The 57671-nt window shown below is 71.5% G+C and carries 49 protein-coding genes, 1 tRNA gene and 1 pseudogene (2 of these 51 running past the window's edge); 19 read left to right on the forward strand and 32 right to left on the reverse strand.

Going from position 1 to position 57671, the window contains the following annotated elements:
- Nucleotides 1-1968: the 5' portion of an AfsR/SARP family transcriptional regulator gene (locus OG866_RS19740; RefSeq protein ID WP_329336450.1), read on the reverse strand. It extends 1227 nt beyond the left edge of the window; 1968 of the gene's 3195 nt are visible here — the first part of the coding sequence; it begins with the start codon at nt 1966-1968; its stop codon lies beyond the left edge, outside the window.
- Nucleotides 1969-2310: 342 nt separating this feature from the next.
- Between OG866_RS19740 and OG866_RS19745 the strand changes: the two genes are divergently transcribed.
- The 5 genes and pseudogenes from OG866_RS19745 to OG866_RS45245 form a co-directional block, all read left to right on the forward strand.
- On the forward strand, nt 2311-2862 hold the full coding sequence (locus OG866_RS19745; RefSeq protein ID WP_329336452.1) for a SigE family RNA polymerase sigma factor: 552 nt from the start codon (nt 2311-2313) through the stop codon (nt 2860-2862).
- The gene (locus tag OG866_RS19750; RefSeq protein ID WP_329336454.1) at nt 2838-3212 is read left to right on the forward strand and encodes a hypothetical protein; all 375 of its coding nucleotides are present in this window, start codon (nt 2838-2840) and stop codon (nt 3210-3212) included. The genes OG866_RS19745 and OG866_RS19750 overlap by 25 nt, the downstream gene beginning before the upstream one ends.
- A 29-nt stretch (nt 3213-3241) precedes the next feature.
- On the forward strand, nt 3242-4900 hold the full coding sequence (locus tag OG866_RS19755) for a dolichyl-phosphate-mannose--protein mannosyltransferase (protein ID WP_329344198.1): 1659 nt from the start codon (nt 3242-3244) through the stop codon (nt 4898-4900).
- Between the two features lie 16 nt (nt 4901-4916).
- Nucleotides 4917-5264 carry a WD40 repeat domain-containing protein gene (locus OG866_RS19760; protein ID WP_329336456.1) on the forward strand — a complete coding sequence of 116 codons (348 nt, stop codon included), beginning with the start codon at nt 4917-4919 and terminating at the stop codon, nt 5262-5264.
- A gap of 119 nt (nt 5265-5383) precedes the next feature.
- Nucleotides 5384-5555, forward strand: a pseudogene (locus OG866_RS45245) (tyrosine-type recombinase/integrase); the annotation flags it as partial.
- 47 nt (nt 5556-5602) lie between these two features.
- Here the strand turns inward: OG866_RS45245 and OG866_RS19765 are convergent.
- From OG866_RS19765 to bldG, 12 genes are all read right to left on the reverse strand, one after another.
- Nucleotides 5603-5676 (reverse strand) — tRNA-Thr (locus OG866_RS19765).
- A 105-nt stretch (nt 5677-5781) separates the two neighbouring features.
- Nucleotides 5782-7383, reverse strand: a complete 1602-nt coding sequence (locus OG866_RS19770) for an alpha/beta hydrolase (RefSeq protein ID WP_329336458.1) — start codon at nt 7381-7383, stop codon at nt 5782-5784.
- Nucleotides 7384-7534: 151 nt separating this feature from the next.
- Nucleotides 7535-8740, reverse strand: a complete 1206-nt coding sequence (locus tag OG866_RS19775) for a DNA polymerase III subunit delta' (RefSeq protein WP_329336460.1) — start codon at nt 8738-8740, stop codon at nt 7535-7537.
- A gap of 132 nt (nt 8741-8872) precedes the next feature.
- Nucleotides 8873-12163, reverse strand: a complete 3291-nt coding sequence (tmk, locus tag OG866_RS19780) for a dTMP kinase (RefSeq protein ID WP_329336461.1) — start codon at nt 12161-12163, stop codon at nt 8873-8875.
- A 124-nt stretch (nt 12164-12287) separates the two neighbouring features.
- The gene (topA, locus tag OG866_RS19785; RefSeq protein WP_329336463.1) at nt 12288-15107 is read right to left on the reverse strand and encodes a type I DNA topoisomerase; all 2820 of its coding nucleotides are present in this window, start codon (nt 15105-15107) and stop codon (nt 12288-12290) included.
- 243 nt (nt 15108-15350) lie between these two features.
- Nucleotides 15351-15548, reverse strand: a complete 198-nt coding sequence (locus OG866_RS19790) for a hypothetical protein (protein ID WP_329336465.1) — start codon at nt 15546-15548, stop codon at nt 15351-15353.
- Between the two features lie 143 nt (nt 15549-15691).
- A complete protein-coding gene (locus OG866_RS19795; protein ID WP_329336467.1) occupies nt 15692-18178 on the reverse strand; it encodes a serine/threonine-protein kinase in 2487 nt (828 codons plus the stop codon).
- 201 nt (nt 18179-18379) lie between these two features.
- Nucleotides 18380-19897, reverse strand: a complete 1518-nt coding sequence (locus OG866_RS19800) for a class I SAM-dependent methyltransferase (RefSeq protein WP_329336469.1) — start codon at nt 19895-19897, stop codon at nt 18380-18382.
- Between the two features lie 70 nt (nt 19898-19967).
- Nucleotides 19968-20570, reverse strand: coding sequence for a small secreted protein (locus OG866_RS19805; RefSeq protein WP_329336471.1), 603 nt, complete (start codon nt 20568-20570; stop codon nt 19968-19970).
- A 193-nt stretch (nt 20571-20763) separates the two neighbouring features.
- On the reverse strand, nt 20764-23169 hold the full coding sequence (locus tag OG866_RS19810; protein WP_329336473.1) for a sodium-translocating pyrophosphatase: 2406 nt from the start codon (nt 23167-23169) through the stop codon (nt 20764-20766).
- A 255-nt stretch (nt 23170-23424) separates the two neighbouring features.
- Nucleotides 23425-23862 carry an ATP-binding protein gene (locus OG866_RS19815; RefSeq protein WP_329336475.1) on the reverse strand — a complete coding sequence of 146 codons (438 nt, stop codon included), beginning with the start codon at nt 23860-23862 and terminating at the stop codon, nt 23425-23427.
- Between the two features lie 116 nt (nt 23863-23978).
- The gene (gene bldG, locus OG866_RS19820) at nt 23979-24320 is read right to left on the reverse strand and encodes an anti-sigma factor antagonist BldG (protein WP_003975386.1); all 342 of its coding nucleotides are present in this window, start codon (nt 24318-24320) and stop codon (nt 23979-23981) included.
- Between the two features lie 79 nt (nt 24321-24399).
- Here bldG and OG866_RS19825 point away from each other — a divergent pair, with 79 nt between their 5' ends.
- A complete protein-coding gene (locus OG866_RS19825) occupies nt 24400-27081 on the forward strand; it encodes a DEAD/DEAH box helicase (RefSeq protein WP_329336476.1) in 2682 nt (893 codons plus the stop codon).
- On the opposite strand, the gene OG866_RS19830 is transcribed toward OG866_RS19825, so the two are convergent.
- The 7 genes from OG866_RS19830 to ssd all read right to left on the reverse strand — a co-directional run bounded on the left by OG866_RS19830 (nt 26963) and on the right by ssd (nt 32305).
- Entirely contained in the window at nt 26963-27412 is a 450-nt protein-coding gene (locus OG866_RS19830) for an Rv3654c family TadE-like protein (RefSeq protein ID WP_329336477.1), read from the reverse strand. The genes OG866_RS19825 and OG866_RS19830 overlap by 119 nt on opposite strands.
- Complete coding sequence (locus OG866_RS19835) at nt 27409-27762, reverse strand: TadE family type IV pilus minor pilin (protein ID WP_329336479.1); 354 nt, start codon at nt 27760-27762, stop codon at nt 27409-27411. Before OG866_RS19835 ends, OG866_RS19830 begins: the two co-directional genes overlap by 4 nt.
- On the reverse strand, nt 27749-27937 hold the full coding sequence (locus OG866_RS19840) for a DUF4244 domain-containing protein (protein WP_329336481.1): 189 nt from the start codon (nt 27935-27937) through the stop codon (nt 27749-27751). Before OG866_RS19840 ends, OG866_RS19835 begins: the two co-directional genes overlap by 14 nt.
- Before the next feature lie 80 nt (nt 27938-28017).
- Nucleotides 28018-28809, reverse strand: coding sequence for a type II secretion system F family protein (locus tag OG866_RS19845; protein ID WP_329336482.1), 792 nt, complete (start codon nt 28807-28809; stop codon nt 28018-28020).
- Nucleotides 28810-28897: 88 nt separating this feature from the next.
- Complete coding sequence (locus OG866_RS19850) at nt 28898-29935, reverse strand: type II secretion system F family protein (RefSeq protein WP_329336484.1); 1038 nt, start codon at nt 29933-29935, stop codon at nt 28898-28900.
- Entirely contained in the window at nt 29919-31205 is a 1287-nt protein-coding gene (locus tag OG866_RS19855) for a TadA family conjugal transfer-associated ATPase (protein WP_329336486.1), read from the reverse strand. Before OG866_RS19855 ends, OG866_RS19850 begins: the two co-directional genes overlap by 17 nt.
- Complete coding sequence (gene ssd / locus OG866_RS19860) at nt 31202-32305, reverse strand: septum site-determining protein Ssd (RefSeq protein ID WP_329336488.1); 1104 nt, start codon at nt 32303-32305, stop codon at nt 31202-31204. Before ssd ends, OG866_RS19855 begins: the two co-directional genes overlap by 4 nt.
- A 572-nt stretch (nt 32306-32877) precedes the next feature.
- Here ssd and OG866_RS19865 point away from each other — a divergent pair.
- Nucleotides 32878-33711: an HAD family hydrolase gene (locus tag OG866_RS19865; RefSeq protein ID WP_329336490.1), complete on the forward strand. Its 834-nt coding sequence runs from the start codon at nt 32878-32880 to the stop codon at nt 33709-33711.
- Nucleotides 33712-34100: 389 nt separating this feature from the next.
- On the opposite strand, the gene OG866_RS19870 is transcribed toward OG866_RS19865, so the two are convergent.
- Nucleotides 34101-34925 (reverse strand): oxidoreductase, encoded by an 825-nt coding sequence (locus OG866_RS19870; protein ID WP_329336491.1) that lies wholly within the window; start codon nt 34923-34925, stop codon nt 34101-34103.
- A gap of 101 nt (nt 34926-35026) precedes the next feature.
- Here OG866_RS19870 and OG866_RS19875 point away from each other — a divergent pair, with 101 nt between their 5' ends.
- A complete protein-coding gene (locus OG866_RS19875; RefSeq protein WP_329336493.1) occupies nt 35027-36007 on the forward strand; it encodes an ATP-binding protein in 981 nt (326 codons plus the stop codon).
- A gap of 64 nt (nt 36008-36071) precedes the next feature.
- Here OG866_RS19875 and OG866_RS19880 read toward each other — a convergent pair whose 3' ends face one another.
- Nucleotides 36072-37346, reverse strand: coding sequence for a hypothetical protein (locus tag OG866_RS19880; RefSeq protein ID WP_329336495.1), 1275 nt, complete (start codon nt 37344-37346; stop codon nt 36072-36074).
- Between the two features lie 307 nt (nt 37347-37653).
- On the opposite strand from OG866_RS19880, the gene OG866_RS19885 reads away from it, so the two are divergent.
- Nucleotides 37654-40119 carry a bifunctional SulP family inorganic anion transporter/carbonic anhydrase gene (locus OG866_RS19885; protein WP_329336497.1) on the forward strand — a complete coding sequence of 822 codons (2466 nt, stop codon included), beginning with the start codon at nt 37654-37656 and terminating at the stop codon, nt 40117-40119.
- Nucleotides 40120-40172: 53 nt separating this feature from the next.
- Here OG866_RS19885 and OG866_RS19890 read toward each other — a convergent pair whose 3' ends face one another.
- The gene (locus OG866_RS19890; RefSeq protein WP_329336499.1) at nt 40173-40775 is read right to left on the reverse strand and encodes a hypothetical protein; all 603 of its coding nucleotides are present in this window, start codon (nt 40773-40775) and stop codon (nt 40173-40175) included.
- Nucleotides 40772-41392, reverse strand: a complete 621-nt coding sequence (locus OG866_RS19895) for an RNA polymerase sigma factor (protein WP_329336500.1) — start codon at nt 41390-41392, stop codon at nt 40772-40774. Before OG866_RS19895 ends, OG866_RS19890 begins: the two co-directional genes overlap by 4 nt.
- Nucleotides 41393-41621: 229 nt before the next feature.
- On the opposite strand from OG866_RS19895, the gene acs reads away from it, so the two are divergent.
- The 5 genes from acs (at nt 41622) to OG866_RS19920 (ending at nt 46965) form a co-directional block, all read left to right on the forward strand.
- On the forward strand, nt 41622-43580 hold the full coding sequence (acs, locus tag OG866_RS19900) for an acetate--CoA ligase (RefSeq protein WP_329336502.1): 1959 nt from the start codon (nt 41622-41624) through the stop codon (nt 43578-43580).
- Between the two features lie 146 nt (nt 43581-43726).
- Nucleotides 43727-45163 carry a Na+/H+ antiporter NhaA gene (nhaA, locus tag OG866_RS19905; protein ID WP_329336504.1) on the forward strand — a complete coding sequence of 479 codons (1437 nt, stop codon included), beginning with the start codon at nt 43727-43729 and terminating at the stop codon, nt 45161-45163.
- A 65-nt stretch (nt 45164-45228) separates the two neighbouring features.
- A complete protein-coding gene (locus OG866_RS19910) occupies nt 45229-45717 on the forward strand; it encodes a phage holin family protein (protein ID WP_329336505.1) in 489 nt (162 codons plus the stop codon).
- Nucleotides 45714-46658 (forward strand): alpha/beta fold hydrolase, encoded by a 945-nt coding sequence (locus tag OG866_RS19915; RefSeq protein WP_329336507.1) that lies wholly within the window; start codon nt 45714-45716, stop codon nt 46656-46658. Before OG866_RS19910 ends, OG866_RS19915 begins: the two co-directional genes overlap by 4 nt.
- Before the next feature lie 127 nt (nt 46659-46785).
- Nucleotides 46786-46965 (forward strand): hypothetical protein, encoded by a 180-nt coding sequence (locus OG866_RS19920; protein WP_329336508.1) that lies wholly within the window; start codon nt 46786-46788, stop codon nt 46963-46965.
- Between the two features lie 53 nt (nt 46966-47018).
- Here OG866_RS19920 and OG866_RS19925 read toward each other — a convergent pair whose 3' ends face one another.
- From OG866_RS19925 to nth, 3 genes are all read right to left on the reverse strand, one after another.
- On the reverse strand, nt 47019-48218 hold the full coding sequence (locus OG866_RS19925; protein ID WP_329336510.1) for a MarP family serine protease: 1200 nt from the start codon (nt 48216-48218) through the stop codon (nt 47019-47021).
- A 48-nt stretch (nt 48219-48266) separates the two neighbouring features.
- A complete protein-coding gene (locus OG866_RS19930; protein ID WP_443063542.1) occupies nt 48267-48989 on the reverse strand; it encodes an NUDIX hydrolase in 723 nt (240 codons plus the stop codon).
- Between the two features lie 124 nt (nt 48990-49113).
- Nucleotides 49114-50082, reverse strand: a complete 969-nt coding sequence (gene nth, locus OG866_RS19935) for an endonuclease III (protein ID WP_443063543.1) — start codon at nt 50080-50082, stop codon at nt 49114-49116.
- Nucleotides 50083-50358: 276 nt separating this feature from the next.
- On the opposite strand from nth, the gene OG866_RS19940 reads away from it, so the two are divergent.
- Both OG866_RS19940 and OG866_RS19945 read left to right on the forward strand, forming a co-directional pair.
- The gene (locus tag OG866_RS19940) at nt 50359-51033 is read left to right on the forward strand and encodes a Crp/Fnr family transcriptional regulator (protein WP_266824125.1); all 675 of its coding nucleotides are present in this window, start codon (nt 50359-50361) and stop codon (nt 51031-51033) included.
- Between the two features lie 35 nt (nt 51034-51068).
- Nucleotides 51069-51890 (forward strand): nucleotidyltransferase domain-containing protein, encoded by an 822-nt coding sequence (locus tag OG866_RS19945; RefSeq protein ID WP_329336515.1) that lies wholly within the window; start codon nt 51069-51071, stop codon nt 51888-51890.
- A 16-nt stretch (nt 51891-51906) separates the two neighbouring features.
- Here the strand turns inward: OG866_RS19945 and OG866_RS19950 are convergent, their stop codons facing one another.
- The 4 genes from OG866_RS19950 to OG866_RS19965 all read right to left on the reverse strand — a co-directional run bounded on the left by OG866_RS19950 (nt 51907) and on the right by OG866_RS19965 (nt 54311).
- Entirely contained in the window at nt 51907-52737 is an 831-nt protein-coding gene (locus OG866_RS19950) for an MBL fold metallo-hydrolase (protein WP_329336516.1), read from the reverse strand.
- On the reverse strand, nt 52734-53603 hold the full coding sequence (locus OG866_RS19955) for an NUDIX hydrolase (RefSeq protein WP_329336518.1): 870 nt from the start codon (nt 53601-53603) through the stop codon (nt 52734-52736). Before OG866_RS19955 ends, OG866_RS19950 begins: the two co-directional genes overlap by 4 nt.
- Before the next feature lie 85 nt (nt 53604-53688).
- Nucleotides 53689-54156, reverse strand: a complete 468-nt coding sequence (locus OG866_RS19960; RefSeq protein ID WP_329336520.1) for a RidA family protein — start codon at nt 54154-54156, stop codon at nt 53689-53691.
- On the reverse strand, nt 54153-54311 hold the full coding sequence (locus OG866_RS19965; protein ID WP_003967454.1) for a DUF4177 domain-containing protein: 159 nt from the start codon (nt 54309-54311) through the stop codon (nt 54153-54155). Before OG866_RS19965 ends, OG866_RS19960 begins: the two co-directional genes overlap by 4 nt.
- Before the next feature lie 120 nt (nt 54312-54431).
- On the opposite strand from OG866_RS19965, the gene OG866_RS19970 reads away from it, so the two are divergent.
- Nucleotides 54432-55409, forward strand: coding sequence for an ArsA family ATPase (locus OG866_RS19970; protein WP_329336522.1), 978 nt, complete (start codon nt 54432-54434; stop codon nt 55407-55409).
- Nucleotides 55406-56680, forward strand: a complete 1275-nt coding sequence (locus OG866_RS19975) for an ArsA family ATPase (protein ID WP_329336523.1) — start codon at nt 55406-55408, stop codon at nt 56678-56680. The genes OG866_RS19970 and OG866_RS19975 overlap by 4 nt, the downstream gene beginning before the upstream one ends.
- A gap of 70 nt (nt 56681-56750) precedes the next feature.
- Here OG866_RS19975 and wblA read toward each other — a convergent pair whose 3' ends face one another.
- Entirely contained in the window at nt 56751-57089 is a 339-nt protein-coding gene (wblA, locus tag OG866_RS19980; RefSeq protein WP_329344201.1) for a transcriptional regulator WblA, read from the reverse strand.
- 474 nt (nt 57090-57563) lie between these two features.
- Here wblA and OG866_RS19985 point away from each other — a divergent pair, with 474 nt between their 5' ends.
- Nucleotides 57564-57671, forward strand: partial view of a transglycosylase domain-containing protein gene (locus OG866_RS19985; RefSeq protein ID WP_329336524.1) — the start only. It continues 2169 nt past the right edge of the window; the window shows 108 of its 2277 coding nt (coding positions 1-108); its start codon is at nt 57564-57566; its stop codon lies beyond the right edge, outside the window.

The raw sequence follows: 57671 nt of genomic DNA on the forward strand, positions 1-57671 counted from the left end.
GTCGACGAGCCGGTCCAGCGCCTCCTCGGCGCGGTCCGTGTCGGTGCCGAGGAGGCGGGCGATGAGCGGGGCGCCGTAGGTGGGCAGATGCAGCGCGCCCAGGCGGCGCAGCGCGAGAGCGGCGTCGCGGTCGGAGCGGCGGCCCGAGGCGGCGAGCGCGTCGTGGGCGACGGCCAGCGAACGGCGTACGGACAGGTCGTCGTACTCCAGCCGCTGCAACCTGCTCTCCGTGGCGGCCAGTTGGTCGGCGAGCACGTCCGGGGTGAGCGCCCGGCGGGCGGCCAGCCGGGCGGCGACGATCCGCAGGGCGAGGGGGAGGCGGCCGGTGAGTTCGACGAGGGGGTGGGTGGCGTCGATACGGTCGCCGTCGTCACCGTCGTCGTCACCGTCGCCGTCATGCGGGCCGGAACCGGGGCCGCGGCCCGAGGCCGCCCGCAACAGCGCCGCGCTCTCCTCCGCCGACAGCGGTTCGAGCGGGAAGCGGCGGGCGCCGTCGAGGGCGGCCAGCGGGGAGCGGCTGGTGACGATCACCGCGCAACCGGGGCCGGCCGGCAGCAACTGCCGTACCTGAGCGGCGTTCTCGGCGTCGTCCAGCACCATCAGCGTGCGGGTCGGCGCGAGCATCGAGCGCAGCAACGCGGCCGCCGCGTCCGGGTGTTCGGGGATGGACCGGGAGTCGGCACCGAGGTCACGGAGCAGCGCGGTGAGGGCCTGGGCCGAGGTGAGGGGGGTCATGCCGGGGGTCGCGCCGTGCAGGTTGACGTACAACTGCCCGTCCGGGAAACGGTCCCGCAGGTCGTGCGCCAGGTGAAGGGCGAGCGCGCTCTTGCCGACACCGGCCATGCCGCTGAGGACCGCGACGGGGGTGGGGTGGTCGGCGGAGGCGGTGGAGAGGGTGTGGCGCAGGTCGCGGAGGTGGGCGGCGCGGCCGGTGAAGTGGGGTGGAGGCGGCGGTAGCTGGGCGGGACGGGGTGGTGGGGCGGGGGGCGGTGCGGGGGTGGGAGCGGGCTCGGGGGACGGGGCGCCTGCGGCTGTGCCAGAGGGGTCGGTGGCGTCGTCGGCCGGCACCCCGCCCCCCGCGCCCGTGCTCGTACCAGCACCCGCCGGCCCCGTCGGCCGCTCCGGCCCGTCCGGCACCCCCCGCAGCACCTCGGCATGCGCCTCCCGCACCCCCGCACCCGGCTCCACGCCGAGTTCCTCGATGAGGCGCACGCGCAGGTCGCGGTGGACGGCGAGGGCCTCCGCCTGGCGGCCGGTACGGTGCAGGGCCAGCATCAACTGGCGGTGGAAGGTCTCGCGCAGCGGGTGTTCGGCGGCGAGGGCGGTCAACTCCGGTACGACGGCCTCCAGTCGGGCGCCGCCGACGGCGAGGTCGGCGTCGTAGCGCCACTCCAGGAGCAGCAGCCGGGCCTCTCCCAGCCGTTGTACGAAGGCGTAGCCGCCGAGTTCGGCGGGCAGCCCGGTGAGCGGGGTGCCGCGCCACAGGGCGAGCGCCGCGGTGCAGGCGCGTGCCGTGCGCTCCCAGTCCCGCCCCGCGTGGGCGGCACGGGCCTCGACGGTCAGGGACTCGAAGACATGGACGTCCAGTTCGCCCTGCTCGACGCGGAGGAGATAGCCGGGGGGCACGGCGCGCAGCCGGTCGGGGTCGTCGAGCAGGCGGCGCAGCCGGGTGACGTGGTTGTGCAGCGAGGCCTGTGCGGAGGCGGGCGGCGCTCCGCCCCACAGGGCGTCCTTGAGCGCGTCGACGGAGACGGTACGGCCGGCTTCCAGCAGCAGGGCGGCGAGGAGTACGCGCACTTTGGGGCTGCCGACGACGCGGGCGACCGGGCTGTCGCCGTCACCACCGCTGCCGTCACCACCGCTGCTGCCACCGCCGTCTGCGTGACCCTCGGCGTCGTACAGGACCGGCGGACCGAGGAGTCCGAAGCGCAACTCGCACCGCTTCACACCGACCCACTGCCTTCCCATGCGCTGTACCTGGCGAAATCCCGCCGTTGGCCACATGTTAGCGATCCGTTGGCGACGCCTGATGTGATCACTTCATCGGATCTGGCCCGAGGGTGCGCGCGTCGTACGCGTTACTCGGGGGAGTGTCGCTGTCGCGGCCGGATCCGGGGATGTGACAGGACCCCGGTCGTCGGAGGTGAACGACCGGGGTCCTCGTCCGTTTTCCGGGGCCCGGCCCCGCACGGCCGGTCGCCCGGCCCCCTTCCCCCTTCACCCCTCCAATGTGACCCATGCCACACCTTGGGAGTGCATAGCCGAGCCGACCCGACGTCCTTAATTAAAGGGTGTGAGGGAGGGGCGACGTTGACGAGGCAGGGGCGGTCCGACGCGTTCGACCGGTTCGTGGCGGACCGGTGGCCGACGCTGCTGCACCTGGCCCGGCTGCTCACCGCCGGGGACCGGCACCGGGCCGAGGACCTGTTGCAGGAGGCGCTGGTCAAGCTGTGGTTCGCGTGGCCGAGGGTGGCCGACCAGGCGCCGGAGGCGTATGTGCGCAAGATCCTGGTCCGCGCCGCGGCCCGCTCGGCCCGGCGCCGCTGGTGGGGCGAGCAGCCCATGGACCGCCTCGACCGGCTGCCCGAGCCGCCCGAAGCGGCGGACGAGACCGCCGCCGTGGACGAACGGACCCGCCTGGAGGCCCTGTTGGCGCAACTTCCGGCACGTCAACGGGCCGCGGTGGTGCTGCGCTACTACCAGGACCTGCCCGAGGGGCAGGTGGCGGAGGTGCTGGGCTGCCCGGTGGGCACCGCACGCTCGCTCACGGCACGGGGAGTCGGACGGTTGCGTCGGCTGATGACCGAGACGGGCGAAGGACGGGTGGAGAAGGAGCCATGGACCACTTCGAGCAGGAGCTAGCGCGCATGCTGCGTGACAGCTACGACCTCGGCTGTGACCAGGGTCGACGTGCGTCGTCGTACGAGGAACGGCACCGCCGACGCCTGTACGCCGGTGTCCGCGCCCGGCAGCGGACCCGGCGGGCCTGGATGGCCACCGGTTCGGCGCTGACGATCGCCGCACTCGGTGCCGTACTGATGACCCTGCCGAACTCCCTCACCCAGGACAGCCCCACCACCCCCCGGCCGCGCCCCGCGACCTCGGCCCCGCTGCTTCCGGCACCGGCGACGGCGACGGCGCTCCCCGCCTCCACCACCCAGGGGGAGCCGCTGCCGTACGGCCTCACCACGACCGCGAAGCCCACCACGTGATCGACGAGACCGCGGCGGCGGCAGCAGCCGTGGCGGAACAGCCGGCCTCGCGGCCGGACCGGCCACCGTCGACCGCCTGGGAACAGCGCCTGCGCCGCTTCGGCCGGCTGCCCCGCCCGCGTACGCCGTCCCTGCGCGACCGTCTGGTCGCCCCCTTCCCTCGGCCGCTCACCCCCTGGTCGGGCTGGGCCGGCCCGCTGCTGGTGGCGGCCCTGGCCGGGGTGCTGCGCTTCTGGCGCCTGGGCAGCCCGCACACGCTGGTCTTCGACGAGACGTACTACGCCAAGGACGCCTGGTCGCTGCTGCGCCTCGGGTACGAAGGGACCTGGCCGGACCGCAAGATCGCCGACCCGCAGGTCCTGGCGGACCCGCAGGTGATCCCGCTCTCCGACCCCGGGGTGTTCGTCGCGCATCCGCCCGCGGGCAAGTGGGTGATCGCCCTCGGCGAGTGGCTGTTCGGCCTCGACCCGTTCGGCTGGCGCTTCATGACGGCGGTCCTCGGCACACTGTCGGTGCTGATGCTGTGCCGCATAGGCCGCCGTCTGTTCCGTTCGACGGCCCTGGGCTGTCTGGCGGGCGCGCTGATGGCGGTGGACGGCCTGCACTACGTCATGAGCCGCACCGCGCTGCTCGACCTGGTCGTCATGTTCTTCGCCCTGGCGGCGTTCGGCTGTCTGCTGATCGACCGGGACCGGGCACGCGCCCGGCTCGCCTTTGCCCTACCGCCTCCCGAGCCGGACGGCCGCACCCGCCCGGACGCCGTCATCGCCGCCCGCGCGGGCACCGGCCCGCGCCCCTGGCGTCTGGCGGCGGGCGTCTGCCTGGGCCTGGCGTCCTCGGCCAAGTGGAACGGCCTGTACTTCCTGGCCTTCTTCGTCGTCCTGACCCTGCTCTGGGACGTGGGCGCCCGCCGGATGGCCGGGGCCCACCACCCCTACCGAGCCGTCCTGCGCAAGGACCTCGGCTGGTCGCTGCTGTCCCTGATCCCGGTGGCCGCCGTGACCTACCTGGCCACCTGGACCGGCTGGTTCCGCTCCTCCGACGGCTACGACCGGCACTGGGCGGACGGCCGCGGCGGCACCTGGTCCTGGATCCCGGCCCCGCTGCGCGGCCTGTGGCACTACGAGTACGGGGTCTACCAGTTCAACGTCGGCCTGGACTCCTTCCACAAGTACGAGTCGAACCCGTGGAGTTGGCTGGTCCTGGGCCGCCCGGTGCTGTTCCACTACGAGTCCCCGAAACCCGGCACGAACGGCTGCCACACCTCCACGGACTGCTCCCAGGCGATCCTCGCCCTCGGCACCCCGGCCCTGTGGTGGACGGCCTGCGCCGCGCTCCTGTACCTGCTCTACCGCTGGGCCCTGCGCCGCGACTGGCGGGCCGGCGCGATCCTCTGCGCGGTGGCCGCCGGATACCTCCCCTGGTTCCTCTACCAGGACCGCACGATCTTCGCCTTCTACGCCGTCGTCCTCGTCCCCTACCTGTGCCTGGCCGTCACGATGACACTGGCCGCACTCCTGGGCCCACCGGGCGCCACGGAGAGCCGCCGCACCCGGGGCGCGATCGCCGCCGGCGTGATCGTCCTGCTCATCGCCTGGAACTTCATCTACTTCTTCCCGATCTACACCGGCCAGACGATCCCGTACGCGGACTGGCATGCGCGGATGTGGCTGGACACGTGGATCTGAGGGCCGCTCATCACGGGTGCGCGGAGATGGTCGGATTTCGTGGAAGCTTCCCCGTATCGAATTCAGCCCCGACGGCCGCACCATCGCCACCGACACCGAGGACAACACGGTTGCGCTCTGGGACACCGGCACACATCGCCGTATCGGCGAGACCCCCCACAGTCACACCGCGCAGATCAAGGCACTCACCTTCAGCCCCGACGGCTCCCTGCTCGCCACCGCGAGCCGCGACAACACCGTCCGACTCTGGGACGTCACCAGCCGACAGCAGATCGGCGAGCCCCTCGAAGGCCACAGCGCCGACGTCACCGGCGTGGGATTCGGCCCCGCCGGCAAGACGATCGTGAGCTGGGGCAGGCCGTGATGCGCACGCCGTCGGGACCCGTATGCACCGCTTCGAGCCCGGCCCGCCCAACTGCGCCACACACGAGAACTGCAAGCGCGGATGCCCGAAGCCGTGCACGGCGACGTACGTCCATCACGCGATCATCTGCCGGCACGATCCTCAACGAACTCGGGGTCGACATGCCCACGATCATGGAGATCCTGGCGCCACACCCAGATCAGCCAGACCCGCCACCCGCACCCGCACCCGCAACTGAGACTGGGGACCCGCCGCGCGGCCCGCGCTCAGCGCCGCCGCCGCATCCGATAAAAGCAAAAGCCCCAGGTCACGGCGAGTGAGTCCTGAGGCTTCCACAGAGCCGCCTTCGGGATTCGAACCCGAGACCTACGCATTACGAGTGCGTTGCTCTGGCCATCTGAGCTAAGGCGGCGCGCCGTCCGCACCATGGTGCGGTCAGCAACGTCGGTAAGTCTACACAGTTTCCAGGGGTGCTCCGCACCAGCCCCGGAGGCAGCCGTTCCGGGGCCGGGAGGGGTTACGAGCAGCGCTTTCCCCGCGTCGGAGGCGTCCCGTGGAGCAGGTAGGCGTCGATGGCGGAGTCGACGCAGGTGCTGCCGCGGCCGTAGGCGGTGTGGCCGTCGCCCTCGTAGGTGAGGAGGCGGGAGGAGGTCAGCTGGGCGGACAGGGCACGGGCCCAGCGGTAGGGGGTCGCCGGGTCGCGGGTGGTGCCGACGACGACGATCGGGGCGGCGCCGCGCGCGGTGATGCGGTGCGGCTCACCCGTGGCCTTCACCGGCCAGTACGCACAGTTCAGCGAGGCCCAGGCCAGGCCCTCACCGAAGACCGGGGACGCCTTCTCGAACTCGGGCAGCGCCTCGCGCACCTCGTCCGGCGTGGAGAACGCTGCGGGCAGGTCGAGGCAGTTCACGGCCGCGTTGGCGAACATCAGGTTCGAGTAGCGGGCGTCGGCGTCCCGCTCGTAGTAGCTGTCGGAGAGGAACAGCAGGCCCGCGCCGTCGTCGTCCTTCATCGCCGAGGTCAGCGCCTCGCGCAACTGCGCCCAGGCGCCCTCGTCGTACATCGCCGCGATCACACCGGTCGTGGCGAGCGCCTCGCCCAGCTTGCGGCCGTCCGCGTCGCCGGTGGGGATCGGGTGCGCGTCGAGCTTGCCGAAGAAGGCCTTCAGCCGGTTCCCGACCTGGTCCGCCCGCTTGCCCAGCGGGCAGTCCGGCTGCTGCACACAGTCCCGCGCGAACGACTGGAACGCCGTCTCGAACCCCGCCGTCTGGTCCAGGTTCATCCGCCGGGCGGGCAGGGACGGGTCCATCGCGCCGTCCAGGACCAGCCGGCCGGCCCGGTCCGGGAAGAGGCCCGCGTACGTCGCCCCGAGGAACGTCCCGTACGACGCCCCGACGTACGTCAGCTTCGCGTCGCCCAGCGCGGCCCGCAGGATGTCCATGTCCCGGGCCGCCTCGGCGGTGGACACATGGCGCAGCAGCTCGGGCGAGCTCGCCCCGCACCCCTCCGCGAACTTCTTGTAAGCGTCGACGAGTTCGTCGGTCTCCTCCGTGTCGTCGGGTGTCGTGTCGGTCTGCGTGTACGCGTCCATGTCCCGCCCGTCGAGACACTTCACGGGCTCGCTGCGGGCGACGCCGCGCGGGTCGACCGCGACCATGTCGTACCGGGCACGGACCTCGGCGGGGTAGCCGATCCCGGCGTACGCCTGGAGGTAGCCGACCGCGGAGCCGCCCGGCCCGCCCGGGTTCACCAGCAGTGAGCCGAGCGCCCTGCCGGAGCCGGTGGCCTTCTTGCGAGCGACGGCGAGGCGGACGTCACCGGCGTCCGGCTTGTCGTAGTCGAGCGGTGCCCTCATCGTCGCGCACTGGAAGCCGGGGACACCGCAGCTGCGCCAGCTCAGCTTCTGTTCGTAGTACGACGTGAGCGCCGCCGGCGTGGCCTTCGGCAGCGCGGCCAGCGCCGCCTCCGCGGCCGAGCTCGGAGAGCCCGTCGCACTCCCCGCCGAGCAGGCGGAGACGAGCAGCGCGGCGAGGGCGAGCACGGCACCGCCGGTACGGGAACGCCGGCTGCGGGGCGGGGCGATCGGGGCTGCGGAGCGAGGACTGCGCCTGAGGTACATCAAGCGAGCGTAACTCTGAGCAGTCGCGCGAATGCTCAGCGTGCACAATCCGGCTCGTACGAGTTACCTGGTCAACCTCCAGTTGATCGCGGGGAAGGGGGAAGCGGGGAGGGGGGCAGGGGGACAGGGGACGGGCCCGTGCCGCCGTCGGTCAGCCCGCTCGCAGCGCCATCGTCATCGCCTCCACCGCGAGCAGCGGCGCCACGTTGCGGTCGAGGGCGTCGCGGCAGGCGCCGATCGCCTCGATGCGGCGGAGCGTGGCCTCCGGGGAGCTGCCGCGGGCGAGCCGCTCCAGGGCGTCCTCCGCGTCCGCGTTGGCGATGGCGACCCGGGAGCCGAGCTGGAGGGCGAGGACGTCGCGGTAGAAGCCGGTGAGGTCGGTCAGCGCGACGTCCAGGCTGTCGCGCTGCGTCCGGGTTCTACGCCGCCTCTGCTTGTCCTCCAGGTCCTTCATCACGCCCGCCGTGCCCCGCGGCAGCCGCCCGCCCTGGACCGCGCCCAGTGCCGTCTTCAGCTCCTCGGTCTCCTTGCCGTCCATCTCCTCGGCGAGCAGCTTGGCATCCTCGGCGGCGGCGTCGACGAGTTCCTGGGCGGCCTTGAGGCAGCCGCCGACGTCGTCCACGCGCAGGGGGAGCTTCAGGACGGCGGCCCTGCGCTCCCGCGCGGCCGGGTCGGTGGCGAGTCGGCGGGCCCGGTCGACATGCCCCTGCGTGGCCCGGGCGACGGCCGCCGCCACGTCGGGCTCGATGCCTTCACGTCGTACGAGAAGGTCGGCGACGGCGGCCACGGAGGGCGTCCGCAGGTTGAGGTGCCGGCAGCGGGAGCGGATGGTGGGCAGGACGTCCTCGATGGAGGGGGCGCAGAGGAGCCAGACGGTACGGGGGGCGGGCTCCTCGACCGCCTTCAGCACGGCGTTGGCCGACTTCTCGTTCAGCCGCTCGGCGTCCTCGACGAGGATCACCTGCCAGCGTCCGATGGCCGGTGACGTGAAGGACTTCCGGACGGTGTCCCGCATGTCGTCGGCGAGGATCTGCGCGCCCACGGCGGCGACGGTGGTGACGTCGGCATGCGTGCCGACGAGGGCCGTATGACACCCGTCGCAGAACCCGCACCCGGGGACCCCGCCGAGCGCCCGGTCCGGGCTCACACACTGCAACGCCGCCGCGAAGGCCCGCGCGGTCTGCGTCCGCCCGGCCCCCGGCGGGCCGGTGAACAGCCACGCGTGCGTCATCTTCGACGCGGTGGGCGGCGGTGCGTCGGAAGCGGCGGCGGTGACAAACGCGTCGGCGTCCCGAGCGGCAGCGGTCAGCTGCTCACTCACCTTCTCCTGGCCGACGAGGTCGTCCCAGACGGTCATGGGTCACGCCGCCCTTTCGTCACGGTTGGGGGTACGAGCCGGAGGTACGGGCCGGCTGGAGGTTCGGGCCGACGGTACGGCCTCCATTGTGCGGGGCGGCACTGACAACGCCGCCCCGCGACCGTCGCGGGGTCAGCCCCGACGCCCCCGACCACGCCGCCCTCGCCCGTCACCGAACTCGTCGCCGTCCCGGTCCCGCGGGCCCAGCAACTCGTCCGCCAGCGACGGCAGATCGTCCAGCGGGGTCTCCTCGGCCCAGTCCGACCGGGCCCGCTTCCGGGGCGCGCCGGTCTCGTCGACCTGAGGCATCTCCCGTGTACGGTCCTCGGCCCCGTCGGGCCGCGCCTGCTCCTCCCGGAAGAACCCCGGCGGCACCCGGTCGGCCGGGGTCTCCCCCGGCACCGGCGGCAACACGGCCGTCTCGTCAGCGGCCCCCGGCACGACAGGCGGCAGCACCGCGGTCTCGTCCGCCGCGCCTGGCACCACCTGCGGCAGCACCGCGGTCTCGTCAGCCGCAGAAGCCGGAGGCTTGGGCAGCTCGGCGGTCACCTCGTTCTCAGAGACTCGCCCCTCAGACCCACGGCTCCCAGAGCCACGGCCGTCAGACCCCCGCCCCCCAGAACCACGGCCCTCAGCACCGCGCCCCCCAGAGCCACGCCCCTCACCGGCGTCCGCCCCGTCGGAGATCTTCCGCAGTACCGCCGTCTCCTCCACCGGCCCGCCCGACGCGTTCGTCGGCGTCACCACCGGCGTGGGCACGGTCGCCGCCTCCGGCGCCACCGCGGGCGGCGTCGGCTTCTTCGGGCCCGCCTCAGCCGCGGCGGACGCCTGCTCGGCGAGCCGCCGCGCCTCCTCGGCCCGCAGCAACGCCTCCTCGGCCTTGCGCTGCTTCTCCACGCGCCGTGCCTCGGCCTCGGCGTGCAGCCGCGCCTCCTCCTCGGCCTGCTTGCGCCGGCGCTCCTCCTCGGCCTTGCGGCGGGCCTCCTCCTCGGCGCGGGCCTTCTCCTCGGCGAGCAGCCGCACCCGCTCCTCCTCGGCCCGCTTCCGCGCTTCCTCGGCCCGCAGCCGGGCCTCCTCTGCCTGCCGTTCGGCCTCGCGCCGCTGCGCCTCCTCCAGCTCGCGCCGCTTGCGCTCCTCCTCCTCGGCGCGCAGCCGCTCCAGCTGCTCCTGGCGCTCGCGCTCCAGACGCTCTTCCTCGGCCTTGCGCGCGGCCTCTTCCTCGGCCTTGCGGCGCGCTTCCTCCTCGGCCTTGCGCCGGGCCTCCTCCTGCTCCCGGATCTCCTGCTCGGAGAGCGGCAGCATCAGGTCGAGCCGGTGCCGTACGACGGTGGTGACGGCCTCGGGCTCCTGGCCCGCGTCCACCACCAGGTAGCGGCCGGGGTCGGCCGCGGCGAGCGTCAGGAACCCGGAGCGCACGCGTGCGTGGAACTCCGCCGGCTCCGACTCCAGCCGGTCGGGCGCCTCGGTGAACCGCTCCCGGGCGATCTCCGGGGAGACGTCCAGGAGCACCGTCAGATGCGGAACCAGCCCGTCCGTGGCCCAGCGGTTGATGCGGGCGATCTCGGTCGGCGACAGGTCACGGCCCGCCCCCTGGTAGGCCACCGACGAGTCGATGTACCGGTCGGAGATGACGACCGCACCGCGCTCCAGCGCGGGCCGGACGACCGTGTCGACGTGCTCCGCGCGGTCCGCCGCGTACAGCAGCGCCTCCGCGCGGTGCGAGAGTCCGGCCGACGACACGTCCAGCAGGATCGACCGCAGCCGCTTGCCGACCGGCGTCGCGCCCGGCTCGCGCGTGACCACGACCTCGTGCCCCTTGGCCCTTATCCACTCGGCGAGCGCCTCGGCCTGGGTGGACTTGCCCGCGCCGTCGCCGCCCTCCAGGGCGATGAAGAAGCCGGTCGCCATCGGCGCCGTCACCGGGTCGTCGCCGCCGAGCAGCGCGTCCCGCAGATCGTGCCGCAGCGGCACACCGGAACGGTCGTCGACCTTGGCGAGCACCAGCGCGGCCACCGGCAGCAGCAGCGCGCCGACCAGCATCATCGTGAAGGCGGCCCCGCCGTGCGCGAACACGAACTTGCCGCTTTCCAGCCGGTGCGGCCCGATCAGCGCGGCCACCAGCGGGGCGATGACCGCGCCGAGCGCCACGAAGACCCGTACGACCGCGTGCAGATGCTCGGTCGTACGCGGGCGGCGGTAGTCCTCGGTCTCCTGGTCGAGCAGCGCGTGCCCGGTGTTGGCGGCCACGCCCGCGCCGGCTCCGGCCAGCGCGACGATCAGGACGACGGTGGTGACGTCCGGGACGAGGCCCGCGGCCAGCAGGGCGATGCCGGTGAAGGCGATCGCCAGCGCGAGCAGACGGCGGCGCGAGAGCGAGACCAGCACCTTGTGCGCCGTACGGATACCGACGACCACCCCACCGGTCAGGGCCAGCACCAGCAGGCCGTACGTCACCGGCCCGCCGCCCAGGTCCTTGGCGTGCAGCACGGACACCGCGACGGCCGCGGAGACCGCGCCCGCGACGGCGGCGGAGGCGAGGACCAGCAGCGGCAGCACGCCGGTGCGGCCCTTGTCGACGCCGGTGCCCGTCTTGGGGCGGCGCAGGCCCTCCAGCGGCGAACGCGCGCGCGGGGTGCGCGTGTCGGGCAGCTCCAGGAAGGTCAGCACGGACAGCGACGCGGCGAACAGACCCGCCGCGACATACGAGGCGAGGGCGGCCTGGTGCTGGTCGAACCAGTCGATCCCGGCGCCCAGAAGGTTGTTGACGAGCGCGGCGGTGACGAGCGCGGCGGCGGCCAGCGGGATCGCCACGAAGCCCGTACGCAGCGACAGGCGGCGCAGCGCGTCCAGGTGGTCGGGCAGCGGCCGTACCGTCGCGCCCTCCGGCGGCGGCGCGGGGAGCAGGGCGGGCGCCGCGCTCTCACGGCACACCGACCAGAAGCGCTCGGCGACTCCGGTGACGAAGGCCGTCACCAGGAGCATCGCCAGCGCGTTCTCCGGCGTCCAGTCGATCCACAGGGGCGCGACGATCAGCAGCGCCGCGCGCACCCCGTCGGCGCCGACCATGGTCCAGCGGCGGTCGAGCGGCCCCTCCTGCGAGGTGAGGGACGTCAGCGGGCCGAGGAGGACCGCGCCGAAGAGCAGCGTGGCCAGGATGCGCACCCCGAAGACGGTCGCCACTGCGAACGCCACTCCTCGGTAATCACCCCCGAAGGACCCCTCGACGATCGCCGCCTGGAGGGCGAGGATCACGACCACCAGAAGGGCCAGGGCGTCACCGACTCCGCCCACCAACTGCGCGCTCCACAGCCGCTTCAGCTGTGGTTGGCGCAGCAGGGCGCGGACGGCACGCTCGCGGGAGTCCGCGGCAAGGGCGTCGTCGGGGGCCGGGTGGTGGGCCGTTGGCTGCTCGGCTCGCGTCATGCTTTCAGCCTATCGGGCAGCACCGACAGCCTGTGGCGCCCGTCCGAACGTGCGCACGCCCCGACACCAAAGTGATGCCGGGGCGTTCGTTTTGCGAAGCCTCAGTGGAGCGACGCGGCTTGTATCAGTCCTCCGACGCCGTCTTCGAAGCCGTCGCCTTCTTCGCGGTGGTCTTCTTCGCGGCCGTCGTCGTCTTCTTCGCGGCGGTCTTCTTGGCGGCCGTCTTCTTGGCCGGGGCGGCCTTCTTCGCCGGGGCCTTCTTGGCGGGCGCCTTCTTCGCCGTCTTCTTGGCGGGGGCCTTGGCCCGCTTCTCGGCGAGGAGTTCGTAGCCGCGCTCGGGGGTGATGTCCTCGACGCTGTCGCCGGAGCGCAGGGTCGCGTTGGTCTCCCCGTCGGTGACGTACGGCCCGAAGCGGCCGTCCTTGACCACGACCGGCTTCTCGCTGACCGGGTCGGTGCCCAGCTCCTTCAGCGGCGGCTTGGCGGCGGCCCGGCCACGCTGCTTGGGCTGGGCGTAGATTGCGAGCGCCTCTTCGAGGGTGATCGTGAAGAGCTGGTCCTCGGAGGTGAGCGACCGCGAGTCCGTGCCCTTCTTCAGGTACGGCCCGTAGCGCCCGTTCTGCGCGGTGATCTCCTGGCCCTCGGCGTCGGCGCCGACCACGCGCGGCAGCGACATCAGCTTGAGGGCGTCCTCCAGCGTCACCGTGTCCAGCGCCATCGACTTGAACAGCGAGGCCGTCCGCGGCTTCACGGCGTTCTTGCCGGTCTTCGGGGTGCCCTCGGGGAGCACCTCGGTGACGTAGGGGCCGTAGCGGCCGTCGCGGGCGATGATCTGGTTGCCGCTGACCGGGTCGGCGCCGAGCTCGAAGTCACCGCTCGGCTTGGCGAGCAGCTCCTCGGCGAGCTCGACCGACAGCTCGTCCGGAGCGAGGTCCTCCGGCACGTCCGCGCGCTGGTGGCCCTCGGAGTCCTTCTCGCCGCGCTCGATGTACGGGCCGTAGCGGCCGACCCGCAGCACGATGCCGTCGCCCACCGGGAACGACGAGACCTCGCGCGCGTCGATCGCGCCCAGGTCGGTCACCAGTTCCTTGAGGCCGCCGAGGTGGTCCCCGTCGCCGTTGCCGGCGACGGCCGCGCCGCCCTCCGTGCCCTCACCGAAGTAGAACCGCTTCAGCCACGGCACGGACTGGGCCTCGCCGCGCGCGATGCGGTCGAGGTCGTCCTCCATCTTGGCGGTGAAGTCGTAGTCGACGAGCCGCCCGAAGTGCTTCTCCAGGAGGTTGACCACGGCGAAGGACAGGAAGGACGGGACGAGTGCCGTGCCCTTCTTGAAGACATAGCCGCGGTCGAGGATCGTGCCGATGATCGACGCGTACGTCGACGGGCGGCCGATCTCGCGCTCTTCGAGCTCCTTGACCAGGCTGGCCTCGGTGTAGCGGGCCGGGGGCTTGGTGGCGTGCCCGTCGACCGTGATCTCCTCGGCGGAGAGCCGGTCGCCCTGGCTGACCTGGGGCAGCCGGCGCTCGCGGTCGTCCAGCTCGGCGTTGGGGTCGTCGGCGCCCTCGACGTAGGCCTTCAGGAAGCCGTGGAAGGTGATCGTCTTGCCGGAGGCGCTGAACTCGACGTCCCGGCCGTCGGCGGCGGTGCCACCGATCTTGACGGTGACGGAGTTGCCGGTCGCGTCCTTCATCTGGGAGGCGACGGTCCGCTTCCAGATCAGCTCGTACAGCTTGAACTGGTCGCCGGTCAGTCCGGTCTCGGCGGGCGTGCGGAAACGATCACCCGAGGGGCGGATCGCCTCGTGCGCCTCCTGCGCGTTCTTGACCTTCCCGGCGTACGTCCGGGGCGCGGACGGCAGGTAGTCGGCGCCGTAGAGCTGTGTGACCTGCGCGCGGGCCGCGGTGACAGCGGTGTCGCTGAGCGTCGTGGAGTCCGTACGCATGTACGTGATGTAGCCGTTCTCGTACAGCTTCTGGGCGACCTGCATGGTCGCCTTCGCGCCGAAACCGAGCTTGCGGCTGGCCTCCTGCTGGAGGGTCGTCGTACGGAACGGGGCGTACGGCGAGCGGCGGTACGGCTTGGACTCGACGGACCGGACGGCGAAGTCCGTGTTCTCCAGCGCGGCGGCCAGGGCGCGGGCGTTGGCCTCGTCGAGGTGAAGGGTGTTGGCGCCCTTGATCTGGCCCAGGGAGTCGAAGTCACGGCCCTGCGCGACCCGCTTGCCGTCGACCGTCTGAAGGCGGGCGACCAGGGTCGACGGGTCGCTCGAGTCGCCCGCACGGCCGGTCCCGAAGGTGCCCGTCAGGTCCCAGTACTCGGCGGAACGGAAGGCGATGCGCTCGCGCTCCCGCTCGACGACCAGACGCGTGGCGACGGACTGGACACGGCCCGCCGACAGGCGCGGCATGACCTTCTTCCACAGGACCGGCGAGACCTCGTAGCCGTAGAGACGGTCGAGGATACGGCGGGTCTCCTGGGCGTCGACCATGCGCTGGTTGAGATCGCGCGGGTTGGCGACGGCGGCCCGGATCGCGTCCTTGGTGATCTCGTGGAACACCATGCGCTTGACCGGGACCTTGGGCTTGAGTACCTCCAGGAGGTGCCACGCGATGGCCTCGCCCTCGCGGTCCTCATCGGTGGCGAGGAAGAGCTCGTCGGAGTCCTTCAGCAGCTCCTTGAGCTTCTTGACCTGGGCCTTCTTGTCGGCGTTGACGACATAGATGGGCTCGAAGTCATGCTCGACGTCCACGCCGAGGCGGCGGACCTCGCCGGTGTACTGCTCCGGCACCTCCGCGGCGCCGTTGGGGAGGTCGCGGATGTGCCCGACGCTCGCCTCGACGACGTAACCAGGGCCGAGGTAGCCCTTGATCGTCTTCGCCTTGGCTGGCGACTCGACAATGACGAGTCGGCGGCCGCCGTGTGCGGTCTCGCTGGTCGGGGACAACTTCGCTCTTCTCTCCGGTCGACGCTGGGGCCTCCCCAGGCAGTCCCCGGGGTCGGGTCATGGTGACGCTGCGGAGTGTGACGGTACATCCCGCCCCCGTGTCAAACGGGAAAAGCCCGCAACGGCCACTCGAACGGTAACCCGACTACCGCCATTCCTGCCGCCCGGAGTACCCACCGGCCATTTCTGGCCTTAGTGGAGGATGCCCTCCCAATTACCGGGACCTCGGCCTTTCCATGGTCGTCAGAGCCGGGTGAAGCACCATGCGCCGACGACGAGCGCGATCACCGAGGCACAGCTCGCGATCGCCGCCGATGCGACCGGGCTCACACCGTGCGCCACGGGTTCCCCGTGTCGCAGGCGGACCGCGGTCCACGTCAGCAGCCCGGCTCCGAACAGCGCGAACACCGTCCCCGCGAAGATCGCCGGTCCGCTCTCCATGGCTCCCCCTGCCCCTTTTCTCCCGACCGCGCGTGCCCTCGGGCATGGAGGCTGACACGCGCGGGCGGCTACCAGGCGAACCCGAGGTGAACGCGGGACCGACGCCGCTGTGGACTCCTCGGGCGCCCTCACCCGGGCCCGGCTCAGACGGATCCGGGCGCGGGTATCTTTCCGGTCGTCTTCTCACCGTCGGTCCGGCTCACCGTGCACACGGCCTTCTTGAACCCCGTGTCCCAGTCGTCCTCGTCGGCCACCCACCCGTACACGGTGCGCTCCGGCCCCGGGGCCCAGGTCGACTCGAATTTGTTGCCGCAGAGCTTCGTCGCGTTGTCGGTGGCTTTCTCGTAGGTCATTTCCGCGGGCGCCTGAACAACGCCTATGACCTGGTCGGTGTGGGGTTTCCCGCAGTCGGTGAGCGGGGCGTTGTAGCCGTCGTCCTCCTCCTCGTAGATCCAGCAGTCACCCGTGCTCATCTGACCGACCCACAGCCGGGCGCCCTCGTCGCGGAACCGGCCGACCTCACCGCCTATCGCCGCATGGCGGCCGAGTACGAGACATGCCGTACCGCTGTTGGCCGCGGTGAAGCCCTCCTGGGTCGGTACGACGGCGTAGAGGGCCGCGTCCGGCAGGGCGTCGACGACCGCGCGCGTCTGGTTCGCGCAGCGCTGGGCGCCCGACGCGCGCGCGTCGGCGTAGTCGGTGGCCGTGTCGACCGCCACGACCTGGCCGTCCGGCCAGTCGTCGGCGCAGTCCACCACCCCAAGGTTCGGCGCCGACTTGAACGGCGTCCCCGTCCAGACCGCCTGTACGCAGTCGCCGGTCTCCAACGGCCTGCTGAGGCCGACGACATCGCCGTACGGCAGCACGGGCCCGGTCGGCGGCGGCGAGCTCTTGGGCACGCTGGAGGTGGGCGGTTTGTTGGCCGCGGTGGTGTTGTCGTCGCCGTCCCCGCCACCGGTCAGCGAGACGGCCAGCCAGGTCCCACCGGCGACGACCAGAACGACGGCCACGACGAGCGCGACGAGGGCGAGCCGCTTCTTGTCCCGGGAGGGCGGCCCGGGCAACCCGGTCTGCCCGAGCGAGCCCCCGCCGGTGGCCCAGCCGGCTCCGGAAGTGCCGCTCATGTAGGGCTGCGTGGGAGCTCCGGGGGCGGGAGCGCCGCCCGCGTAGGGCGGCGTCGGCGTCGGGCTGCCGGAGTACGGAGACGTCGGGCCTCCCCCGTACGGCGGTTGACCGCCCCCGTACGGCGTGGGGCCGCCGCTTCCCGCGTAGGGGCCGTAGGGGCCTTGCGCATAGGGGTTGCCGGGCTCGGGCGACTGCTGCGAGGCGCCGCCGGTCTGCCGCCATGGGTCGTACGCGGCCCCGGCCGCCCCACCCGGCGTGTGCGGCGTCTGCGCGGCCCCCGGCGTGAAGAGCCCACCCGGCCCGCCCGGAGTACCCGGCGTCTGAGGCGTCCCGGGTGTCTGCGGCGCACCCTGGGCACCCGGAGTACCTGGCGTGCCTGGTGTACCCGGAGTCTGCGGAGTCCCCGCCCCCGCGCCACCGCTCCCCCACACCGGCGACGTACTGGCGACGTACCCGGGCGGCGGCCCGTCCACGGCCCCGCCCCCTCCCGGAACCGCCCCCGACCCGCCGGGCTGCGCGCCCCGCCCTTCGGCCGCACCCGCCGCACGGAACCCCTCGGCAGAACCTCCGGCACCGAATCCCTCGGCCGAACCCGCCGCACCGAACCCCTCAGGCGGCGGCCCGAATCCCGGCGACGCCCCCCGCACCACCCGCTCCAGCCCCCGCGCCGCCGTCTCCGGCGACGACCTGCGCACCGGGTCCTTGGCCAGCAACCCCTGGAGCACGGGGGTCAGTTCACCGGCCCGTACCGGCGGGGTCGGCTCCTCGCCGAGCAGGGCCGTCAGGGTCGCGTACTCGCCGTGCCGGTCGAAGGGGCCGCGGCCCTCCACGGCCGTGTACAGGGTCGCGCCGAGCGAGAACAGATCCGCGGCCGGTGTCGGCGGCTCCCCCCGCGCGCGTTCCGGCGCGAGATAACCAGGCGTGCCGAGGATGCCGGCCGTGGCGGTGAGCCGGGGCTCGCGGGACTCGGGTTGGAGTGCGATGCCGTAGTCGGTGAGCAGCACGCGCGCGTACGGGTCGCCCGAAGCATCCGCCGCCAGCAGGATGTTGGCCGGTTTCACATCCCTGTGGAGGATGCCGATCCGGTGCCCGGCGGTCAGCGCGTCGAGCACGGCGAGCCCGACGCGGGCCGCCTGGACGGGCGGCAGCGGGCCCGAACTCCGTACGACCGCCTGGAGGTCGACCGCGTCCGGCACGTACTCCATGACGATCCACGGCAGCCCCTCGTGCACCACCACGTCATGCACCGTCGCCACATGCGGGTGCCCGCGCAGCCGCGCCGCGTGCCGTGCCTCGCTGCGGGCCCGCGCGATGCGCTGCGCGGGCTCGCTCGCGTCCATCGGCACGTCCGGGAGGGCGATCTCCTTGAGCGCGACCTCGCAGGCCAACTCGTCGTCGTACGCCAGCCAGACCCGGCCCATGCCGCCCGCGCCGAGCGTCCGCAGCAGGCGGTAGCGGCCGCTTACGACCCTGCCCTCACCGTGATCCGGCGTCTCCCCCGACATCACGCCTCCCCCCCCGAGGCCCGAGCGGGTGCGCCTCCCCCGAGGACGCGTCGGACCTGTCCCTCGAAGGTAGCCTCGCACGTGCCACTGACAGGAGACCTTTTCGTCACCAATCAGACCAGACCGGGCACACGCGTCTCAGGGGTACACCCCGACCTCAGCCGACTCGGCCTCAGCCCGACTCGGCCTCAGCCGCCCCGCTCAGGCAGGCTCCAGGAACCCCTGCTCCACCAGCACCCGGATCTGCGCCGGCGTACGGTCCCGCAGCAACACCGGGTCCTCGCCCACCAGTTGCGCGATGGCGTCCAGGATCCGCCCCGCGCTCAGCGAGCCGTCACACACGCCGGCGAAGCCCGCGCCGACCGTGTCCACCTTGGTGGCGCGGCGCATGCCGCGGTTCTGGCGCAGCACCACATGCTCCGGGTCCTCGGCGCCGGGCAGCCCGACCTGCTCCTGCACGATCTCGGGCGCCAGCTTGAAGTGCCCTTCCAGCAGCGCCGCGTCGTCGTGCGCCCGCAGATAGTCGAGCCGCTCGAAGTGCGCCCGTACGGTGTCGCCGAGCGGCTGCTCGACGGGGTGCGGCCACTCCTCGGCGACGACAGAGGGCTCGGCGGCTTCTGTCCTGCGCAGCGTGATCCAGCCGAACCCGACCGCCCGCACCTTGCGCGCCTCGAACTCGTCCAGCCAGGCGTCGTACAGCGCCTGGTACTCGGCCGGATCCCCACGGTGGTCACCGGCGTCCCTGAGCCACAGCTCTGCGTACTGCGTGACGTCCTGCACCTCGCGCTGGACGATCCACGCGTCGCACCCGCGCGGCACCCACGACCTGAGCCTGTCCTGCCAGTCCTCCCCTTCCACGTGCTGCCAGTTGGCGAGGAACTGCGCGAACCCGCCCTCGTTCAGCCGTTCCCCCGCCTGCTGAACGAGCGACCGGCACAGATCGTCCCCGCCCATCCCGCCGTCCCGGTACGTCAGCCGGGCGCCCGGCGAGATCACGAAGGGCGGGTTGGAGACGATCAGGTCGTACGTCTCGTCGTCGCGCACCGGGTCGAAGAGCGAGCCCTCCCGCAGTTCGGCCGCCGGGGCGCCGGACAGCGCCAGCGTCAGCGCGGTGATGTGCAGGGCGCGCGGGTTGAGGTCGGTCGCCGTCACGCGCGTGGCGTGCCGCGCGGCGTGCAGTGCCTGGATGCCGGACCCGGTGCCGAGGTCCAGCGCGGCGGAGACGGGCGTACGGACGGTGATGCCGGCGAGGGTCGTGGACGCCCCGCCCACACCGAGGACGACGCCCTCCTCGCGGCTGCCGATGCCACCGGCGCCGCCCACGGCGCACCCCAGGTCGGACACGATGAACCAGTCCTCGCCCTCGGGCCCCCCGTACGGCCGTACGTCCACGGTCGCCGCGACCACGTCACCGTCGGCCTCCGTGAGCCACCCGGCCGCCAGACACGCCTCCAGGGGCAGCACATCGGCCACGCGCGCGTGGGGCACGGGCTGCTGAAGCAGGAAGAGCCGTACGAGCACCTCCAGGGCGCTGTCCCCACGGGTCGCCCGCAGCGCGGGCACGGTCTCGCTGCGGGCGAGCGCCGCGTACGCGGGGGCGCCGAGCAGTTCGAGCAGCCCGTCGGCGGTGAAGGAGGCGCCCAGGAGGGCGTCCCGCAGGGCCGCGGCGACGTCGGGGCGGTCGGCGGAGGGCAGGGGGGCAAGGCTGGAGTCACTCACCACCCCATTGTGAAGGCAAACCGGCGCCACAGGCGGTGCCTGCGGCGCCGGGGCCACGTGACGCGAGGGGTCAGCCGGTGGTCGCCGACGGCGTGGCGGAGGCGCTCTGGCAGCTCTCCTGCTCGGCCATGGCCTTGCCGACGTCGCCCTCTTCGAGGTTCTTGAGGGCGTCGCTGCCGCTCGTGCTCAGCTTGTCGAGCTCGGTCGCGACGTCCTTGAGGCCGTCCGCGAACTTGCCCTGGTCCTTGGTGTCGAGCTCGTCGACCTGCTTCTTGAGGGAGGCGTAGGAGGCGGAGAGGGTGTTGAGCTCCTTGACCGCGTCCAGCTGCTTCTTCTCGGCGTTCTTGCCGTCGCCGGTGTCCGGCGCCCCGGCCTTCTGCACGGCGGCGCCGATCGCCTTGTAGGCGTCGGACATGTCCTGGAAGGCCTGGGCGTCGGTCTTCTGGACGTCCTTCGGCGCACTGCTGTCCGAGGTCTCCTTCTGGATCGCGAGATTGGCGGCCTCGATCTTCTTGGCCTGCGGCTTGACGGCGTCACAGACCTGCTTGGCCCAGGCGTCCAGCTTCTCGCTGTTGTCGTCACCGCTGCTGCATGCCGACAACGCCATTGCCAGTACCGCACCGCCGGACAGCGCGGCTGCGAGCTTCTTGTTCACCGGATTGGTCCCTTCCATGGCTCCTCGGCCCCGGAACATACACGGCGTCTGGAGAACACCTACAAGCAGGGCGTCCGTTAAGTCATGCATTAAAGCCATTTGCACCAAGTGAGAGAAGGCTCACGAAGGGGGCGTGCACACACAGAGCGGGCGGGCGGCGCGTCCACGCACCACCCGCCCGCCCCAGGTGAGGAGGCTGTCGTAAGACTGCCTACGAAACCACCGCGGGATCGGCGGAACTGGCCACCCTCTTGGCACTCTCGTCGTCCCCCACGGCGATCCCGCGCCGCTTGGAGACATAGACCGCGCCGACGATCACGGCGAGCGAGACCAGGGAGATCCCGATCCGGACGCCGATGCTCTTGTCCTCGCCGTAGCTGAACTTGATCACCGCGGGCGCGATGAGCAGCGCGACGAGGTTCATCACCTTCAGCAGCGGGTTGATCGCGGGTCCGGCGGTGTCCTTGAAGGGGTCGCCGATCGTGTCGCCGATGACGGTCGCGGCGTGGGCCTCGCTGCCCTTGCCGCCGTGATGACCGTCCTCGACGAGTTTCTTGGCGTTGTCCCAGGCGCCGCCTGAGTTGGCGAGGAACACCGCCATGAGCGTGCCCGTGCCGATCGCGCCCGCGAGATACGAGCCGAGGGCGCCGACACCGAGCGTGAACCCGATGAAGATGGGCGCCATGACGGCGAGCAGTCCTGGGGTCGTCAGCTCCCTGAGCGCGTCCCGGGTGCAGATGTCCACGACCTTGCCGTACTCCGGCTTCTCCGTGTAGTCCATGATCCCGGGCCGCTCACGGAACTGCCGTCGTACCTCGTAGACCACCGCACCCGCCGACCGCGACACGGCGTTGATGGCGAGCCCCGAGAAGAGGAACACCACCGCCGCGCCCGCGATGAGGCCGACGAGGTTGTTGGGCTGCGAGATGTCCATCATCAGGCTCATCGGAGCCCCGTCGCCGGACAGTTTCTCGCCGACGTCCTGGGCGCCCGTCGTGATGGCATCACGGTAGGACCCGAAGAGCGCCGACGCCGCGAGGACGGCGGTGGCGATGGCGATGCCCTTGGTGATGGCCTTGGTGGTGTTGCCGACGGCGTCCAGGTTGGTGAGCACCTGCGCGCCCGCGCCCTCGACGTCCCCGGACATCTCGGCGATGCCCTGGGCGTTGTCGGAGACCGGCCCGAAGGTGTCCATGGCGACGATGACGCCGACCGTGGTGAGCAGCCCGGTACCGGCCAGCGCCACCGCGAACAGCGCCAGCATGATCGACGTACCGCCGAGCAGGAACGCCCCGTAGACGCCGAGGCCGATCAACAGGGCGGTGTAGACGGCCGATTCGAGACCGATCGAGATACCGGCGAGGACGACGGTGGCCGGGCCGGTGAGCGAGGTCTTGCCGATGTCCTGGACGGGACGCCGGGTGGTCTCGGTGAAGTAGCCGGTCAGCTGCTGGATGACGGCGGCCAGCAGGATGCCGATCGCGACCGCGATGAGCGCGAGGACCCGCGGATCACCGTCCTTTCCGGCGATCGACCCCTCGGTGACACCGTCGAGATCTGCGTACGACGACGGCAGGTACGCGAAGACGGCCGCGGCCACCAGCACGAGCGAGATCACCGCGGAGATGAAGAACCCCCGGTTGATCGCGGACATGCCACTGCGGTCGGACCGGCGCGGCGCCACCGCGAAGATGCCGATCATGGCGGTGATGACACCGATGGCCGGGACGATCAGCGGGAAGGCGAGCCCCGAGTCGCCGAAGGCCGCCTTGCCGAGGATCAGCGCGGCGACCAGGGTCACGGCGTACGACTCGAAGAGGTCGGCCGCCATGCCCGCGCAGTCGCCGACGTTGTCGCCCACGTTGTCGGCGATGGTCGCGGCATTGCGCGGGTCGTCCTCCGGAATGCCCTGCTCGACCTTGCCGACCAGGTCGGCGCCGACGTCGGCGGCCTTGGTGAAGATGCCGCCGCCGACACGCATGAACATGGCGATCAGGGCGGCCCCGAGGCCGAATCCCTCGAGCACCTTCGGCGCGTCGGCCGCGTAGACCAGCACGACACAGGAGGCGCCCAGCAGACCGAGCCCCACCGTGAACATGCCGACGACGCCGCCCGTGCGGAAAGCGATCTTCATTGCTTTGTGTGAGACGGCGGTGAGATCCTTTTCCGGTTCACCTTCCGCCGGGGTCGCTTCCCGTGCCGCCGCGGCAACGCGCACATTGCTGCGTACGGCGAGCCACATGCCGATGTATCCGGTGGCCGCCGAGAACGCCGCGCCGATCAAGAAGAAGACGGATCGACCGGCGCGCTGATTCCAGTCGTCCGCGGGCAGCAGCATGAGCAGGAAGAACACGACCACGGCGAATACGCCGAGCGTGCGCAGCTGCCGGGCCAGATAGGCGTTGGCGCCTTCCTGTACGGCCGCCGCGATCTCTTTCATGCTGTCGGTTCCCTCGCCCGCCGCGAGCACCTGGCGTACCAGGACACCCGCGACCACGAGCGCGGCCACTGCGACGGCGGCGATCACCCAGATGATGATCCGGTTGTCGTCGGTCAGTACCGCGGCTGCGAGGGTAGTGGGATGGTCCAGCTGATGAGGGGTAGAAAGCCCCGCCATTCGTCCTCCTTGACGCTTGGGCTGAGCTCAAGATGTGGACGGATTGTAGGTAGCGGAACCTGATCAAAACAGTGGGCGGTAAACGGAATTAGCCTTCACATGCTCTTCAGCAAATGATCGACGTCACGCCACAGAACCCGAAAGAGCTAATGCCCCAAAGGCATTGACTGATCGTGAATAATTTCACGAATTCCGAAAATACAATGGGCCCCGCCGGAGCGGGGCCCATTGATGTTCTGCTCGTATGTATGAAGGTCAGGGAAGCGTTGCGGCCGGCGGGGTGGTCGGCCAGGTCATACGGATCGACCCGCCGTGCTCCCCCGCGGTGACCTCCACGTCGTCGACGAGGCCGCTGATGACCGCGAGGCCCATCTCGTCCTCCTCGGTCTCCGCGTCCGGATCCTCGGCCGCCGCGCCGGGCGCCCGGTCACCCGGGGCCGAACGCGGTGCCTCGTCGCCGACCTCGATGGAGAACTGCTTCTCCTCCTCGATCAGCAGCACCTTCACCGGAGCGGTGATACCGCTGTTCTGATGCAGTCCGACGGCACGGGAGCAGGCCTCGCCGACAGCGAGCCTGACCTCGTCGAGTACGGCCTCGTCCACTCCGGACCTGCGCGCCACCGCTGCCGCCACCAGTCGGGCGGTCCGGACGTGCTCGGGCAGCGCGCTGAAGCGGAGCTCAACGGTGGCCATGCGTCCCCCTCGGAACTACGGGCGTGCTGTCGGGGGACCGGACCGCCGAAAGTCCGGACCCCCATGTAGTACAGCCGTCCCGGGCGCGGTTCAGGTCACCGGCCCGGTCCGGTGGTTCAGTCGGTCGCCGCCACCGCTTCCTCGACCGAGGTGTGGATCGGGAACACCTTGGTGAGACCGGTGATGCGGAAGATCTTCAGAATGCGCTCCTGGTTGCAGACCAGGCGCAGCGAGCCCTCATGGGCACGCACCCGCTTCAGGCCGCCGACCAGCACGCCGAGCCCGGTGGAGTCGAGGAAGTCCACGCCCTCCATGTCGACGACGAGGTGGAAACTCCCGTCGTTCACCAGCTCGACCAGCTGCTCGCGCAGCTTGGGCGCGGTATATACGTCGATTTCGCCACCGACCTCGACGACCGTACGATCGCCGACGGTACGGGTCGACAGGGACAGGTCCACGGATCCTCCAGCACCTTGCTATCGAGCGGTCGCCCGTTTGGACACTCGGCAGAGCCCCCAGGACGGTTCGCCAGCCGCGATGGCATTCAATCACTTACCGGCAGGCGTGCACGACGCCTTGGTCCCATTGTCCGTCACGCCGGTGACACACTCGGTGCCGATGGCCGAGAATCACCGATCCGATCGATCCCCGACGAACGCCGTGTCCCGGGTGGACCCGGGCACGGTGCTGGGCCGGCTCGCCTCGGGGCCGAGCCGTGCTTCGCGCATCACTCATACGGAGCACTTGCCCCCGCGCGAGGGCCGCCATGCCGTCTGGCCTGACCGGATTCGCCCGGAGGTGCTCGCGGCCGTGCAAGCGGCGGGCATCGAACACCCCTGGGCCCACCAGGCACAGGCCGCCGAGCACGCCCTGGACGGCGAGTCGGTGGTCGTCGCCACCGGCACCGCCTCCGGCAAGTCCCTGGCGTACCTCACACCCGTCCTGACGGCCCTCCTGGACGGCTCCGAGGCCCCGAACGGCCGCGGCGCCACCGCGCTCTACCTCGCCCCCACGAAGGCGCTCGCGGCGGATCAGTGCCGATCTGTGAAGGAACTTTCACAACCGCTGGGCAATTCTGTTCGACCAGCCGTCTACGACGGTGACACCCCGTTCGAGGAACGCGAGTGGATCCGCCAGTACGCCAACTACGTCCTGACCAACCCGGACATGCTGCACCGCGGCATCCTCCCGTCCCACCCCCGCTGGTCCTCCTTCCTGAAGGCGCTGAAGTACGTCGTCATCGACGAGGTCCACACCTACCGCGGCGTCTTCGGCTCCCACGTCGCCCAGGTCCTGCGCCGGCTGCGCCGCCTCTGCGCCCGCTACGGCGCCTCCCCGGTCTTCCTGCTGGCCTCCGCGACCGCCGCCGAGCCCTCGGTCGCCGCCCGGCGCCTGACCGGCCTCCGGGTGGTCGAGGTCGCCGACGACGCCTCTCCGCGCGGCGAACTGGTCTTCGCCCTCTGGGAACCCCCGCTCACCGAGATGCGGGGCGAGAAGGGCGCCCCGGTCCGCCGCACGGCCACCGCCGAGACGGCCGACCTGCTGACCGACCTGACCGTGCAGGGCGTCCGCTCGGTCGCCTTCGTACGCTCCCGGCGCGGCGCCGAGCTCATCTCGGTCATCGCCCAGGAACGCCTGGCAGAGGTCGACCGCTCCCTGGCCCGGCGCGTCGCCGCCTACCGCGGCGGCTACCTCCCGGAGGAACGCCGCGCCCTGGAACAGGCCCTCCACTCGGGCGAGTTGCTGGGCCTCGCCGCCACCACGGCCCTGGAACTCGGCATCGACGTCTCGGGGTTGGACGCCGTGGTGATCGCCGGCTACCCGGGCACGCGCGCGTCCCTGTGGCAGCAGGCCGGCCGGGCGGGCCGCTCCGGCCAGGGCGCCCTGGCCGTCCTGGTCGCCCGCGACGACCCCCTGGACACCTTCCTCGTCCATCACCCCGAGGCTCTCTTCGACCAGCCCGTGGAATCGACGGTCCTCGACCCCGACAACCCCTACGTCCTCGCCCCGCATCTGTGCGCGGCGGCGGCGGAACTGCCGTTGACGGACGAGGACATGGAGTTGTTCGGCCCGGCGACCGAGGGCCTGCTCCCCCAACTGGAGGCCGCGAAGCTGCTCCGCCGCCGCACCAAGGCCTGGCACTGGACCCGCCGTGAGTCCGCCGCCGATCTCGCCGACATCCGCGGCGAGGGAGGCCGCCCGGTGCAGATCGTCGAGTCGGGCACGGGTCGCCTGCTCGGCACGGTCGACGCGGGCGCCGCCCACACGACCGTCCACGAGGGCGCGGTCCATCTCCACCAGGGCCGCACCTACTTGGTGCGGAAGCTGGACCTGGAGGACTCCGTGGCCCTGGTGGAGGAGGCGAACCCGTCGTACTCGACCGTGGCCCGCGACACGACCGCCATCTCCGTCCTGGAGACGGACGTCGAAGTCCCCTGGGGCCAGGGCCGGTTGTGCTACGGCTCCGTCGAGGTCACCAACCAGGTGGTCTCCTTCCTCCGCAGACGCCTCATCACCGGTGAGGTTCTCGGCGAGACCAAACTCGACCTCCCTCCTCGTACGTTGCGCACCCGCGCGGTGTGGTGGACGGTCACCGAGGACCAGCTCGACGAGGCCCGCATCAACCCCGAGATCCTCGGCGGCGCCCTGCACGCCGCCGAACACGCCTCCATCGGCCTGCTCCCCCTGTTCGCGACCTGCGATCGCTGGGACATCGGCGGCGTCTCGATCCCGCTGCACCCCGACACCCTGCTCCCCACGGTCTTCGTCTACGACGGCCACCCCGGCGGCGCGGGCTTCGCGGAGCGCGCCTTCCACACCGCCCGCGCCTGGCTCACCGCCACCCGCGAGGCCATCGCCTCCTGCGAGTGCGACGCCGGCTGCCCGTCCTGCATCCAGTCCCCCAAGTGCGGCAACGGCAACGACCCGTTGCACAAGAGGGGGGCGGTGCGCCTGCTCACGGTGTTGCTGCGGGGAGCGCCGGCGGAGGGGACCGCCGGGGGAGCGGGGGCCCGGGCACCGGCGGAGGGGGCGGCACAGGGTCCTGGTGCACCGGCGAAGGAGGCGGCACAGGGTCCTGGTGCACCGGCGAAGGAGGCGGCTACGGCAGAGGGGGCCTCGGCATCGGCGGCGGAGGTGGCTGCGGAAGAGGAGCCTCAGCAATCGGCGAAGGAAGCGGCGCCGGAAGGGGCTGTTCCGCCGGTCCCGCCCGTGCCCTGACCTCGGCCGTGAACGGCCCCCGTCCCGCCGCCGCCGTCACATCCGAGACCTCCCCCACGAGCGCGCACCGCACGAGCCGGGTGCCCTGCTCCCGGGCCACCCGACCCGCCCGGGCGCAGGCCCCCGCGTCGCCGTCCGCCCAGTGGTCCGCCGCCGCGAGCGCCGCGAGATCCGCACCGCCGGCCGCACGATGCCGGGTCACCACGGCCTGCCCCAGGGCGAGCACCACCCCGAACACCACGCAGAGCACGGCGATCGCACCGACACTCCAGACGGTGGCGGAGCCCCGGTCGGAACCAAGGCCGCGCCGCCACACACGGCGCCCGCTCATGGCCCGCCCTCCACCGAGGCCACGGCCTCCTCCCGTACCTCGAACGGCAACCCGTGCAGTACCGGTGGCTCGGCCACGACCACAACCCGGACCTGGGTTTCTTCCCGGCTGACCGTGACCTTCGCACCGCGCGGCGCCGCCTCACGGGCCACCTCGACGACCGAGTCGGCCGGATCCTGCCGGGCCGCCGCACGAGCCCCCGTCCGGGCCGCGTCCACACACTGGATCTGCGCGGCCACCACGAGCAGCCCCCACACCAGTGCCGTCGCGAACATCACCAGCACAGGCAGCACCACGGCCGACTCCGCCGTCACGAACCCCCGGTCCGCACCGCGCTCACATCCGCGCATCGAGGGCCTGCTTCACGATGCCCTGGAGCTCCGCGCTCACCGCCCCGCTGGTCACCACCTTGTAGAGGACGACCGCGAACGCCACCGCCGCGACGATCCCCATCGCGTACTCCGAGGTGACCATCCCCGCGTCCTTCCGCGCCGCCCGAAGCCGCGCGAGTACCACCTTGCACATCTCAACCCCCGTAAGGAATCAGCTCTGTCCACTACTGCTTCTCGATCACCGGCACTGCCGCACGCCCGCACCCGCCCCCGTCATCCACCACCCCCGCCCCCACCCAGAGCCGGACCCGCCAGCCCGATCACCACGGGCAGAACCCCCACCGCGATGAACGCGGGCAGGAAGCACAGCCCCACCGGCGCGGTCACGAGGACGGCAGCCCGCCGGGCCCGTGCCGTCGCTGTGCGCGCCCAGTCGGCGCGGGCCTCCGCGGCGATCCGGGCCACGGGTCCGGCCGCGGGCAGCCCGGAGACGTCGGCCCGCTCCAGCAGCCGCGCCAGCGGCCCGGCGCCCGGCATCGAGGCCAGCCGCCGCCACGCGTCGCCGGGTTCACCGCCCAGCCGCACCTCCGCCGCGCCCCGCGCCAGCGCCTCCCCGACCGGCCCCCCGAGCGCCTCACCCACGGCCTGCGCCGCGATCACCGGACCGGCACCGGCCGCGATACAGGCCGCCAGCAGATCGGCGGCGAGCGGCAGTTGACGCGCGGCCTCGCCGACGTCGTACTCCTCCTCGGCGCCCGCGGCCGTCTGCCGCCTCCGCCACCACCACAGCCCCGCGGCGACGACCAGCCCGACCACGACCCCGGCGACCCCACCGAACAGAGCCCACCCGCCGGCCACCACCCCCGCCGACGGAAGCCACCGCCGCACGGCCCTCCGCACCTCGCCCCGCGTCCCGGCGGACACCTCCTCCCGCGCCAGCAGCCGAGCCAGCCGACGCCGTATCCGCCGCTCCCGCCGAGCCCCCTCGACCCATCGCACGACCCACGCGAGAACCAGCAAGGCCCCCACAACTACCCCCAGCCTGTGGACAACTTCCGTACTCACCGCACCCCGCCTTCCTCCGCGCCCTCCGAGCGACCGCCGCCCCGCGCCCTGGCCCCGCTCACACCGCCGCCCCGCACCCCGGTCCCGCTCACACCGCCTCCGCTCCCCGCACGATCCGCATCGCCCACCACATCCCCAGCCCCTCCAGCACCCCGCCCACCACCAGGCATCCGAGACCCGGCCCGGTGTGCAGCAGCACGTGCAGGGGATCGGAGCCAAGGGCCGTGCCGAGGAGCAGACCCAGGACCGGCAGGCCGGCGAGCATCACCGCCGTGGAACGGGCGCCCGCCAACTGAGCCCGCAGATCCGCACGTTGGTCCCGTTCGGCCCGCAACGCCGCTTCGAGCCGATCGAGCCCGGCGGCCAGCCCCGCACCCCGGTCCACGGCGACCCGCCAGCACGCCGCCAGCCCCAGCAGCCCGCCGGCCCCCGGCTGCCGCGCCGCCGCCGCGAGCGCGCCCGGCACATCACCGCCGAAACGCGCCGCCGCCAACACCGCCGCCCGAGCGCCACCAAGCCCGTCGCCGAGCTCGTCCCCCGTCCCATGACCGAGCCAGTCCCCAGGCCCATCGCCAAGTCCGTCGCCGCGCCCGCCGCCGAGTCCATCGCCGACGCCTTTGCCAGGCCCACCACCGAACCCGTCGCCGGCCCCCTTGCCGAACCCGCCGCCGAGCCATTCACCGTCCCGCGCCGCCCGCAACAGGGCCTCTCCCGGCTGCCGCCCGGCCCGCACCTCTCCGGCGACCGCCCCGCACAGCGCGATGACCTCGTCGCCTCGCTGTTCCCGCAGTCGTCGCGCCCGGCGCGCCAGCCGTACCCGCCGCAGCAACGGCACCCCGGCCACTCCCGCGACGAGCGGCAGCACCGACGCCCCCAGCAGGGCGAGCACCAGCCCGGCCACGACCGACCACCACTCAGCGCCCCATCGTCTCCGCAACCGCCGCACCTCACGGCCCAGTTGCCGCCACCCCGGCGGCCCGACCCCGACCGCCCCGACCGCCCCACCGGTCCCCGCGAACAGCAACCGCGCCCGCCGAGCCCCGACATGCGGCCCACCCAGCAGCCACACGGCCGCGCCGACGCAGGCCACGGCAGCCCCGGCCGACATCTCACTCACCCCGCCCATGACGCCCCTCCCTGCCCCCTCCGAACTCTCTGGCCCCTCTGCCCTCTCCGGCCTCTCCGGCCTCTCCGGCCTCTCCGAGCAGCCTCCGCAGCCGCTCCCAGCCCCGCTCGTACGCGAAGCCCTCCGCGCCCCACCGCAGTGCCGGCACCGTCCGCACCAGCCCCGACGGGTCCCGTTCCAGCACCCGCACCTCGGCGATCCGCCGCCGCCCCGCCCGGTCCCTGACGAGATGCAGCACCACCGACAGCGCGGCCGCCACCTGGGAGTGCAGCGCGGCCCGGTCGAGCCCGGCGGCCGTGCCCAGCGCCTCCAGTCGGGCCGGCACATCGACGGCGGCGTTCGCGTGGACCGTCCCGCAGCCGCCTTCGTGGCCGGTGTTCAACGCGGCCAGCAGATGCACCACTTCGGGCCCCCGCACCTCGCCCACCACCAGCCGGTCCGGCCGCATCCGCAGCGCCTGTCGCACCAGGTCCTGAAGCGTGACGAGGCCCGCGCCCTCCTGGTTGGCGGGTCTGCTCTCCAGGCGTACGACGTGCGGATGGTCGGGCCGCAGCTCCGCCGAGTCCTCGGCGAGCACGATCCGTTCGCCCGGCCCGACCAGCCCCAGCAACGCGCTCAGCAGCGTGGTCTTGCCGCTGCCGGTGCCGCCGCTGATGAGGAAGGACAGCCGCGCGTCGACCAGCGCCCGCAGCACCCGGTCCCCGCCCGGCGGCACCGTGCCCGCCGCCACCAGCTCGTCGAGCGTGAACGCGCGGGGCCGTACCACCCGTAGCGACAGACAGGTGCAGTCGACGGCCACCGGGGGCAACACCGCGTGCAGTCGCGTCCCGTCGGGCAGTCGGGCGTCCGCCCAGGGCCGCGCGTCGTCGAGGCGCCGTCCGGCCACCGCGGCCAGCCGCTGCGCGAGCCGTCGTACGGCCGCGGCGTCGGGAAAGGCCACGCCGGTCAGCTCCAGCCCGCCGCCTCGGTCCACCCAGACCCGGTCCGGTGCCGACACCAGTACGTCGGTCACGGACGGATCGGTGAGCAACGGCTCCAACGGACCGCTGCCGACCAGCTCGGACCGCAACCGCTCGGCCGCGCCCAGGACTTCGGCGTCCCCGAGCACCCGCCCCTGCTCACGCAGCGCCTGCGCCACACGCGCGGGCGTCGCCTCCGCCCCGCTCTCGGCGAGCCACTGGCGTACGCCGTCAAGAAGCTCCGGTGCCGAATCGCCGCCGACCGGCACGCCACGCGCGCGTGCCCACTCCCGCCCCACTGCCGTGGTCATGCCGCCTCCACCAGCGCCCGCTCCCAGAACTCCTTGCAGAACCGCGTCAGCGGCCCCTTCCCGGCGCCGGGCGGTGTCCGGCTCTCGTGCGGGCGCAGGAGTCCCGCCTCGACCGGCACCTCACCCACCAGCGGCAGTCCGAGCAGCCGGGCCACTTCCCGGTCGTCGAGTCCGGGCGCGTAGGGCCCCCGCACCACGACCCGCAGATCGCGTACGACCATCCCGACCGCGGAGGCCACCCGCCCGGCCGCCGCCACGGCCCGCAGTTCGGCGGGGACGACGAGGAGGCCGAGGTCGAGCTGGGCGAGCGTCTCGGCCACGCCTCCGTCGATACGGCGGGGCAGGTCGACGACGACCGTGCCGCCCCGGCGCCGGGCGGCGGCGAGCACCGCGCGGACAGCCTGCGGCGGGACGGCGACACAGTCGCCGCGGTCCCAGCTGAGCACCCGCAGGGAGTGCAGTTCGGGCAGCGACTCCTCCAGGGCGCCGCCGCCGACCCGGCCGCGCGAGGCGGCGAACGCCGGCCAGCGCAGTCCCTCGGCGGTCTCGCCGCCGAGCAGTACATCGAGTCCGCCGCCCAGCGGATCGGCGTCCACGAGCAGGGTGCGCAGTCCCTCCCGCGCCGAGGTGACGGCGAGGGCGCACGCGAGCGTGGACGCTCCGGCCCCACCGCGTCCGCCGATGACGCCGACGGTGAGGGCGGGCCTGCCGACGCCCTCGGCGACGTCGGCGATCCGATCGACGAGCCACTGCTCGCCGTCGGGCAGCATCAGGACGTGGTCGGCGCCGATCTCGACGGCCCGGCGCCACACCCCGGAGTCGTCCTGGTCCCTGCCGACGAGCACCACCCCGCCTCTGCGCAGGGCTCCCCGCACACGTCGTACGGCGTCGTCGCCGACGAGGACGAGCGGTGCGGCCTCCCAGCGGTCTCGTGGCTCGGGCACCCCCGGGTGGACCTCGGGTGTGGCGCCGGCCGCCGCGCACAGGCGGAGCAGGTCGTCGAGGAGCCCGGGGTCCTCGGTGATGATCAACGGTCCGCCCTGGCGCCCTCCGGCACCGGACGGCGGATCGTGTGTGACGGCTGCGGTCACGATGTCCATCCCCCTTCGCTGCATCCCGCGAGGCCCCGAGGGCCCCGCGAATCCCGAACGTGTGAAGAACCGGCAACCGGCCTCCATATGAACGGCCGATAGGAACCGGCCAAACGCGCCCGACTAACCGGATCCGGCCATCAAGTCGGAGCCGGCGGGCCGCGCTGGAATCACGATGCGGCGAAGACGGAAATGAAGTGGATCTTGGTCGAAATCTGTGGACAACTCGGCCGTTGTGAATACGCCGTCACCCAAACCGGTGAGTCCCGTACGGACTCCGTGCGACTTCCGCAGAGCAGCACCGTGGCTACACACCGTGACGGATCATGAGCATGCAGAAACGGCGACCGCGGCCGCCTCGATGCGGCGGTGCGGTCGCCTGCGAAGAAGAGAAAACCCACCCGGACATGCGACGACCCCCACCGGGGGGGAGAGTGGGGGTCGTCTCCACGGCCGACTCGGGGGGGGAGGAGCCGGGCCGGGTTAGCACGGTCGCGAACGATCCGTGACTTCCATGGTGTACCCGAGAGCCCTCTCAGGCAAACCCACGCGCCACACCTTACGCCGAATGGGCTGCGCCTATGCTCGGGGTCGTGGAAAACCACTCCTTGCCCCGCACAGCGGCCTTCTTTGACCTGGACAAGACGGTCATTGCGAAGTCGAGCACGCTCACGTTCAGCAAGTCGTTCTACCAAGGCGGGCTGATCAACCGCAGGGCCGCCGTCCGGACGGCTTACGCCCAGTTCGTCTTCCTCGTGGGCGGTATGGACCACGACCAGATGGAGCGGACCCGCGAGTACCTCTCCCAGCTCGTGCGCGGCTGGAACGTCCAGCAGGTCAAGGAGATCGTCGCCGAGACCCTGCACGACCTGATCGACCCGATCATCTACGACGAGGCCGCCTCCCTCATCGAGGAGCACCACACCGCGGGACGCGACGTCGTGATCGTGTCCACCTCGGGCGCGGAGGTCGTCGAGCCGATCGGCGAACTGCTGGGCGCGGACCGCGTGGTGGCGACCCGGATGGTGGTCGGCGAGGACGGCTGCTTCACCGGAGAGGTGGAGTACTACGCCTACGGCCCGACCAAGGCCGAGGCGATCAAGGAGCTGGCCGAGTCCGAGGGATACGACCTGGAGCGCTGCTACGCCTACAGCGACTCGGCGACCGATCTGCCGATGCTCCAGTCGGTCGGTCACCCGCACGCCGTGAACCCGGACCGCGCACTGCGTCGCGAGGCGCTCGCGCGCGGATGGCCGATTCTCGATTTCCACCGGCCGGTCCGACTCAAGCAGCGCTTCCCCACGTTCTCCGTACCGCCCCGTCCGGCCCTCGTCGCGGCGGCGGCCATAGGGGCAGCGGCGGCCACCGCGGGCCTCGTCTGGTACACGAGCAGGCGCCGGGCGACGGCCCTCTGAGCTGGGCCACCGTCACGACTGTGACCTTCTGCGGCGTATCGGTGCCCGTTTAGCGCCCGTTTGAGAGTAAAAGTAAAGAACTACAGCCAGCACTTCCGCTTGCCCGGGTCCTGGAGTACAAAGGGGTTAACGGCCCGCGAGACCAAGGACATCCGAGAGGATCACCTTCAATAACGCATTTGGCCCCACGGACCGAGCATGAACACTGGGCACCCACGCGACGTCGACCCGTCGATTACGGGCCAGCCGCACCAGGTGACGGGCAAAGTTCCCGGCCTGATGGGCAACATATCGAGGACGCTTGGTAACCGGGTGAACATGCCAGCGGCGGTACGAGTCTTCGTACCGCCGCAACCCTGTTCCGGGGCTTCTCGCTCTGCCCGGACCTCTTACGCCGCCCCGCGCTGTAGCGCCTCGCACACCGCCGTCGACTCGCGCACTCCGAGCTCGACCGCCTTGCCGCAGTGGGTGATCCAGGCGGCCATCCCCTCCGGAGTGCCGGAGACATAGCCTTCGAGCGCCGCCAGATAGGCCGCCCGGCCCAGTTCGGCGTGGCCGACCTCCGCCGGGCAGATGGACTTGGGGTCGAGACCGCTGCCGATCAGCACGATGCGCTCGGCCGCGCGCGCGACAAGGCCGTTGCGGGAGGTGAAGGGGCGCAGCGCGAGGAGTTCGCCGTGCACGACGGCCGCCGTCACCAGCGCGGGGGCAGAGCTGCCCGCGATGATCAGTTCGGACAGCCCCTCCAGGCGGCCGTTGACCTCCGCGGCGCCCGGCAGCGGCAGTTCGATCAGCGGCTCGTCCACTGGTTCGCCCTCCTGGCGCGGGCGCCCGACCTCGTCGCCGTTGGTCGCCGCGGCCACCAGATGCAGCCGGGCCAGGACCCGCAGCGGGGACTGCCTCCAGATGGACAGCAGTTGGCCCGCCTCGGCGGTCAGCCTGAGCGCGGCGCCCACCACGCGCGCCTCGTCGTCCCCGCTGAAGTCGGAGCGGCGACGCACCTCTTCGAGAGCCCAGTCGGCGCCGGACAGCGCCGCGGAGCCCCGGGCGCCGCGCAGCGCGGCCTCGCCGGTGACCGTGTTGCTGCGGCGTCGCATGATCCGGTGCCCGTAGACCCGGTCCACGGCCTTGCGCACGGACTCCACGGAGTCGGCCACGCCGGGCAGCGAGCCCAGGGCCGCGAGCGGGTCGGCGGTCGCACCTGTCGTACTCATGAGTACGACACTACGCAACCGCGGCCCGCACCCCACGAAGGAGTGGTCTTCTTCACGCACTCCTGCCACGTACAGCTATCACGCCACTACCCTTTGTGAACATGAAAATTGCTTTCGTCGGGAAGGGCGGCAGCGGGAAGACCACCCTGTCCTCCCTGTTCATCCGCCATCTCGCCACGACCGGTGCGCCGGTCGTCGCCGTCGACGCCGACATCAACCAGCATCTGGGCGCCGCCCTCGGTCTCGACGAGGCGGAGGCCGCCGCACTGCCCGCGATGGGCGAGCGGCTGCCGCTGATCAAGGAGTACCTGCGCGGCGGCAATCCGCGGATCGCCTCCGCCGAGACGATGATCAAGACGACCCCGCCCGGCGCGGGCTCCCGCCTGTTGCGGGTGCGCGAGGACAACCCGGTCTACGAGGCCTGTGCCCGGCCGGTGGAACTCGACGGCGACACCGTCCGTTTGATGGTCACCGGCCCCTTCACCGACGCCGACCTGGGGGTCGCCTGCTACCACTCCAAGACCGGAGCGGTGGAGCTGTGCCTGAACCACCTGGTGGACGGTCAGGGCGAGTACGTCGTGGTGGACATGACGGCCGGCTCCGACTCCTTCGCCTCCGGCATGTTCACCCGCTTCGACATCACGTTCCTCGTCGCCGAGCCGACCCGGAAGGGGGTCTCCGTCTATCGCCAGTACAAGGAGTACGCCCGGGACTACGGCGTCATGCTGAAAGTCATCGGCAACAAGGTGCAGGGCCAGGACGACCTCGACTTCCTGCGCGCCGAGGTCGGGGACGACCTGCTCGTCACGGTCGGGCACTCGGACTGGGTGCGCGCCATGGAGAAGGGCCGGCCGCCCCGGTTCGCGCTCCTTGAGGACGTCAACCGCCGTGCCCTGCGTCTGCTGCACACGGCCGTCGACGCGACGTACGACCTGCGCGACTGGGAGCGCTACACCCAGCAGATGGTGCACTTCCATCTGAAGAACGCCCGGTCCTGGGGCAACGAGCGCACCGGGGCCGACCTGGCGGCGCAGGTCGACCCCGGTTTCGTCCTCGGCGAGAGCTTGGTACCGAGCGCCTGACGGCTCCTGACGGCTGGTGCCTGGCCTCGGGGCCCCGGCTAGTGCCCCGGCCCCGGAGTCCTGGCTACTGCTTGGCCGCCGGAGCTCCCGGTACGCCCTTCGGGGCCGGGGCCGGGTGGCCCGAGAGGAAGGACGCCCAGCCCTGCTTCGGGGCCTCGCCGACGCCGAGGCTCCGCATCTTGGCCAGGGCCTCGGGGTCCTGGGCGTCCAGCCAGTCGGCGAGCTGCCGGAAGGAGACACAGCGCACGTCGGGCTTGTTGCAGACCTGCTCGACGGTCTCCTCGACGGCACGCATGTAGGTGCCGCCGTTCCAGGACTCGAAGTGGTTGCCGATGATCAGCGGGGCGCGGTTGCCGTCGTAGGCGCGGTGGAAGCCCTTGAGCAGGCCGTCGCGCATCTGGTCGCCCCAGAACTCGTACTTGTTCGGGTCACCCTGGGTGTTGGTGCCGGACTGGTTGACCATGAAGTTGTAGTCCATGGTCAGCTGCTCGTAGGAGTGCCCGGGGAACGGCACGAGCTGCATCGACAGATCCCACAGGCCCTCCTTCTTCCGGGGCCAGAGCTGGTCGTTGACGCCGCTGGTGTCGTAGCGGAAGCCCAGCTCCCGGGCCGCCTTCATGAAGTTCTTCTGCCCCTCCAGGCAGGGCGTGCGGGCGCCGACGAGCTCCTTGTCGTAGTCGAAGGGGAGCGGGGAGGCCTTCTTCATGCCGGTGTTGGTCTTCCAGGACTTCACGAACTGCTTCGCCTGGGCGATCTCGTCCTTCCACTCCGCGACCGACCACTGGCCGACGCCGCCGTTGCTGCCGCAGAAGTGGCCGTTGAAGTGCGTGCCGATCTCGTTGCCCTCCAGCCACGCGCCGCGCAGCTGCTTCACGGTCTCGGCGATGCCCTCCTCGTCGTTGAAGCCGATGTCGGAGCGGCCCGGGGAGTGCTGCGGCGGCCGGTAGAGGTCCCGCTTCTCCTCCGGCAGCATGTACACGCCGCTGAGGAAGTAGGTCATGGTCGCGTTGTTCGCCTTGGCGACCTTGCGGAAGTGGGAGAACAGCTTCTGGCCGTCCTCACCCGCGCCGTCCCAGGAGAACACCACGAACTGCGGCGGCTTCTGACCGGGCTTCATCCGTTCCGGCCGGGGCAGGTGCGGCTGGGCTCCGGTGTACGCGGTGGAGCCGTCGCCGATCAGGCGGACCGCGCTCTTGGGGGGTGCCTGGGCCGGCTTGGCCTTCTGCGGGCCCGAGGCCCCTTCCTTGGAACCGTCCGTGCCGATCGCGCAACCGGCGAGCGATGCGGCACAGACCGCGGCGACCACGGCGCCGGCGGCGATCCTCTGGGTGGCGGCCATGTTCCGCCCACCTACTTCCTTCTGTCTCGGGAACTGGGGCCAACGACAGCGCCGCCAAGCTCGCACGAGACCGAGAAGGAATTAGTACGACAAGCCGATCAAATATCTGCATCACTCTGATGGGTGACTTATTAGCCCATTTGCCAGGAAAGTCTATGCCTGGCCTTTACTCTGAATTACGATCCGTTTACCGAGCGTTGATTCATCCCGCCGCTGCACGCCGTGACCCACGGCCGCGACCCGACCCCCGCCAGAGCCGGGGGACCACCTGTTCCGCGACCGCGCTGCCCCGGAGGAGACGGGAATTATGTCCGCCTGCGTCCCCACCCGCGCCGCCGACTCAAGTCGGCCCAAGCGCATCCACCGACCCCACAGCCCCCCGCCGTCCGGGCCCCGCCGCTTCCGTGTCGCGGGCGCCGACGTGTCCGCCTCGATCGCGGTCTTCCTGATCGCCCTACCCCTGTCCCTCGGCATCGCCCTCGCCACCGGCGCCCCCCTCCAGGCAGGCCTCGTCGCCGCCGCCGTAGGAGGCCTGGTCGCCGGCCGGCTCGGCGGCTCCCCGCTCCAGGTGAGCGGCCCGGCCGCCGGGCTCACGGTCGTCACCGCCGACCTCATCCACCGCTACGGCTGGCGGACGACCTGCGCCATCACGGTCCTCGCCGGTCTCGCCCAACTGGGCCTCGGCTGTCTGCGCGTGGCGCGCACCGCGCTCGCCGTCAGCCCCGCGATCGTGCACGGCATGCTCGCCGGCATCGGCGTCACCATCGCCGTGGCCCAGCTGCACATCGTCCTCGGCGGCACCCCGCAGAGTTCCGTCCTGGCCAACCTCCGGGCACTGCCCGCCCAGTTGGCCCGCCTCGACCCCGCCGCGGTGTCGGTGAGCGCGCTGACCCTGGCGCTGCTGCTGCTCTGGCCGCGCATCCCCGGCCGGCTCGGCCGTCTGCTGCGCAGGATCCCGGCCGCGCTCGTCGCCGTCACCGGGGCCAGTGCGGCGGCCGCGCTCCTCGGGCTGACCCTGCCCAAGGTCGACCTGCCGTCCTGGAGCAGTCATGCCCTGGCCGGACTCCCCGAGGGCCCGGTGCTCGGTCTCGTCGCCGCCGTCCTGACGACCACCCTGGTGTGCAGCGTGCAGTCGCTGCTCGGCGCGGTCGCCGTGGACAAGATGGCGGCCGGTCGGCCAGGGCTGACCGCCCGGGTCGGCCGCTCCGACCTGGACCGCGAGCTGCTCGGCCAGGGCGCCGCCAACATCGTCTCCGGCGCGCTCGGCGGGCTCCCGGTCGCCGGGGTCGCCGTGCGGAGTTCAGCGAATGTGAACGCGGGCGCGGTGAGCCGGAACTCCACGATGTTGCACGGCGTTCTCGTAGTGATCGCCGCGCTGCTGATGGTCCCGGTCCTGGAGTTCATCCCGCTCGCCTCGCTCGCCGCCCTGGTGATGGCCGTCGGCATCCAGATGGTGTCCCTGCACCACATCCGCACGGTGACCCGCCACCGAGAGGTCCTGGTGTACGCCGTCACCACCCTCGGCGTGGTGGTCCTCGGCGTCCTGGAGGGCGTGGCGCTCGGCATCGCCGTGGCCGTCGCCGTCGCCCTGCACCGCCTCACCCGCACCCGAATCACCCACGAGCACGACGAAGAGGAAGGAGTCCATCACGTCCAGGTGAGAGGCCAGTTGACGTTTCTCGCGGTGCCCCGGCTCAGCCGGGCCCTGCACCTCGTGCCCCAAGGCGCCGACGTCGTCGTCGAGTTGGACGGTTCCTTCATGGACCACGCGGCGTTCGAGGCACTCCAGGACTGGCAGAACTCCCACACCGCGCAGGGCGGCACCGTCGAGCTCACCGGCCGCCGGGCAGGGGTCCGGATCGCCGAGCCCGGAGAGGCCGTAGAGCCCCACACCGGTTCCGGAGCCCCGAGGGACTCCGCCGATCCCGCCACCGCCGCGGGCTGCCGATGCAGCCCCTGGACTCCCTGGCGCAACCACCAGTGCGAGGACCCGCGGTCCGCACCGCGGCCCGCCCCGCACCAGGACCGGTCCGAGGGCTCCGGCACGACGGGCGGCACCGGCGCGTCCAGTACCAGCGGTCATGAACTGGCCCGCGGCATCAGCGCGTTCCAGCGCCACACCGCCCCTCTGGTGCGGGGCGAGCTGGCGCGGCTGGCCCGGGAGGGCCAGCGCCCCTCCCAGCTCTTCCTCACCTGCGCCGACTCGCGTCTGGTCACCTCGATGATCACCTCCAGTGGTCCGGGCGACCTGTTCGTGGTGCGCAACGTGGGCAATCTCGTTCCCCTGCCCGGCGAGGAGAGCGGGGACGACTCGGTCGCCGCCGCGATCGAGTACGCGGTGGACGTGCTGAAAGTGCGGTCCATCACGGTCTGCGGCCACTCCGGGTGCGGAGCCATGCAGGCGCTGCTCAACTCCGAGCCCGGGGGCGTCCAAACGCCGCTCAAGCGGTGGCTGCGGCACGGACTGCCGAGCCTGGAGCGCATGGCCGACGACAGCCGACCGTGGGCGAGACTCGCCGGCCGGGCGCCCGCGGACGCGGTGGAGCAGCTCTGTCTGACCAACGTGGTCCAGCAGCTGGAGCATCTGCGGGCGCACGACTCGGTGGCCAGAGCCCTGCGCGAGCGGGAGCTGGAGCTGCATGGGATGTACTTCCACGTGGGCGAGGCGCAGGCCTATCTGCTCACCGAGGTGTCCGACGCGGGGGTGTTCGACCACGTGACGGGGCATGTGACCGACGCCGAGGCCGCCGAGGAGCTGCCCAGCCCGGCATAGGTCAGGCCCCGCCCGCGCACCCCGTCGGCGTACCTCGCCCGCACGCCCCCCGCTCAGCGGAGACCGGATGTCTCCGCCGGGTGGGGTGGGGCGGGGATCGGATTGCACGGGGCGACCTCACCGCGGAAGAAGGCGAGGCCGGTGACCGGCTGGAAGCTCCCGTCGGGCTGGCGCTGCCCCATCTTCTCGACGGCCAGGGAGTCCCCGCGCCGCAGGTCGAACACCCAGCTGGGGCCCTCAACCGCATCGGAGCGGCCACGGACCCCTTCTCCCCGGGGCTCGGTGCACTCGTAGCCGTTCGGCACCTTGTCCACGACCACATGGATGCCGTTGGCCTTGAGCCGTTCGACAAGTCCGTCCGGCAGGGTGCCGCCGAGGCCGAACTCGTTCATGGTGACCGTCAGGGTCCCGTCCGCGTGCGACACCACCGCGTAGGCCGGGCTCTCGGCGGGGGAGCCCGGCATCAGCAGCCAGGCGCCCGCGACGGCGGCGCAGGCCAGGCCGACCAGGCCGAGCCTCGGCGCGGCGAGGGCCCTGAGGCGCCGGTTCCTCACGGACGTCGGCGCCGTGTCCGTCGTACGGTCGTCCGCGCGCAGGTCGATCTCGCGGCGGAGTTCCGCCAGCAGCCGGTCCTCGAATGTCGTCCTGGTGGTCATGCTTCTCCCCCGGTTCCTCCGGTGACGTATGACAGGGATGTGCCGCGCGGGCCGTCGGCGGGCTCACCCGCCGCCCGGCGCAGCGACTTGCGGGCCCGGTGCAGCCGTACGCGAGCCGTGACCTGGGCGATGCCCAGTGCGGCGGCGGTCTCGGAGACCGTCAGCTGATCGACCACGATCAGCTCCAGAACGGCTCGCTCCCCCGCGGGGAGCCGTTCCAGCGCGGCGAGGGCGCGGCGGCCCGGGGACTCGGCGTCGAGCTTGTCCTCCAGGCGGGCGATGTCGTCCGGCTCCAGCAGCCGGCGCCCCGAGATCCGCCGGTCGCGGGCCGATTCGCGGGCCATCCTGCGGTACTCCCCCGCGACGACGTTGCGGGCGATGCCGTAGAGCCAGGCCGTCTCGCTGCCCCGGCCCGGGCGGTAGGTGTGGGCCGAGTCCAGGACCGCGAGGAAGATCTCGGCGGTCAGGTCGGCGACGGTGTGCGGGTCCGCGACACGCCGGGCCACGAATGATGTCACCGCGTCCACATGCCGCCGGTAGAACTCCTCGAAGAGTTCAGGGTCATGGACCGCCGCCTGCGGCCCGCCCCGTATCCCTTGCACGCGTACCCCCTTCATGTCGGTGGCGCTGTCACCCGTACTTGGAGCGGAGTGTGAAAGGCGTTACAGGGACTGAACTCTGCCTGGTCGGCGTCCGTGGGTACGGATGACGTCGGCCACCGCGAGAGACGGAAGAAATCCCGCCCACAGGTCTAAACCAATTTTCCGTCGGCCCTTGTCAGCGCACCCCCTGGTCTGATGAGCTGTGGCCTGGGACACAACGGACACCCTGGGAAAGGGAGATGTCGTGAGCAACGAATCCTTGGCCAACCTGCTCAAGGAAGAGCGCAGGTTCGCGCCACCCGCCGACCTGGCGGCGAACGCCAACGTCACCGCGGAGGCGTACGAACAGGCCAAGGCTGACAGGCTCGGCTTCTGGGCCGAGCAGGCCCGGCGGCTGACCTGGGCCACGGAGCCGACCGAGACGCTGGACTGGTCGAACCCGCCGTTCGCCAAGTGGTTCAAGGATGGCGAGCTCAACGTCGCGTACAACTGCGTCGACCGGCATGTCGAGGCGGGCAACGGCGACCGGGTCGCCATCCACTTCGAGGGCGAGCCCGGCGACAGCCGCGCGATCACCTACGCCGAGCTCAAGGACGAGGTCTCCAAGGCCGCGAACGCCCTGCTGGAGCTGGGGGTTCGCAAGGGCGACCGGGTCGCGGTCTACATGCCGATGATCCCGGAGACGGCGATCGCGATGCTCGCCTGCGCCCGGATCGGCGCCGCGCACTCCGTCGTCTTCGGCGGGTTCAGCGCGGACGCGCTCGCGACCCGTATCCAGGACGCGGACGCCAAGGTCGTCATCACCTCCGACGGCGGCTACCGGCGCGGCAAGCCGTCCGCGCTCAAGCCGGCCGTCGACGAGGCCGCCGACAAGGCGGGCAATGTCGAGCACGTGCTCGTCGTACGGCGTACCGGGCAGGAAGTGGCCTGGAACGACAGCCGGGACGTGTGGTGGCACGAGGCTGTCGACCGGCAGTCCGCCGAGCACACCCCCGAGGCCTTCGAGGCCGAGCAGCCGCTCTTCATCCTCTACACATCGGGGACGACGGGTAAGCCGAAGGGCATCCTGCACACCTCCGGCGGCTATCTCACCCAGGCCGCCTACACCCACCACGCCGTCTTCGACCTCAAGCCGGAGACGGACGTGTACTGGTGCACGGCCGACGTCGGCTGGGTCACCGGGCACTCGTACATCGTCTACGGCCCGCTCGCCAACGGCGCCACCCAGGTCATGTACGAGGGCACGCCGGACACCCCGCACCAGGGCCGGTTCTGGGAGATCGTGCAGAAGTACGGGGTGACCATCCTGTACACGGCGCCGACCGCCATCCGGACGTTCATGAAGTGGGGCGACGACATCCCCGCGAAGTTCGATCTGTCGTCCCTGCGCGTCCTCGGGTCCGTCGGTGAGCCGATCAACCCCGAGGCCTGGATCTGGTATCGCAAGCACATCGGCGCCGATCTGACCCCGATCGTGGACACCTGGTGGCAGACCGAGACCGGCGCGATGATGATCTCGCCGCTGCCCGGTGTCACCGAGACCAAGCCCGGCTCGGCGCAGACCCCGCTGCCCGGTATCTCCGCGACCGTCGTCGACGACGAGGCCAACGAGGTGCCGAACGGCGGCGGTGGCTACCTGGTCCTGACCGAGCCGTGGCCGTCGATGCTGCGCACCATCTGGGGCGACGACCAGCGGTTCCTCGACACGTACTGGTCGCGCTTCGAGGGCAAGTACTTCGCCGGTGACGGCGCGAAGAAGGACGACGACGGGGACATCTGGCTGCTCGGCCGGGTGGACGACGTGATGCTCGTGTCCGGGCACAACATCTCCACCACCGAGGTCGAGTCCGCGCTCGTCTCCCACCCGTCCGTCGCCGAGGCGGCCGTCGTCGGTGCCGCCGACGAGACCACCGGGCAGGCCATCGTCGCCTTCGTGATCCTGCGCGGCACGGCGAACGCCGAGGACGAGGGCCTCGTCAACGACCTGCGCAACCACGTCGGTGCCACCCTCGGCCCGATCGCCAAGCCCAAGCGGGTCCTGCCGGTGGCCGAGCTGCCGAAGACCCGCTCCGGCAAGATCATGCGCCGGCTGCTGCGGGACGTCGCCGAGAACCGTCAGCTCGGTGACGTGACGACCCTGACCGACTCGACGGTCATGGACCTCATCCAGGCGAAGCTCCCGGCCGCGCCCAGCGAGGACTAGGCAGGTCGCAAGAGGGGCGCCCGGCGTGAGAACGCGCCGGGCGCCCCTTTTAGGTAAACTAAACAAAACTAGCGTGACCCCATAGGTGTGCCGGGAAGTCTGGTCGGCGAGCAGCTCAGCCCTACCCACCGACCGGAGGCCCCCGCATGACAGCGCCCCGCTCCTCCACCCCCCGTAAGGTCTTCGGACGGCTCTCCCTGCCCGAACGCACCTTCGTAGCGGACGCGCTGCGCACCGAGACCGTCGGCGGTGTGCTGCTGCTCGCTGCCGCGATCGCCGCGCTGATCTGGGCGAACGTACCCGCACTGCACGACAGCTACGAGAGCGTCAGCCACTACCACCTGGGCCCCGAAGCCCTCGGCCTGAACCTCTCGATCGCCCACTGGGCCGCCGACGGGCTCCTCGCGGTCTTCTTCTTCGTCGCCGGCATCGAACTCAAGCGCGAGCTGGTCGCCGGTGACCTCAAGGACCCCAAGGCGGCGGCGCTGCCCGTTGTCGCGGCCCTGTGCGGCATGGCCGTACCGGCGCTCGTCTACACCCTGACCAACCTCAGCGGCGGCGGATCGCTCGACGGATGGGCGGTCCCGACCGCCACCGACATCGCCTTCGCGCTCGCCGTGCTCGCCGTCATCGGCACCTCGCTGCCCAGCGCCCTGCGCGCCTTCCTCCTCACGCTCGCCGTCGTCGACGACCTCTTCGCGATCCTGATCATCGCGGTCTTCTTCACCGCCGAGATCGACTTCGCCGCGCTCGGCGGCGCGCTGATCGGCCTGGCCGTCTTCTGGCTGCTGCTGCGCAAGGGCGTGCGCGGCTGGTACGTGTACGTCCCGCTCGCCCTGGTGATCTGGGGGCTGATGTACAACAGCGGCATCCACGCCACCATCGCGGGCGTCGCGATGGGTCTGATGCTGCGGTGCAGCACGCGCGAGGGCGAGAAGCACTCGCCCGGCGAGCACATCGAACATCTTGTACGACCCCTTTCGGCGGGCCTGGCCGTGCCGCTGTTCGCCCTGTTCAGCGCCGGTGTCTCGATCTCCGGCGGCGCCGTGGGCGATGTGTTCACCAAGCCGGAGACGCTCGGCGTCGTCCTCGGGCTGGTCGTCGGCAAGGCGGTCGGCATCTTCGGCGGGACCTGGCTGACGGCACGTTTCACCCGGGCCTCGCTCAGCGACGAGCTGGAGTGGGCGGACGTCTTCGCGGTGGCCACCCTCGCCGGCATCGGCTTCACGGTCTCGCTGCTCATCGGGGAGCTGGCCTTCGACGGAGACGCGGTCCTCACCGACGAGATCAAGGCGGCCGTGCTGATCGGCTCGCTCATCGCGGCGACCCTCGCGACCGTGCTGCTGAAGGTCCGCAACGCCAAGTACCGCCGGATGTGCGAGGCCGAGGAGCGCGACGACGACCTCGACGGCATCCCGGACGTCTACGAGGAGGACGACCCGGCGTACCACCTGCGGATGGCCGCGATCTATGAGAACAAGGCCGCCGAGCACCGCCGGCTCGCCGAGCTCAAGACCGCCGAACGGGCGGGGCTTGCCGAAGTGGCGGGCGGGGCAGGCGAGGAGGACGACCGTCGGGCATGATCTGACGGGACGGTACAAAAAGACGAATCCTTACGCGGGACGAATCCTTACGCAGGGAGAACGCGATGAGCGCACCCGACGGCAGCCCGGTCGGCGCCGAACGCAGCATCGGCCAGTTGTTCGCCTCGGCGACGACCGAGATGTCCGCGCTGGTGCACGACGAGATCGCGCTGGCCAAGGCGCAGCTCAAGCGGGATGTGAAGCGCGGCGCGACGAGCGGCGGCGCGTTCACGGTGGCCGGCGCGGTGCTGGTGTTCTCGCTGCCGATGCTGAACTTCGCGCTGGCGTACGGCATCCGCACCTGGAGCGACTGGAACATGGCGGTCTGCTTCCTGCTCTCCTTCGCGGCCAACGTGCTCATCGCGGGCCTCCTCGCGCTGATCGGCGTGGTCTTCGCGAAGAAGGCGAAGAAGGGCGGCGGCGCGCAGAAGACCGCCGCGTCGATGAAGGAGACGGCGAGCGTGCTGCAGAAGGCCAAGCCGCACCCGCGGCCCGAGCTGCCGCAGGACCGTGTCCCGGAGGCCATCGAGGCTGTGGCACGCTCATCGTCATGAGCGAGCCCGCCACCCCTTCGGCCGAATCCGTAGTACGGCCCGACGTCCTCGGTGACAGACCACTGACCCACCGGGACGTCGCCGCCAACGGCGCGCGTTTCCATATCGCCGAGATGGGCGACGGCCCGCTGGTGCTGCTGCTGCACGGCTTCCCGCAGTTCTGGTGGACCTGGCGGCATCAGCTGCCCGCGCTCGCCGACGCCGGGTTCCGGGCCGTCGCCATGGACCTCAGGGGCGTCGGCGGCAGCGACCGCACCCCGCGCGGCTACGACCCCGCGAACCTGGCCCTGGACATCACCGGCGTGATCCGCTCCCTCGGCGAGCCGGACGCCGCGCTGGTCGGCCATGACCTGGGCGGATATCTGGCGTGGACGGCGGCGGCGATGCGGCCCAAGCTCGTACGGCGCCTCGCCGTGGCGTCGATGCCGCATCCGCGGCGCTGGCGCTCGGCGATGCTCTCGGACGTCAAGCAGACCCGGGCCGGGTCCTACGTCTGGGGGTTTCAGCGCCCCTGGATCCCGGAGCGGCAACTGACCGCGGACGACGGCGCGCTGGTCGCCGAGCTGATCCGGGACTGGTCCGGGCCGAGCCTGCCGGACGACGACGCGGTGGACACGTACCGGCGTGCGATGTGCATCCCGTCGACCGCGCACTGCTCGATCGAGCCGTACCGGTGGATGGTGCGCTCGATGGCCCGCCCGGACGGCATCCAGTTCAACCGCCGCATGAAGCGGCCGGTCCGCGTCCCGACGCTGCATCTGCACGGTTCGCTGGACCCGGTGATGCGGACGCGGAGCGCGGCCGGTTCCGGGGAGTACGTCGAAGCGCCGTACCGCTGGCGGCTGTTCGACGGACTGGGTCACTTCCCGCACGAGGAGGATCCGGTCGCTTTCTCCACGGAACTGATCAATTGGCTGAAGGACCCCGAACCCGATCGGTGACCGTTTGAACGCGCCCGGTATCCGGACCTGAACACCTGTCCTACGAACAGCCAAATGCCCGGCGCATAGGCCAATTGGGGGCCCAGGGGGCGGTTATCGACCTTGGGGCAGGGGCACACGTCGGGGTATGGGCTGGACGCACGACTACAGTGACGCAGCACGCAACCGCCGCTCGGGCCATGGTCTGAGCCCCCACCAGCGAGGAGGCCCGCAGGAGCAGGGCACAGACCTCCGGGTGGGCATCCCGCGCATCCTGCGCCGCCGGGCCCGCTGGGTCTCGGTCCGTCTGCGTCACACCCGAGGCTGAAGCGCCCCGGGCTGACGGGCTCCGGCTGACGCCCCCTCATACGCTCGCGCGGTCTACAGCGCGCAGCTGTCGCTGTCCACCTGCTCGTTCGCGGTGCGCCCCTTGGTGATGTCCTCCCGGATCTCGTCCGCGGTGAGCGCGTAGCCGGTGTCGGCGTTGTCGAGGGACTTCGCGAAGACCACGCCGTACACCGCCCCTTCGGGGGTGAGCAGCGGGCCGCCGGAGTTGCCCTGACGGACGGTCGCGTAGAGGGAGTACACATCGCGGTGCACGGTGCCGCGGTGGTAGATGTCCGGACCGTTGGCCGGGATCCGGCCGCGCACGCGCGCGGCACGGACGTCGTACGAGCCGTTCTCCGGGAACCCGGCGATGATCGCGTCGTCACCGCTCTCGGCGTCCGTCGCCGTGAACTTCAGTGCGGGTGCCTTCAGTTCGGGTACGTCGAGTACGGCGATGTCGCGCTCCCAGTCGTACAGGACGACCGTGGCGTCGTACTTCTGGCCCTCGCCGCCGATCTGGACGGTGGGTTCGTCGACGCCGCCCACGACATGCGCGTTGGTCATGACACGGCGCTCGCCGAAGACGAAGCCGGTGCCCTCGAGGACCTTGCCGCAACTCTGGGCGGTGCCCATGACCTTGACGATGGACTGCTTGGCCTTGGCGGCGACCGGGCTGTTCACCAGCTTGGGGTCCGGCGGCTGGACCTCCTTGATCGGCTCATCGGAGAACGGGCTGAAGACCTGCGGGAAGCCGTTCTGCGCGAGGACCGAGGTGAAGTCCTTGAACCAGGTGTCGGCCGCGTCGGGCAGCGTCTCCGAGACACCGAGGAGCACCTTGGAGCCACGAACCTCCTTGCCCAGGGTCGGCAGGGTGGTCTGGGCGAGGGCGGAGCCGATCAGCCAGGCCACGAGGAGCATCGCGACCACGTTGACGAGGGCGCCGCCGGTGGCGTCCAGGGCGCGGGCCGGGGACCAGGTGATGTAACGGCGCAGCTTGTTGCCGAGGTGGGTGGTCAGGGCCTGGCCGACGGAGGCGCAGACGATGACGACGACCACCGCGACAACGGCCGCGGTCGTGCTGACCTCCGCCTTGTCGGTCAGGGCGTCCCAGATGACGGGGAGCAGGTATACGGCGACGAGACCGCCGCCCATGAAGCCGATCACCGACAGGATGCCGACGACGAAGCCCTGGCGATAGCCGACGATCGCGAACCACACGGCGGCGACCAGCAACAGGATGTCCAGCACATTCACCGGTTCAGGCCTCGCCTCATCACATGACACAGCACGGCAGACACCCTGTCATGACCGCCAGTCGAGCGGGACCTGCTTGTCCCGGTCCCAGGGGCGCTCCCAGCCGGAGTAGTGCAGCAGCCGGTCGATGATTCCGGCCGTGAAGCCCCACACCAGGGCCGATTCGACCAGGAATGCCGGACCTCGGTGGCCGCTGGGGTGGACGGTGGTGGCCCGGTTGTCCGGGTCCGTGAGATCCGCCACGGGGACGGTGAAGACGCGGGCCGTCTCGTTGGGGTCCACCACCCCCACCGGGGTGGGCTCGCGCCACCAGCCCAGGACGGAGGTGACGACGAAGCCGCTGACCGGGATGTACAGCTTGGGCAGCACACCGAAGAGCTGGACGCCGGACGGGTCGAGCCCGGTCTCCTCCTCGGCCTCGCGGAGAGCGGCCCGCAGCGGTCCCTCGGCCAGCGGGTCGCCGTCCTCGGGATCGAGGGCGCCACCGGGGAAGGACGGCTGTCCGGCATGGGAACGGAGCGAGCTGGCCCGCTCCATGAGCAGCAGCTCGGGCCCGCGCTCACCCTCCCCGAAGAGGATGAGTACGGCGGACTGCCGCCCCGCGCCGTCGGCCGGCGGCAGGAAGCGGCTCAACTGCAACGGCTCGACCGTCTCGACGGCGTGCACGACCGGGTCCAGCCAGCCGGGCAGGCCGTCCTTGCTCAGCATCACGCCCGGCGCCTCGCCCGGGCCGTTCACATGCCTGCCTTGCGTATTGCTCGTATGCCTCATCGCCACCCCCGTCGTCCTGCCCCGTCCAACGCCCGGCAAGCCGTTGATCGTTCCAGCCGGGTGCCCTGGTATCGACCCCGAGATCGCCCCTGGGCCCGCGGCCGGGTTCCCGGTCGGTGGCCCGTCATCCGGCCCCCAGCGGCGGTGCCGCCTTGCCGCCCGCGTCCAGGTAGGACTGGGGCGGGTTGAGGCGCTGGCCCGGGAAGCCGCCCTTCTCGTACTTGAGGAGCTTCTTCGCCTTCTCCGGGTCGGTCTCGCCCTCGCCGAACGCCGGGCAGAGCGGGGCGATGGGGCAGGCGCCGCAGGCGGGCTTGCGGGCGTGGCAGATGCGACGGCCGTGCCAGATCACATGGTGGGACAGGTCCGTCCAGTCGCTCTTCGGGAACAGCGCGCCGATCGCGGCCTCGATCTTGTCGGGGTCGGTCTCGTCCGTCCACTGCCAGCGCCGCACCAGCCGCTGGAAGTGCGTGTCCACGGTGATGCCGGGCCGTCCGTAGGCGTTGCCGAGCACCACGAACGCGGTCTTGCGGCCCACACCGGGCAGCTTGACCAGGTCCTCCAGTTTGCCGGGCACCTCGCCGCCGAACTGCTCCACCAGGGCCTTCGACAGCCCTATGACGGACTTGGTCTTGGCCCGGAAGAAGCCGGTCGGCCGGAGGATCTCCTCGACCTCCTCGGGGTTGGCGGCGGCCAGGTCCTCGGGGGTCGGGTACTTGGCGAAGAGCGCGGGGGTCGTCTGATTGACCCTCAGGTCGGTGGTCTGGGCGGACAGGACCGTGGCGACGACGAGCTGGAAGGGGTTGGCGAAGTCCAGTTCGGGGTGGGCGTACGGATAGACCTCGGCGAGTTCGCGGTTGATACGGCGGGCCCGGCGGACGAGAGCGGTGACGGACTCGGCCGTCGGCGACTTCGCGGCGACCTTCTTGACGGCCGCCTTCTTGACGGCCGCCTTCTTGGCCGGGGCCTTCTTCACGGCCTTCGTCGCGGCCTTCTTCGTGGCCGCCTTCCCGACGACCTCGGGTGTCTTCTTCACCGCAACCTTCTTTGTCGCTTTTGCCGCTTTCTTTCCGCCACCGGAGTTCTGTTCGCCCACAGCGGAATCCCGACGTGCAACCACCCGTCCAGCCCCCTTGGCCTGTGCTCTCACCGGCGTTTTGGACACCCGGCCAGCCTAAAGCCCGGCACCGACAATCGCCCCGGACCCAGGAGATCGGCCCCCGATTGGACCCCTGCCGCTTACCTCAGGACATGTGTGCGGCATCCTTGTGACAGATCACACTGTTTGGACCGTCCGGCAAAATGGGGAGCACGGTCCCCTGGTACCAAGGGGGAGAAAGATCCCCTGAGCAGGTCGACAAGGAGAGAACTCGTGGACGACGTTCTGCGGCGCAACCCGCTCTTCGCGGCACTCGACGACGAGCAGTCCGCGGAACTGCGCGCCTCCATGAGTGAGGTGACCCTCGCCCGCGGCGACTCCCTCTTCCACGAGGGCGACCCCGGAGACCGGCTCTATGTCGTCACCGAGGGCAAGGTCAAGCTCCACCGCACCTCCCCCGACGGCCGCGAGAACATGCTCGCCGTGGTGGGCCCCGGTGAGCTGATCGGCGAACTGTCGTTGTTCGACCCGGGCCCGCGTACGGCGACCGCCACCGCGCTGACCGAGGTCAAGCTGCTCGGTCTCGGCCACGGCGACCTCCAGCCCTGGCTGAACGTCCGCCCCGAGGTGGCCACCGCGCTGCTGCGCGCCGTCGCCCGCCGGCTGCGCAAGACCAACGACCAGATGTCCGACCTGGTCTTCTCGGACGTCCCCGGTCGTGTCGCCCGCGCGCTCCTGGACCTCTCCCGCCGCTTCGGCGTGCAGTCCGAGGAAGGCATCCACGTCGTCCACGACCTCACGCAGGAGGAGCTGGCCCAGCTGGTCGGCGCGTCCCGCGAGACGGTCAACAAGGCCCTCGCCGACTTCGCCCAGCGCGGGTGGCTGCGCCTGGAGGCGCGTGCGGTGATCCTGCTGGACGTGGAGCGGCTGGCGAAGCGGTCGCGGTGACCGTTCCGGGGGCTCCGTCCTGATGTAGTTGGCCCATGTCTGAAAATGTGCCCTCCAGAGGTCTCGACCCACAGGGCTACATCGCGCGCGAAGGCTCCCTCGCGCGCGTGCCGCACGCCTTCCGGCCCGTGGTCGCCGCCGCGCGTGACCGGGTCCTCGACCTCTTCGGGGACCGGCTGCACAGCGCCTACCTCTACGGCTCGATCCCGCGCGGCACCGCGCGCGTGGGGCGCAGCGACCTCGATCTGCTGATCGCCCTGCGCGAGGAGCCCACGGAGGCCGACCGGGACGCCGTACGGGCGCTGGGCGAGGCCCTCGACAAGGAGCACCCGGCGATCGACGGCGTCGGGACGCTGCTGTACAGCCGGGCGCGGCTGCTGAGCGAGCTGGAGACCTACGACCTGGGCTGGTTCGTGGCCTGTCTGTGCACCCCGCTGCTCGGTGACGACCTCGCCGAGTTCCTGCCGCGCTACCGGCCCGACGCCCTGCTCGCCCGCGAGACCAACGGGGACCTCGCCCTGCTGCTGCCCCGCTGGCGCGCCCGCATCGAGGCCGCCGACGACAGCGAAACGTCCCTGCGGCCTCTCGTGCGCTTCATGTCCCGCCATCTCGTCCGCACCGGCTTCACCCTCGTCATGCCCCGCTGGAACGGCTGGACCAGCGATCTGCGGGAGATGGCGGAGGCGTTCGGCACGTACTACCCGGAGCGGGCCGAGCAGCTGCGGGCGGCGGCGGTGCGCGGCCACGAGCCCACGGGTGACCGCGCCGTGCTCATGTCGTACGTCGACGATCTGGGGCCCTGGCTGGCGGAGGAATACGCGCGCGTGCACGGCGTGAAGGCGCCCCGCCCCGACTGAACGAGCCCGAGCGCGTCTAGATGAGTCCGTGCTCGTCCAGGTAGTCCATCTGCGCCCGCACCGACAGCTCGGCCGCCGGCCACAGGGAGCGGTCCACGTCGGCGTACACGTGGGCGACGACCTGGGACGGCGTCAAGTAGCCGTCCTCGACCGCCGTCTCCACCTGGGCGAGCCGGTGGGCGCGGTGGGCGAGGTAGAACTCCACCGCCCCCTGTGCGTCCTCCAGGACGGGCCCGTGGCCCGGGAGGACCGTGTGGACGCCGTCGTCGACCGTGAGGGACCTCAGACGGCGCAGGGAGTCCAGATAGTCGCCCAGGCGGCCGTCGGGGTGCGCCACCACCGTCGTACCGCGGCCCAGGATGGTGTCGCCCGTCAGGACGGCCTGATCGGCCGGGAGATGGAAGCACAGCGAGTCGGAGGTGTGGCCGGGGGTCGGTACGACCCTCAGCTCCAGGCCGCCGACGGTGACGACGTCCCCGGCCGCCAGTCCCTCGTCGCCCAGCCGCAGCGCCGGGTCCAGCGCACGCACGCGCGTGCCGGTCAGCTCGGCGAAGCGGGCAGCGCCCTCGGCGTGGTCCGGGTGACCGTGCGTCAGCAGGGTGAGCGCGACACGCCGGCCGGCCTTCTCGGCGACGTCGACGACATTGCGCAGATGACCCTCGTCCAGTGGTCCGGGGTCGATCACCACGGCCAGTTCGGAGTCGGGCTCGGCGAGGATCCAGGTGTTCGTGCCGTCCAGCGTCATCGCGGACGCGTTGGGCGCCAGGACGTTCACGGCACGCGGGGTGGCGGGACCGGAGAGGGCCCCGCCGCGTGGCTGGCCGGGAAGGGCTGCTGCGTCCGTCATGCCGAGGCTCCACCGGTCGGAATGTGTTTCGTGAACTCCTCGTGCCCCGGCCAGGACAGCACAATCTCCTCGCCGTCCAGCCTGGCCCGCGCCAGGACCGGCGTCAGGTCGCGGTCGGGCGACGCCGCGAGCGCCTCGGCGGCGGCGGGGTACGCGATCAGCTGGCGCAGGGTCGCGATCGTGGGCGGCATCATCAGCAGCTCGCCCTTGTCGTACGAGGCCGCCGCGTCCGCCGGACGGATCCACACCGTGCGGTCCGCCTCCGTGGAGGCGTTGCGGGTGCGCTGGCCGGCCGGGAGGGCGGCGACGAAGAACCAGGTGTCGAAGCGGCGGGACTCGAACTCCGGGGTGATCCAGCGCGTCCACGCCCCGAGCAGGTCCGAGCGCAGGACCAGGCCGCGGCGCTCCAGGAACTCGGCGAAGGACAGGTCCCGCGCGACCAGGGCCTCACGGTCGCTCTCCCAGTCCGCGCCGGTCGTGTCCCCGACCACCGAGTCGGGAGTGGGGCCGGCGAGCAGGACGCCCGCCTCCTCGTACGTCTCGCGGACGGCCGCGCAGACGATCGCCTGGGCCTCCGTCTCGGTCACCGCGAGCCTGCGCGCCCACCACGCGCGCGGGGGGCCCGCCCAGCGGATGCCGTGGTCGTCGTCGCGCGGGTCGACGCCGCCGCCCGGATACGCGTACGCGCCTCCGGCGAAGGCCATGGAGGCGCGTCTGCGCAGCATGTGCACGGCGGGGCCGGTGTCGGTGTCCTTCAGGAGCATGACCGTGGCCGCGCGCTTGGGGACGACCGGGGTGAGGGTGCCTTCCGCGAGCGCGCGGATGCGTTCCGGCCAGTCCTGCGGAAACCACTGCCCATTCGCCATGGGCGGAGGCTATCCCGTGGTGCGCGAATGTTCGAGAGGGGCCCGGAGGTGCGGCGATGCCGCTCCAGGGGCCCCAGGAGCCGCTCTACGCCTCCGTGAGCTCCACCTGGACCTCGACCTCCACCGGGGCGTCCAGCGGCAGCACCGCCACGCCCACGGCGCTTCGCGCGTGCACGCCCTTGTCGCCGAGGACCTCGCCGAGCAGTTCGCTCGCGCCGTTGATCACGCCGGGCTGGCCGGTGAAGTCCGCGGCCGAGGCCACGAACCCGACGACCTTCACCACGCGCGCGACGCGGTCGAGGTCACCGGCGACCGACTTGACGGCCGCCAGCGCGTTGAGCGCGCAGATGCGGGCCAGCTCCTTGGCCTCCTCGGCGGTGACCTCCGCGCCCACCTTGCCGGTGACGGGCAGCTTGCCCTCCACCATGGGGAGCTGGCCGGAGGTGTACACGTACACGCCCGACCGCACGGCCGGCTGGTACGCGGCCAGCGGCGGTACGACCTCGGGCAGCGTCAGGCCGAGGTCGGCGAGCTTCGCCTCGACCGCGCTCACGCCTTCTCCCGCTTGAGGTAGGCCACCAGCTGCTCGGGGTTGTTCGGCCCGGGCACGACCTGGACGAGCTCCCAGCCGTCCTCGCCCCAGGTGTCCAGAATCTGCTTCGTGGCGTGTACGAGCAGCGGCACAGTCGCGTATTCCCACTTGGTCATGTGGCCGACTTTAGCCGCTGCCCGCACCCGCCCCTGCGGCCGTGGGCCGCCCACAGGCTTCGGCCGTCTTATCCACAGCCTGCTGCTTGCCGCGCACGCCGAGTGGTTACGCTCGAAGACGTGAGCAGGCTCCAGGTCGTCAGCGGCAAGGGCGGAACCGGTAAGACCACGGTGGCCGCAGCCCTCGCGCTGGCTCTGGCCACCGAGGGGAAGCGCGCGCTTCTCGTGGAGGTCGAGGGCCGGCAGGGCATCGCACAACTCTTCGAGACGGAGGCGTTGCCCTACGAGGAGAGAAAGATCGCGGTCGCACCGGGCGGCGGGGAGGTGTACGCCCTCGCCATCGATCCCGAACTGGCCCTTCTGGACTACCTCCAGATGTTCTACAAGCTCGGCGGCGCCGGCCGCGCCCTGAAGAAGCTCGGCGCCATCGACTTCGCCACCACCGTCGCCCCCGGCCTCAGGGACGTACTCCTGACCGGCAAGGCGTGCGAGGCGGTGCGGCGCAAGGAGAAGTCCGGGCGGTTCGCCTACGACTACGTCGTGATGGACGCGCCGCCCACCGGGCGCATCACGCGCTTCCTGAACGTGAACGACGAGGTCGCGGGCCTCGCCAAGATAGGGCCGATACACAATCAGGCGCAGGCCGTGATGCGGGTGCTGAAGTCGCCGGAGACGGCCGTGCACCTGGTGACGCTGCTTGAGGAGATGCCCGTCCAGGAGACCGCGGACGGCATCGCCGAGCTGCGGGCGGCGAACCTGCCGGTGGGCCGGGTCATCGTGAACATGGTGCGCCCGGAGGTGTTGGACGCGGCCGAGCTGGAACTCGTACGCGGCACGGCTCGTTCCTCCTTCGCGCAGTCGCTGTCCGCCGCGGGGCTGGGCGGGGCGCGGCGCGGCGGGCATGCCGAGCGGCTGGTGGACCCGCTCCTGGCCCAGGCCGAGGAGTACGCCGAGCGGTACACGCTGGAGCACGAACAGCGCGCGGTCCTCGGCGAACTGGACCTGCCACTGCACGAACTGCCGCTGCACGCCGAGGGCATGGACCTGGCGGGGTTGTACGCACTGGCCACGGAACTGCGGAAGCAGGGGATGTCATGAGCCCGGACGCCGAGCGGCAGCACCGCCTCTCCCCCGCGCGCGTGCTCGATCTCGACCCCCTCCTTGACGACCCGGCGACCCGCATCGTGGTGTGCTGCGGCTCGGGCGGGGTCGGCAAGACCACGACCGCGGCGGCGCTGGGGCTGCGGGCCGCCGAGCGGGGCCGGAAGGTGGTCGTGCTGACCATCGACCCGGCCCGCCGGCTCGCCCAGTCCATGGGCATCGACTCGCTGGACAACACCCCGCGACGCGTGAAGGGCGTCGAGGGCGACGGCGAGCTGCACGCGATGATGCTGGACATGAAGCGCACCTTCGACGAGATCGTCGAGGCGCACGCGGATCCCGAGCGGGCCTCCGCGATTCTCGGCAACCCCTTCTACCAGTCGCTCTCGGCGGGCTTCGCGGGCACGCAGGAGTACATGGCGATGGAGAAGCTGGGACAGCTGCGGGCGAAGGACGAGTGGGACCTGATCATCGTCGACACCCCGCCGTCCCGGTCCGCGCTGGACTTCCTGGACGCGCCCAAGCGGCTCGGCTCCTTCCTCGACGGCAAGCTGATCCGGCTGCTCACCGCCCCGGCCAAGCTCGGCGGGCGCGCGGGGATGAAGTTCCTCAACGTGGGGATGTCGATGATGACGGGCACCCTCGGCAAGCTGCTCGGTGGTCAACTCCTCAAGGACGTCCAGACGTTCGTGTCCGCCATGGACTCCATGTTCGGCGGGTTCCGCACACGCGCGGACGCGACGTACAAACTGCTCCAGGCGCCCGGCACGGCGTTCCTGGTGGTGGCCGCCCCGGAGCGGGACGCGCTGCGGGAGGCCGCCTACTTCGTGGAGCGCCTCGCGGCCGAGGACATGCCCCTCGCGGGGCTGGTGCTCAACCGGGTCCACGGCAGCGGAGCCGCCCGGCTGTCGGCCGAGCGGGCACTCGCCGCCGCGGAAAATCTTGAAGAGACCCGCATTGTGGATCAGGAGGCCGGGAAAGCTGGAGTTCGTAACTCTCCCGACACAGACGGCAGTTCAGGTTCCCCCACCTCGGATCAGACCGTCGGACAACTCACCGCAGGCCTGCTCAGGCTGCATGCCGAGCGTATGCGGCTGCTCTCCCGCGAGCAGCGCACGCGCGACCGCTTCACCGCGCTCCACCCCGAGGTGGCGGTGACAGAGGTGGCCGCGCTGCCCGGCGACGTCCATGACCTCGCGGGGCTGCGGGACATCGGGGCACGGCTCGCGGCCGGTCGGCCGGAGCTGCCCGAGAGCGCGGAGGAATGACCCGAGGGCGCCCCTGCGGGGCCAGGCCCCGGTGGGTTGCCCGAAGGGCCCGATGGATGACCCGGAGGGCTCAGCCCACCGCCGCGTAGTTCTCGTACACCTCGTCGTCGTCGAGGGGCAGGATGCCGGCCCCTCGTTCGTACTCCGTGCGCGCGGTCTCGAGGAGCCGGCGCCAGGAAGTGACCAATGGACGCCTGCGCAGCAGTGCGCGGCGCTCCCGCTCCGTCATGCCTCCCCACACGCCGAACTCGACGCGGTTGTCGAGCGCATCGGCCAGGCACTCGGTCCGCACCGGACATCCGGTGCACACCGCCTTGGCCCTGTTCTGCGCTGCTCCTTGAACGAACAGTTCATCCGGATCGGTAGTGCGGCAGGCCGCCTGCGCACTCCAGTCGGTTACCCAGCCCATACCGGCGCCGTCCTCTCCCGAATCGAGGCTCCCCCACGGCGGCAGCGGCATATTCACCGCCGCCAGTTGAGGACGTTACGGAAGGTGGGCACAGCGCAACACCCCCTTCGGGCCCAATCTTGAATGGCCCGAACGGACTATGCGTAAGCGGCAGATCACCCGGGGGAGTGAGCCCGCGACATGCGTGATCATCCCGGCAAAGCGGGACAGTTCTGTTGAGTCACAACGGGCACCAGGTGACACACAAGGCGGATTCGGACACGTCCCCACCAGAAAGTCGGGGAACCTCCGGAACGATTCGGGGTCGCCGGACGTATTGATACGTGGCCGCGCTGCTGTGACAGTTGAGAGCAGCTTAGGCCAAGGCCTGCGCGCGTGTCCGGCGAATGAGAAGGTAGGCCCCCTCTTTGCCATGCGCTCGAAACGGCCTGCCGTCTTCGTCGAACGCTCATGAGTACGGATTAGGCTGCCCCCATGTCGAAGAAGCGCTCCGGTGGCGGTCTGTCCCCCACCCAGCAGGCCGCGAAGTTCCTCGGTGTCAGCGTGCTCGCGGGTGCGGTGCTGGCCGGCATCGCCCTGCCC

This window comes from Streptomyces sp. NBC_00663 (assembly GCF_036226885.1).
In the GTDB taxonomy this organism is placed as follows: domain Bacteria; phylum Actinomycetota; class Actinomycetes; order Streptomycetales; family Streptomycetaceae; genus Streptomyces.

What these genes read in the sequence shown, in the direction of transcription:
- OG866_RS19750 (WP_329336454.1), top strand. Translation starts at nt 2,838, where the DNA reads ATGGACCACTTCGAGCAGGAGCTAGCGCGCATGCTGCGTGACAGCTAC.
- OG866_RS19770 (WP_329336458.1), bottom strand. Translation starts at nt 7,383, where the DNA reads ATGTACCTCAGGCGCAGTCCTCGCTCCGCAGCCCCGATCGCCCCGCCC.
- OG866_RS19775 (WP_329336460.1), bottom strand. Translation starts at nt 8,740, where the DNA reads ATGACCGTCTGGGACGACCTCGTCGGCCAGGAGAAGGTGAGTGAGCAG.
- tmk (WP_329336461.1), bottom strand. Translation starts at nt 12,163, where the DNA reads ATGACGCGAGCCGAGCAGCCAACGGCCCACCACCCGGCCCCCGACGAC.
- OG866_RS19790 (WP_329336465.1), bottom strand. Translation starts at nt 15,548, where the DNA reads ATGGAGAGCGGACCGGCGATCTTCGCGGGGACGGTGTTCGCGCTGTTC.
- OG866_RS19795 (WP_329336467.1), bottom strand. Translation starts at nt 18,178, where the DNA reads ATGTCGGGGGAGACGCCGGATCACGGTGAGGGCAGGGTCGTAAGCGGC.
- OG866_RS19805 (WP_329336471.1), bottom strand. Translation starts at nt 20,570, where the DNA reads ATGGAAGGGACCAATCCGGTGAACAAGAAGCTCGCAGCCGCGCTGTCC.
- OG866_RS19810 (WP_329336473.1), bottom strand. Translation starts at nt 23,169, where the DNA reads ATGGCGGGGCTTTCTACCCCTCATCAGCTGGACCATCCCACTACCCTC.
- OG866_RS19815 (WP_329336475.1), bottom strand. Translation starts at nt 23,862, where the DNA reads ATGGCCACCGTTGAGCTCCGCTTCAGCGCGCTGCCCGAGCACGTCCGG.
- OG866_RS19825 (WP_329336476.1), top strand. Translation starts at nt 24,400, where the DNA reads ATGGCATTCAATCACTTACCGGCAGGCGTGCACGACGCCTTGGTCCCA.
- OG866_RS19830 (WP_329336477.1), bottom strand. Translation starts at nt 27,412, where the DNA reads ATGAGCGGGCGCCGTGTGTGGCGGCGCGGCCTTGGTTCCGACCGGGGC.
- OG866_RS19835 (WP_329336479.1), bottom strand. Translation starts at nt 27,762, where the DNA reads ATGCGCGGATGTGAGCGCGGTGCGGACCGGGGGTTCGTGACGGCGGAG.
- OG866_RS19840 (WP_329336481.1), bottom strand. Translation starts at nt 27,937, where the DNA reads ATGTGCAAGGTGGTACTCGCGCGGCTTCGGGCGGCGCGGAAGGACGCG.
- OG866_RS19850 (WP_329336484.1), bottom strand. Translation starts at nt 29,935, where the DNA reads ATGGGCGGGGTGAGTGAGATGTCGGCCGGGGCTGCCGTGGCCTGCGTC.
- OG866_RS19855 (WP_329336486.1), bottom strand. Translation starts at nt 31,205, where the DNA reads ATGACCACGGCAGTGGGGCGGGAGTGGGCACGCGCGCGTGGCGTGCCG.
- ssd (WP_329336488.1), bottom strand. Translation starts at nt 32,305, where the DNA reads ATGGACATCGTGACCGCAGCCGTCACACACGATCCGCCGTCCGGTGCC.
- OG866_RS19865 (WP_329336490.1), top strand. Translation starts at nt 32,878, where the DNA reads ATGCTCGGGGTCGTGGAAAACCACTCCTTGCCCCGCACAGCGGCCTTC.
- OG866_RS19870 (WP_329336491.1), bottom strand. Translation starts at nt 34,925, where the DNA reads ATGAGTACGACAGGTGCGACCGCCGACCCGCTCGCGGCCCTGGGCTCG.
- OG866_RS19875 (WP_329336493.1), top strand. Translation starts at nt 35,027, where the DNA reads ATGAAAATTGCTTTCGTCGGGAAGGGCGGCAGCGGGAAGACCACCCTG.
- OG866_RS19880 (WP_329336495.1), bottom strand. Translation starts at nt 37,346, where the DNA reads ATGGCCGCCACCCAGAGGATCGCCGCCGGCGCCGTGGTCGCCGCGGTC.
- OG866_RS19885 (WP_329336497.1), top strand. Translation starts at nt 37,654, where the DNA reads ATGTCCGCCTGCGTCCCCACCCGCGCCGCCGACTCAAGTCGGCCCAAG.
- OG866_RS19890 (WP_329336499.1), bottom strand. Translation starts at nt 40,775, where the DNA reads ATGACCACCAGGACGACATTCGAGGACCGGCTGCTGGCGGAACTCCGC.
- OG866_RS19895 (WP_329336500.1), bottom strand. Translation starts at nt 41,392, where the DNA reads ATGAAGGGGGTACGCGTGCAAGGGATACGGGGCGGGCCGCAGGCGGCG.
- nhaA (WP_329336504.1), top strand. Translation starts at nt 43,727, where the DNA reads ATGACAGCGCCCCGCTCCTCCACCCCCCGTAAGGTCTTCGGACGGCTC.
- OG866_RS19910 (WP_329336505.1), top strand. Translation starts at nt 45,229, where the DNA reads ATGAGCGCACCCGACGGCAGCCCGGTCGGCGCCGAACGCAGCATCGGC.
- OG866_RS19915 (WP_329336507.1), top strand. Translation starts at nt 45,714, where the DNA reads ATGAGCGAGCCCGCCACCCCTTCGGCCGAATCCGTAGTACGGCCCGAC.
- OG866_RS19920 (WP_329336508.1), top strand. Translation starts at nt 46,786, where the DNA reads ATGGGCTGGACGCACGACTACAGTGACGCAGCACGCAACCGCCGCTCG.
- OG866_RS19930 (WP_443063542.1), bottom strand. Translation starts at nt 48,989, where the DNA reads ATGAGGCATACGAGCAATACGCAAGGCAGGCATGTGAACGGCCCGGGC.
- OG866_RS19945 (WP_329336515.1), top strand. Translation starts at nt 51,069, where the DNA reads ATGTCTGAAAATGTGCCCTCCAGAGGTCTCGACCCACAGGGCTACATC.
- OG866_RS19950 (WP_329336516.1), bottom strand. Translation starts at nt 52,737, where the DNA reads ATGACGGACGCAGCAGCCCTTCCCGGCCAGCCACGCGGCGGGGCCCTC.
- OG866_RS19955 (WP_329336518.1), bottom strand. Translation starts at nt 53,603, where the DNA reads ATGGCGAATGGGCAGTGGTTTCCGCAGGACTGGCCGGAACGCATCCGC.
- OG866_RS19965 (WP_003967454.1), bottom strand. Translation starts at nt 54,311, where the DNA reads ATGACCAAGTGGGAATACGCGACTGTGCCGCTGCTCGTACACGCCACG.
- OG866_RS19975 (WP_329336523.1), top strand. Translation starts at nt 55,406, where the DNA reads ATGAGCCCGGACGCCGAGCGGCAGCACCGCCTCTCCCCCGCGCGCGTG.
- wblA (WP_329344201.1), bottom strand. Translation starts at nt 57,089, where the DNA reads ATGGGCTGGGTAACCGACTGGAGTGCGCAGGCGGCCTGCCGCACTACC.